General features: G+C 36.3%; 55 protein-coding genes (1 of these 55 cut by a window edge). 28 read left to right on the forward strand and 27 right to left on the reverse strand.

The genetic code is table 11. The features are described 5' to 3' along the window. The 4 genes from accC to CQZ96_RS01610 form a co-directional block, all read right to left on the reverse strand. On the reverse strand, nucleotides 1-545 hold the beginning of the coding sequence (gene accC / locus CQZ96_RS01595) for an acetyl-CoA carboxylase biotin carboxylase subunit (RefSeq protein ID WP_004719789.1). It extends 820 nt beyond the left edge of the window; the window shows 545 of its 1,365 coding nt (coding positions 1-545); the start codon lies at nucleotides 543-545; the stop codon falls past the left edge of the window. A gap of 16 nt (nucleotides 546-561) precedes the next feature. Continuing rightward, nucleotides 562-981, reverse strand: a complete 420-nt coding sequence (locus tag CQZ96_RS01600; protein WP_004719790.1) for an acetyl-CoA carboxylase biotin carboxyl carrier protein — start codon at nucleotides 979-981, stop codon at nucleotides 562-564. 17 nt (nucleotides 982-998) lie between these two features. Further along, the gene (gene aroQ / locus CQZ96_RS01605; RefSeq protein ID WP_004719793.1) at nucleotides 999-1,454 is read right to left on the reverse strand and encodes a type II 3-dehydroquinate dehydratase; all 456 of its coding nucleotides are present in this window, start codon (nucleotides 1,452-1,454) and stop codon (nucleotides 999-1,001) included. Between the two features lie 235 nt (nucleotides 1,455-1,689). Next, entirely contained in the window at nucleotides 1,690-3,006 is a 1,317-nt protein-coding gene (locus CQZ96_RS01610) for a Y-family DNA polymerase (protein ID WP_105712482.1), read from the reverse strand. Between the two features lie 351 nt (nucleotides 3,007-3,357). Here CQZ96_RS01610 and CQZ96_RS01615 point away from each other — a divergent pair, with 351 nt between their 5' ends. Next, nucleotides 3,358-3,576: a hypothetical protein gene (locus CQZ96_RS01615; protein ID WP_178283360.1), complete on the forward strand. Its 219-nt coding sequence runs from the start codon at nucleotides 3,358-3,360 to the stop codon at nucleotides 3,574-3,576. A gap of 132 nt (nucleotides 3,577-3,708) precedes the next feature. On the opposite strand, the gene CQZ96_RS01620 is transcribed toward CQZ96_RS01615, so the two are convergent. Both CQZ96_RS01620 and CQZ96_RS01625 read right to left on the reverse strand, forming a co-directional pair. Beyond that, nucleotides 3,709-4,911 (reverse strand): winged helix-turn-helix domain-containing protein, encoded by a 1,203-nt coding sequence (locus CQZ96_RS01620; protein WP_105712484.1) that lies wholly within the window; start codon nucleotides 4,909-4,911, stop codon nucleotides 3,709-3,711. Nucleotides 4,912-5,018: 107 nt separating this feature from the next. Beyond that, nucleotides 5,019-5,558 carry a LexA family protein gene (locus tag CQZ96_RS01625; RefSeq protein ID WP_004719801.1) on the reverse strand — a complete coding sequence of 180 codons (540 nt, stop codon included), beginning with the start codon at nucleotides 5,556-5,558 and terminating at the stop codon, nucleotides 5,019-5,021. Nucleotides 5,559-5,695: 137 nt separating this feature from the next. Here CQZ96_RS01625 and CQZ96_RS01630 point away from each other — a divergent pair, with 137 nt between their 5' ends. The 3 genes from CQZ96_RS01630 (at nucleotide 5,696) to hpaR (ending at nucleotide 7,876) form a co-directional block, all read left to right on the forward strand. Further along, nucleotides 5,696-6,034: a hypothetical protein gene (locus CQZ96_RS01630; protein ID WP_034615602.1), complete on the forward strand. Its 339-nt coding sequence runs from the start codon at nucleotides 5,696-5,698 to the stop codon at nucleotides 6,032-6,034. 19 nt (nucleotides 6,035-6,053) lie between these two features. Further along, nucleotides 6,054-6,434, forward strand: coding sequence for a hypothetical protein (locus CQZ96_RS01635; protein WP_105712485.1), 381 nt, complete (start codon nucleotides 6,054-6,056; stop codon nucleotides 6,432-6,434). 1,010 nt (nucleotides 6,435-7,444) lie between these two features. Beyond that, nucleotides 7,445-7,876 carry a homoprotocatechuate degradation operon regulator HpaR gene (gene hpaR / locus CQZ96_RS01640; protein ID WP_004719808.1) on the forward strand — a complete coding sequence of 144 codons (432 nt, stop codon included), beginning with the start codon at nucleotides 7,445-7,447 and terminating at the stop codon, nucleotides 7,874-7,876. Between the two features lie 191 nt (nucleotides 7,877-8,067). Here hpaR and dsbG read toward each other — a convergent pair whose 3' ends face one another. The 5 genes from dsbG to CQZ96_RS21575 all read right to left on the reverse strand — a co-directional run bounded on the left by dsbG (nucleotide 8,068) and on the right by CQZ96_RS21575 (nucleotide 12,415). Further along, nucleotides 8,068-8,817 (reverse strand): thiol:disulfide interchange protein DsbG, encoded by a 750-nt coding sequence (gene dsbG, locus CQZ96_RS01645; RefSeq protein ID WP_105712486.1) that lies wholly within the window; start codon nucleotides 8,815-8,817, stop codon nucleotides 8,068-8,070. A 57-nt stretch (nucleotides 8,818-8,874) separates the two neighbouring features. After that, nucleotides 8,875-9,705, reverse strand: coding sequence for a TlpA disulfide reductase family protein (locus CQZ96_RS01650; protein WP_105712487.1), 831 nt, complete (start codon nucleotides 9,703-9,705; stop codon nucleotides 8,875-8,877). Nucleotides 9,706-9,716: 11 nt separating this feature from the next. Then, a complete protein-coding gene (gene dsbD / locus CQZ96_RS01655) occupies nucleotides 9,717-11,747 on the reverse strand; it encodes a protein-disulfide reductase DsbD (protein WP_105712488.1) in 2,031 nt (676 codons plus the stop codon). A 68-nt stretch (nucleotides 11,748-11,815) separates the two neighbouring features. Then, a complete protein-coding gene (locus CQZ96_RS01660) occupies nucleotides 11,816-12,247 on the reverse strand; it encodes a hypothetical protein (RefSeq protein WP_105712489.1) in 432 nt (143 codons plus the stop codon). A gap of 27 nt (nucleotides 12,248-12,274) precedes the next feature. Then, entirely contained in the window at nucleotides 12,275-12,415 is a 141-nt protein-coding gene (locus CQZ96_RS21575; RefSeq protein ID WP_228722762.1) for a DUF7660 family protein, read from the reverse strand. Between the two features lie 306 nt (nucleotides 12,416-12,721). Between CQZ96_RS21575 and pepN the strand changes: the two genes are divergently transcribed. After that, a complete protein-coding gene (pepN, locus tag CQZ96_RS01670) occupies nucleotides 12,722-15,331 on the forward strand; it encodes an aminopeptidase N (protein WP_105712490.1) in 2,610 nt (869 codons plus the stop codon). Between the two features lie 119 nt (nucleotides 15,332-15,450). Here pepN and CQZ96_RS01675 read toward each other — a convergent pair whose 3' ends face one another. The 4 genes from CQZ96_RS01675 to CQZ96_RS01690 all read right to left on the reverse strand — a co-directional run bounded on the left by CQZ96_RS01675 (nucleotide 15,451) and on the right by CQZ96_RS01690 (nucleotide 18,773). Beyond that, nucleotides 15,451-16,443, reverse strand: coding sequence for a hypothetical protein (locus CQZ96_RS01675; RefSeq protein ID WP_105712491.1), 993 nt, complete (start codon nucleotides 16,441-16,443; stop codon nucleotides 15,451-15,453). Between the two features lie 235 nt (nucleotides 16,444-16,678). After that, nucleotides 16,679-16,873 (reverse strand): exodeoxyribonuclease VII small subunit, encoded by a 195-nt coding sequence (gene xseB, locus CQZ96_RS01680; RefSeq protein ID WP_004821946.1) that lies wholly within the window; start codon nucleotides 16,871-16,873, stop codon nucleotides 16,679-16,681. Beyond that, nucleotides 16,866-18,128 carry an exodeoxyribonuclease VII large subunit gene (gene xseA / locus CQZ96_RS01685; protein WP_105712492.1) on the reverse strand — a complete coding sequence of 421 codons (1,263 nt, stop codon included), beginning with the start codon at nucleotides 18,126-18,128 and terminating at the stop codon, nucleotides 16,866-16,868. The genes xseB and xseA overlap by 8 nt, the downstream gene beginning before the upstream one ends. Nucleotides 18,129-18,308: 180 nt before the next feature. Beyond that, nucleotides 18,309-18,773: a DoxX family protein gene (locus tag CQZ96_RS01690; protein WP_105713005.1), complete on the reverse strand. Its 465-nt coding sequence runs from the start codon at nucleotides 18,771-18,773 to the stop codon at nucleotides 18,309-18,311. 210 nt (nucleotides 18,774-18,983) lie between these two features. On the opposite strand from CQZ96_RS01690, the gene CQZ96_RS21775 reads away from it, so the two are divergent. The 10 genes from CQZ96_RS21775 to CQZ96_RS01735 all read left to right on the forward strand — a co-directional run bounded on the left by CQZ96_RS21775 (nucleotide 18,984) and on the right by CQZ96_RS01735 (nucleotide 27,734). Then, nucleotides 18,984-19,109 carry a hypothetical protein gene (locus tag CQZ96_RS21775; protein ID WP_004821939.1) on the forward strand — a complete coding sequence of 42 codons (126 nt, stop codon included), beginning with the start codon at nucleotides 18,984-18,986 and terminating at the stop codon, nucleotides 19,107-19,109. Between the two features lie 129 nt (nucleotides 19,110-19,238). Continuing rightward, nucleotides 19,239-19,616 carry a hypothetical protein gene (locus CQZ96_RS01695; protein ID WP_105712493.1) on the forward strand — a complete coding sequence of 126 codons (378 nt, stop codon included), beginning with the start codon at nucleotides 19,239-19,241 and terminating at the stop codon, nucleotides 19,614-19,616. A gap of 435 nt (nucleotides 19,617-20,051) precedes the next feature. Further along, on the forward strand, nucleotides 20,052-20,432 hold the full coding sequence (locus CQZ96_RS01700) for an MliC family protein (protein ID WP_056511615.1): 381 nt from the start codon (nucleotides 20,052-20,054) through the stop codon (nucleotides 20,430-20,432). A 414-nt stretch (nucleotides 20,433-20,846) separates the two neighbouring features. After that, nucleotides 20,847-22,073 carry an acetamidase/formamidase family protein gene (locus CQZ96_RS01705; RefSeq protein ID WP_105712494.1) on the forward strand — a complete coding sequence of 409 codons (1,227 nt, stop codon included), beginning with the start codon at nucleotides 20,847-20,849 and terminating at the stop codon, nucleotides 22,071-22,073. Between the two features lie 200 nt (nucleotides 22,074-22,273). Continuing rightward, nucleotides 22,274-23,392, forward strand: coding sequence for an RHS repeat domain-containing protein (locus CQZ96_RS01710; protein WP_171287863.1), 1,119 nt, complete (start codon nucleotides 22,274-22,276; stop codon nucleotides 23,390-23,392). 35 nt (nucleotides 23,393-23,427) lie between these two features. After that, nucleotides 23,428-25,539, forward strand: coding sequence for an RHS repeat protein (locus tag CQZ96_RS01715; protein ID WP_171287864.1), 2,112 nt, complete (start codon nucleotides 23,428-23,430; stop codon nucleotides 25,537-25,539). Next, complete coding sequence (locus CQZ96_RS21845) at nucleotides 25,502-26,422, forward strand: RHS repeat-associated core domain-containing protein (protein ID WP_323848062.1); 921 nt, start codon at nucleotides 25,502-25,504, stop codon at nucleotides 26,420-26,422. The genes CQZ96_RS01715 and CQZ96_RS21845 overlap by 38 nt, the downstream gene beginning before the upstream one ends. Nucleotide 26,423: 1 nt before the next feature. After that, nucleotides 26,424-26,750 carry a hypothetical protein gene (locus CQZ96_RS01725; RefSeq protein WP_146113205.1) on the forward strand — a complete coding sequence of 109 codons (327 nt, stop codon included), beginning with the start codon at nucleotides 26,424-26,426 and terminating at the stop codon, nucleotides 26,748-26,750. Nucleotides 26,751-26,892: 142 nt separating this feature from the next. Next, a complete protein-coding gene (locus CQZ96_RS01730; protein ID WP_146113206.1) occupies nucleotides 26,893-27,357 on the forward strand; it encodes a hypothetical protein in 465 nt (154 codons plus the stop codon). A gap of 47 nt (nucleotides 27,358-27,404) precedes the next feature. Beyond that, nucleotides 27,405-27,734 (forward strand): hypothetical protein, encoded by a 330-nt coding sequence (locus CQZ96_RS01735; RefSeq protein WP_105712497.1) that lies wholly within the window; start codon nucleotides 27,405-27,407, stop codon nucleotides 27,732-27,734. A 254-nt stretch (nucleotides 27,735-27,988) separates the two neighbouring features. Here the strand turns inward: CQZ96_RS01735 and CQZ96_RS01740 are convergent, their stop codons facing one another. Continuing rightward, nucleotides 27,989-28,270: a hypothetical protein gene (locus CQZ96_RS01740; RefSeq protein WP_004719854.1), complete on the reverse strand. Its 282-nt coding sequence runs from the start codon at nucleotides 28,268-28,270 to the stop codon at nucleotides 27,989-27,991. Between the two features lie 338 nt (nucleotides 28,271-28,608). Between CQZ96_RS01740 and CQZ96_RS21505 the strand changes: the two genes are divergently transcribed. The 5 genes from CQZ96_RS21505 (at nucleotide 28,609) to CQZ96_RS01760 (ending at nucleotide 32,097) form a co-directional block, all read left to right on the forward strand. After that, complete coding sequence (locus tag CQZ96_RS21505; RefSeq protein ID WP_105712498.1) at nucleotides 28,609-28,824, forward strand: hypothetical protein; 216 nt, start codon at nucleotides 28,609-28,611, stop codon at nucleotides 28,822-28,824. A gap of 132 nt (nucleotides 28,825-28,956) precedes the next feature. Next, nucleotides 28,957-29,952, forward strand: coding sequence for an alpha/beta hydrolase (locus CQZ96_RS01745; RefSeq protein WP_105712499.1), 996 nt, complete (start codon nucleotides 28,957-28,959; stop codon nucleotides 29,950-29,952). 77 nt (nucleotides 29,953-30,029) lie between these two features. Continuing rightward, nucleotides 30,030-30,254 (forward strand): hypothetical protein, encoded by a 225-nt coding sequence (locus CQZ96_RS01750; RefSeq protein WP_004719860.1) that lies wholly within the window; start codon nucleotides 30,030-30,032, stop codon nucleotides 30,252-30,254. 902 nt (nucleotides 30,255-31,156) lie between these two features. Continuing rightward, nucleotides 31,157-31,501 carry a DMT family transporter gene (locus tag CQZ96_RS01755; RefSeq protein ID WP_056511905.1) on the forward strand — a complete coding sequence of 115 codons (345 nt, stop codon included), beginning with the start codon at nucleotides 31,157-31,159 and terminating at the stop codon, nucleotides 31,499-31,501. 29 nt (nucleotides 31,502-31,530) lie between these two features. Continuing rightward, on the forward strand, nucleotides 31,531-32,097 hold the full coding sequence (locus CQZ96_RS01760) for a TetR/AcrR family transcriptional regulator (RefSeq protein WP_105712500.1): 567 nt from the start codon (nucleotides 31,531-31,533) through the stop codon (nucleotides 32,095-32,097). Between the two features lie 127 nt (nucleotides 32,098-32,224). On the opposite strand, the gene putA is transcribed toward CQZ96_RS01760, so the two are convergent. After that, nucleotides 32,225-35,980, reverse strand: coding sequence for a trifunctional transcriptional regulator/proline dehydrogenase/L-glutamate gamma-semialdehyde dehydrogenase (gene putA / locus CQZ96_RS01765; protein ID WP_105712501.1), 3,756 nt, complete (start codon nucleotides 35,978-35,980; stop codon nucleotides 32,225-32,227). A 120-nt stretch (nucleotides 35,981-36,100) separates the two neighbouring features. On the opposite strand from putA, the gene CQZ96_RS01770 reads away from it, so the two are divergent. Then, the gene (locus CQZ96_RS01770; RefSeq protein ID WP_004821915.1) at nucleotides 36,101-36,598 is read left to right on the forward strand and encodes an Lrp/AsnC ligand binding domain-containing protein; all 498 of its coding nucleotides are present in this window, start codon (nucleotides 36,101-36,103) and stop codon (nucleotides 36,596-36,598) included. 51 nt (nucleotides 36,599-36,649) lie between these two features. On the opposite strand, the gene putP is transcribed toward CQZ96_RS01770, so the two are convergent. Then, nucleotides 36,650-38,155: a sodium/proline symporter PutP gene (gene putP, locus CQZ96_RS01775; RefSeq protein WP_004719871.1), complete on the reverse strand. Its 1,506-nt coding sequence runs from the start codon at nucleotides 38,153-38,155 to the stop codon at nucleotides 36,650-36,652. A gap of 374 nt (nucleotides 38,156-38,529) precedes the next feature. On the opposite strand from putP, the gene aspA reads away from it, so the two are divergent. Then, entirely contained in the window at nucleotides 38,530-39,981 is a 1,452-nt protein-coding gene (gene aspA / locus CQZ96_RS01780; RefSeq protein ID WP_105712502.1) for an aspartate ammonia-lyase, read from the forward strand. Nucleotides 39,982-40,125: 144 nt separating this feature from the next. Beyond that, nucleotides 40,126-41,127, forward strand: a complete 1,002-nt coding sequence (locus tag CQZ96_RS01785) for a DUF4349 domain-containing protein (protein ID WP_105712503.1) — start codon at nucleotides 40,126-40,128, stop codon at nucleotides 41,125-41,127. A 53-nt stretch (nucleotides 41,128-41,180) separates the two neighbouring features. Here CQZ96_RS01785 and CQZ96_RS01790 read toward each other — a convergent pair whose 3' ends face one another. Beyond that, the gene (locus CQZ96_RS01790; RefSeq protein WP_105712504.1) at nucleotides 41,181-41,882 is read right to left on the reverse strand and encodes an SIR2 family NAD-dependent protein deacylase; all 702 of its coding nucleotides are present in this window, start codon (nucleotides 41,880-41,882) and stop codon (nucleotides 41,181-41,183) included. A 171-nt stretch (nucleotides 41,883-42,053) separates the two neighbouring features. Between CQZ96_RS01790 and CQZ96_RS01795 the strand changes: the two genes are divergently transcribed. Both CQZ96_RS01795 and CQZ96_RS01800 read left to right on the forward strand, forming a co-directional pair. Then, on the forward strand, nucleotides 42,054-43,949 hold the full coding sequence (locus CQZ96_RS01795) for a cytoplasmic protein (RefSeq protein WP_228722764.1): 1,896 nt from the start codon (nucleotides 42,054-42,056) through the stop codon (nucleotides 43,947-43,949). Then, the gene (locus CQZ96_RS01800) at nucleotides 43,946-45,976 is read left to right on the forward strand and encodes a DUF4034 domain-containing protein (protein ID WP_228722766.1); all 2,031 of its coding nucleotides are present in this window, start codon (nucleotides 43,946-43,948) and stop codon (nucleotides 45,974-45,976) included. Before CQZ96_RS01795 ends, CQZ96_RS01800 begins: the two co-directional genes overlap by 4 nt. 138 nt (nucleotides 45,977-46,114) lie before the next feature. On the opposite strand, the gene CQZ96_RS01805 is transcribed toward CQZ96_RS01800, so the two are convergent. Together CQZ96_RS01805 and CQZ96_RS01810 are read right to left on the reverse strand one after the other, a co-directional pair. After that, nucleotides 46,115-46,450: a hypothetical protein gene (locus tag CQZ96_RS01805; RefSeq protein WP_004719884.1), complete on the reverse strand. Its 336-nt coding sequence runs from the start codon at nucleotides 46,448-46,450 to the stop codon at nucleotides 46,115-46,117. A 109-nt stretch (nucleotides 46,451-46,559) separates the two neighbouring features. After that, a complete protein-coding gene (locus CQZ96_RS01810; protein ID WP_004821900.1) occupies nucleotides 46,560-47,858 on the reverse strand; it encodes an MFS transporter in 1,299 nt (432 codons plus the stop codon). A gap of 320 nt (nucleotides 47,859-48,178) precedes the next feature. Between CQZ96_RS01810 and CQZ96_RS01815 the strand changes: the two genes are divergently transcribed. Continuing rightward, the gene (locus CQZ96_RS01815; protein WP_004719888.1) at nucleotides 48,179-48,343 is read left to right on the forward strand and encodes a hypothetical protein; all 165 of its coding nucleotides are present in this window, start codon (nucleotides 48,179-48,181) and stop codon (nucleotides 48,341-48,343) included. A gap of 136 nt (nucleotides 48,344-48,479) precedes the next feature. Here the strand turns inward: CQZ96_RS01815 and benE are convergent, their stop codons facing one another. The 6 genes from benE to catA all read right to left on the reverse strand — a co-directional run bounded on the left by benE (nucleotide 48,480) and on the right by catA (nucleotide 54,611). Next, nucleotides 48,480-49,706, reverse strand: coding sequence for a benzoate/H(+) symporter BenE (gene benE, locus CQZ96_RS01820; RefSeq protein ID WP_105712505.1), 1,227 nt, complete (start codon nucleotides 49,704-49,706; stop codon nucleotides 48,480-48,482). Between the two features lie 59 nt (nucleotides 49,707-49,765). Further along, on the reverse strand, nucleotides 49,766-50,551 hold the full coding sequence (gene benD, locus CQZ96_RS01825) for a benzoate diol dehydrogenase BenD (protein WP_105712506.1): 786 nt from the start codon (nucleotides 50,549-50,551) through the stop codon (nucleotides 49,766-49,768). A 27-nt stretch (nucleotides 50,552-50,578) separates the two neighbouring features. Next, a complete protein-coding gene (benC, locus tag CQZ96_RS01830; protein ID WP_105712507.1) occupies nucleotides 50,579-51,595 on the reverse strand; it encodes a benzoate 1,2-dioxygenase electron transfer component BenC in 1,017 nt (338 codons plus the stop codon). A 106-nt stretch (nucleotides 51,596-51,701) separates the two neighbouring features. Next, a complete protein-coding gene (gene benB, locus CQZ96_RS01835; RefSeq protein WP_004719895.1) occupies nucleotides 51,702-52,211 on the reverse strand; it encodes a benzoate 1,2-dioxygenase small subunit in 510 nt (169 codons plus the stop codon). Beyond that, the gene (gene benA, locus CQZ96_RS01840; RefSeq protein ID WP_105712508.1) at nucleotides 52,208-53,608 is read right to left on the reverse strand and encodes a benzoate 1,2-dioxygenase large subunit; all 1,401 of its coding nucleotides are present in this window, start codon (nucleotides 53,606-53,608) and stop codon (nucleotides 52,208-52,210) included. Before benA ends, benB begins: the two co-directional genes overlap by 4 nt. An 82-nt stretch (nucleotides 53,609-53,690) precedes the next feature. Further along, nucleotides 53,691-54,611 (reverse strand): catechol 1,2-dioxygenase, encoded by a 921-nt coding sequence (catA, locus tag CQZ96_RS01845; protein ID WP_105712509.1) that lies wholly within the window; start codon nucleotides 54,609-54,611, stop codon nucleotides 53,691-53,693. A 282-nt stretch (nucleotides 54,612-54,893) separates the two neighbouring features. Between catA and CQZ96_RS01850 the strand changes: the two genes are divergently transcribed. Both CQZ96_RS01850 and CQZ96_RS01855 read left to right on the forward strand, forming a co-directional pair. Beyond that, complete coding sequence (locus CQZ96_RS01850) at nucleotides 54,894-55,820, forward strand: LysR family transcriptional regulator (RefSeq protein ID WP_004821871.1); 927 nt, start codon at nucleotides 54,894-54,896, stop codon at nucleotides 55,818-55,820. Nucleotides 55,821-56,280: 460 nt separating this feature from the next. Next, nucleotides 56,281-57,654 (forward strand): MFS transporter, encoded by a 1,374-nt coding sequence (locus CQZ96_RS01855; RefSeq protein WP_004719899.1) that lies wholly within the window; start codon nucleotides 56,281-56,283, stop codon nucleotides 57,652-57,654. Nucleotides 57,655-57,671 lie beyond the last annotated feature (17 nt).

Consider the following 57,671-nt stretch of genomic DNA (forward strand, 5'->3'; position numbering starts at 1 on the left):
GCTTGAACCGATTCAAGTAATGTATCGACACGTTCAACAATGCGCATTCCGCGACCACCACCGCCTGAAGCAGCTTTTACAATCAGCGGGAAACCAATTTCTTTGGCTTCAGCCAACGCATTGTTGGGTGTCACAGCATGGGCTGAACCAGGAACTGTTGGTACACCTGCTTTACGCATCGCCGTAATTGCAGAAACTTTATTTCCCATTAGACGAATATGTTCAGGACGCGGCCCAATGAAAATAAAGCCTGAGTTTTCTACAATTTCTGCAAATTCAGCATTTTCAGATAAGAAACCATAACCGGGATGGATGGCATCTGCGCCCGTAATTTCTGCTGCGGTAATAATGGCAGGAATGTTTAAATAGCTTTCGCTACTTGCACCTGGACCTATACATACTGCTTCATCACAAAAACGTAAATGCATCAAATCTTTATCAGCATCTGAATAGATGCCGACAGTTTTGATTCCTAAAGTTTTGCAAGCTCGAGTGATGCGTAACGCAATCTCACCTCGGTTTGCAATTAAAACTTTTTGCAACATATCAACCCCCGAGGTATTACGCGCGGTAGCGGAATAAAGGTTGACCGAACTGGATTACATCACCATTTTTTACTAAAATTTCTTCAACTACACCACTTTGAGTTGCTTCAATTGGGTTCATAATTTTCATTGCTTCGATGATCCCGAGGGTTTCACCTGCAGAAACAGTTTGACCTACATTTACAAAGGGCGCTTCACCAGGACTTGGTGCTGAATAGAACACACCAACCATTGGAGACGTTTCTACTGCACCACGAGAGGCAGCTTTAACTACAGGCGCTTCAGCGGTTGGGAGGGCAATAGGTGCTACACCAGCAGCAACCACAGGATTACGGCGAGTTAAAGCAATCGATTGATCGCCTTCTTTCACTTCAATTGCTTGAAGATCAGATTCGATCATCAAATCGATGAGCTTTTTAATTTTGCGAATATCCATGGGTTCGTATTCCTAAATTATGATTGGGTTGAAGATTTAAGTTTTTCGATGGCGAAATCAAGTGCAAAAGAATAGCCTTTGGCACCTAAACCACAAATGACGCCAACGGCTTTATCTGATAAATAAGAATGATGTCTAAATGCTTCACGTGCATGAACATTAGAAAGATGTACTTCAATAAATGGAATCGCAACGCCAAGTAGGGCATCACGTATAGCGACTGAGGTATGGGTCAACGCGGCAGGATTAATAATGATAAATTTTATGCCGTCTTGTTGTGCTTGGTGAATACGATCGACCACAGCACCTTCCCAGTTGCTTTGAAAAGTATCTAAACTTATATTGGCTTGACGTGCTTGGAGACTCAATTGTTGGTTAATGTCATCCAATGTGAGGTGACCATAGACCTCAGGTTCGCGCTTTCCTAGCAAGTTTAAGTTTGGTCCGTGAATGACCAAAATGGTCGAACTCATTGAGAGTGCTCCAATTCAAAAGTCGCAAAAAAATTTGCAAGATGTCTGCAAAGTTTGCATATTATGGCATATTTTTCCACAAATACTTTATATTTTCTTTGAATCGTCGCGGAAACGCAGTGCCTTGTATGGGCTATATAATGTTAATTTTGTCTGTAAATGGCAATGTTAAAATATGACATTTTTAGCAGATGTTTTACAGAGAGTTCATTTTAAACTGAGTGACCAAAACTATTCATTTGATTTGTGTAACAGCCATATGGCTATCGTCAATAGATAAGATCTCACTACAACGTGTTGTATAGCTTGGAGACCGATTTTGCTGACGCATTTTCCATGTTTCTTGGTTGGAATGATAACCCACTTGTATACAGTCTGAGCCAAAGCGTTGTTTCATGCTTGAGAGCGTATCCATAAGCTGATCACGTTGCTGAATAAAGTCTACAGGATGCCATAAGTCATTGATGTGCTGGCTTTTGCTATGCAGTGCTGAGAACATCACAGCAACTTTTACATACCTTAAATTTTCTTTAAATAAAACATCAATTTGCTGTAATGCTGACTTAGTTAAAATCATCAAATCATCTGTTGCATACATCAAGCCAATGACACTGCTTTGTGCCTTTTTATAGGGCGCCTGTGCAACTTTTTCATATAAGGAAACATGCACAACTGCACACAGTTGTCGTTGCTTGCTCAGCCGTTGATGTGCACGATTGACATGGAAAATAATGGCTTGTTTAATAATCTCAACATTGTTTAGAGCAGATGCAAAACTGCGTGAGGAAAGGATGCGTTTGGAGGGAATGTCTGCATCGTCCAAAGCAATGCAGGATTGACCTTTTAGCTCACGAATGGTGCGTCCAATGACCACTGAAAACTCGCGTGCAAGGTAATGTTCATTGGCAAAAGTTAAGTCATAGCAATTATAAATATTATAAGCTTGTAAGCGTTTGCTGGTTTTACGTCCAACGCACCAGACTTCTGCAACACTGGTTTCAAGCAAAAGGCCTTCAAAACTGCATAAATCTAAACCAGTCAGGTCACAGACGCTATCAAAGCCTCCACGTTTCTTGGCAAAATTGTTGGCAAGCTTGGCTTGGGTTTTACTATAGCCAATACCAATGCAACAGGGCAGACCAAGCCATTTTTGGATGGTTTTGATGAGTTTTCTACAATAATCCTGTAGATCGAATAAGTCTTGGTAAGAGCTGAGATTGATAAAACATTCATCAATAGAGTAGGCTTCCAAATCCTCATCTTTAAAAAAAATCTTTAAAATTTTAAAAAAACGATCTGAGAAATCACCATATAAAGCATAGTTACTTGAAAAGGCGAGCACGCCAGCTTTTTTAGCTTGTTGTTCAACTTCATGCCAAGGGATTGCCATATCTATGTTTAACGCCTTGGCTTCATTGCTTCGCGAAACGACACAACCATCATTATTACTTAATACGACAACTGGCTTATTATTTAAACTGGGGTTAAATACGCGTTCACAACTGACATAACAATTGTTAATGTCGATCAAAGCAAAAATTTGTTCGCTCATGGGTTGTCTTGAAAAAGTTACAAATTCAAGTGAAATATTAAAAGATGTTTAAAATAAATTCAAATCAAATCTAGTGTGGATTTGTTCATCCTTTGGGCTGGATGATTAAATAGTCGATGTAGTGAGAGACAAAACTGACTAAGCACTGTTGAGCTTCGTAGTGGTTTAAGTAATTTAAGTAAAAATGCTGAATAGAGAAGTGGTTCTTTTAAAAGGTATATCTTAAATTGCAGCTTACAATGTCGAAAAATGAAACATCTCAATCCTTGTATAGAAAACTGAGAGGGCTAAATTAACAGTTGTCGTCGATTTGTACGGCATATCCCAATATTGAAAAGGATGGATATGAAAATGGCTAATCAACAACATAACTCTGAACAGAATCAGCAACAGAATCAGCAACAAAATCAGCAGAATGACCAACAAGGTCAACCCAACCAATCTAATCAGCAGCAGAAGCAACACAGTCAGCAAGATCAACAATCAAATCAACAAAACCAGCAAAAGCAACAATCCAACCAACAGGCTCAACAAAATCAGCAAAGCCAACACAAGCCTCAGCAAAAATAGGGATTTGAACTCATCTTAATCGTAGCTTCTAAATGACAAAACGCCTCAACTGAGGCGTTTTGTCATTTTAGCTATTTTGAATTTTAAGCTTCTTCATTTTTAAGTGTCTTGATTTTAAGCTTATGTTGCCGATCACTTGAATCGTTCATTACTTTCATCAAGGATTTTATGGAGACCTTCATTTATATTTATACATTGATTAAATTGGGCAAAATGGTGTATTTCAGTGTTTAGTGCGCTAAAGAAATGTGCTGGGTCCGCAATAGTATGATTGAGATGCTGTGGTTCAAGATGTAGGCTGATGACTTCAAATTGATTTTTTGCCCGATGTGCTTTGCAATCGATACGTCCCACAATTTGATCCCCATATAAAATAGGTAAACAAAAATATCCAAATACACGTTTAGGTGGCATCACATAACATTCCAAACGATAATCAAATTTAAACAGGGTATTTAAACGGTCACGATGTATCACCAGATTGTCAAAAGGAGAAAGAATTTTTACTTTTAACTCAATATTCGGGATCTGTTCTAAGGCATCGGTTTGGATATAAAGATTTTGACTCTCTTTGTCACTACTGCCTAATTGAGCTAAAGTGGTGATCACACCTGCATCTAATTGTTCATTGACGATGTCACGCATTGCCTCACGAATCTTTTGCCCAACTTTTAAATGCAACAATTGCTTCCATGCAAACACGCCATGTGCACGGAGCGTGGTATTGAACAAGTAGCGGGCATATTCTTCTAGTGTAGGAACACTCAGATCAAGATGACTTGGGATACAATATTCGGTCAGTTGATAGACTTTTTCCATACCATTACGTTCAGAAATCATCAAATCGCCTTGCATAAACAATTGCTCAATCGAACGACGCGCTAAACTTGAGTTCCACCAGCCCCCTGAATTTTGCTTATTGCCTTGTTCAATGTTGCGTAATCGAATACTGCCTTCAGCTTTCGCCCGAGCCAGAATCTCATTCATAAAAGCTTGATCACCGCGATTAAAATAACGATGCTCACCATTTCTAATCGATGTCATATGAGGAAGTGCATAGCGATAATCTTGCATGGGTAAATAAGATGCTGCATGAAACCAATATTCAAAAATATGCTGTTGTTTGACCAGTTGATTTAAGTGGCTTTGCTGATAATCTGGAACACGGCTCCATAGGATATGGTGATGGGCACGTTCTACTACTGAAATTGTATCAATCTGAACATAGCCAAGATGTTCAATCGCATGGCGTGTTCCAGATAATCCTGTACCAAAGGAAGCAGGTGAAATTAGGCCTTGATGAGAGAGTGCCAGACGTCTTATTGATTCAATCATAACAATTATTTTTTTAACCTATTTTTAGTGAGTCTTGGTTACTAGGTGGGTATCGCAAATGAAGCTTGAAGATGAGTAGCACAAACAAAGGCTATGACGTTCAATGATCATTTTAATTTTTTAAGAATACAAGTAACGACACCCCAAATCATAATTTGTTCTTCACTGTGTGGGTGAATATCTGGAAAATCAGGATTTTCTGCTTTGAGCCAAATATCATAAATTCCTGTAGATACTTTAACTTGCATAAAGCGTTTGACTGTAAATTCATTATTGATTAATGCCAAAACAACATCGCCATGTTCAGCCTCTAGGCTACGGTCAATTAAAATTTCATCTCCAATTTCAATACCTGCATTTTTCATTGATAAGGAGTTAACTTTTAACATAAAGGTTGCAATAGGGTTATGAATTAAGTGTTCATTTAAATCAATTTTCTTTTCTGTATAGTCTTGAGCGGGTGATGGAAAGCCTGCTGCAACGGTTTCCAAAGGATAGGGGATACTGATGTTGCTACGAAATTCAATTGTACGTAAATCTTGCTTTGAAATAGGCTCGATAATAGAAAGAAGAGAATTGATTGTCTTAAAATTTTCCCTTACAGAGCGATCACTTAACTTCGATGGTGGAGTCAAATTTGGCGGCATCACGATTCATCTTGAAAATGTAACATAATCAAGTTTAACAAAATAAACGCGTGATGCAAGATTCTTTTGGTGAATTGATTGTGATTGTCAAACTGTCGGCTTACAATTTGACAAAATCCAATCGTTCGGAAATGTACATGTTGCAAGATTTTGTAGAAGAACAGAAATTAGTGTGTGAAGAATTTGACTCTCGATATATCAAAGTCAATGAAACGGATCTCGTGGCTATCGCTAAGCAAACCTTAAGTAAAGAACCGATCGTGGGTTTACGTAAACAGCCTGATGCTGAAAATGTGTCATGGTTTATTTATGGTGGTGAGTTGGAAGAGGGTGAAGATTTTTTTGATGTGATCAGTGTAAAAGAGCTTGAAGAGGTTTTTCCTGATGCGATCCCTTATCTGGCTTTGGAACAAGGCTTTAGATTTATGATAGATGCTGATGAATACGAAGATGTATGGAAAGCAGATATTTTATAAATAAAAGGTTTGCTCAAGCATGATCTATAGATTTACTTTGACCCTCTGCAGTATTGTTCTGAGTAGTGGATTGAGCACGCAAAGTTTTGCTGAACCATCCACGCAAAAACTCACCCAAGAACAGTATGACCAACGTATTCAAACCTATACTGATCAAGTCAATGCAACTAAACATATCTTGGATGAAGCGCATAGCACGATCACTGCGATTGAACAGCATCAAGCATTTTGTTCACGTTTAGATGCTTATCAAGCGATTGCTAGGATTTCGAAAGAAAATTTAGAACTTGATACGGCCAATATGATGTTGGTGATCGCCAATAATTTTTTAGATCGACAAAAGCAAAGTATTGAGCAGTCAGGAATGACGTTTGAGCGATTTTGTTCGATTAAGAAATAAACAAAATGTCATTTAAGCCTTATTTTAGTCAGAAAATGATATTTAATTGGCTGAAAATGATAAGTTGTTTTTAAAAAAATGATCAATAATAGACGCATTAAAGCAGTACAAGATTTGATTTTCCCTGGTCTGTATTTTGTGTGGCTTTAAGCGTCAATCGTATGATTGACGCACCCTAAACTCGCTTAATTGCGAGTTTTTTAATGCATTTTTTTATGGATTTTATTTACAAAATATCGGAAAAAGATAGCAAACCGATTAAAAAGAAAAATAACCATTCAAAGAGACACTGACAAATCAACAATAGTTTACTTTTGAGCAGAATGTTTAAAAAGAATAGAAAGACAAGTCATGATCGTGCATAAAGCCAAACAGGCCGAAGCACTTGAACAAAAGCTGAAAATTTTGCTATATACTACAATCATATAAATAAAGTGAGTCATTCATTTTGTTGACGATTTTTTATTCTATGCAACAAGCATTACCACAATATTTTTATTTTGGGCAGATGTTGTTACTGTAAGATTGTTCGCATGAGCAGTATAAATTTTTTATTATCATTTTGTAGTCAAGAGAATATGGATTTGTATGAATTCACTCATCAGTCAAATCGTGAGGCTATTGCAATATATGTATTGAATAAATTCTTTAATTAATCAATTTTTAGGGTCTGCTGACAATTCGTCTATGTTTGCGACTAAGTGTGTTTTTTAGGCGATACTAGGCACGAAATACGAAATTTAGTCATTCTAAATAAGTAGTTCGTAACGACGTAGCGGCAAAAAACACGCTAGTCCCCGCTGCGCCTTGCGCTGCAAACAAAGCAGTGCTTTGTTCTTGCTCAGGGTTGTGGCTAAAATTATCTCAGCCTTCGTTATGAAACTCGAAAATAGTCTCGCTATTCTCCTCGTTTCCTGCCTTGCCTGCTCAATTTTAACCTACAACGCAAGCCATTTATGAAATGTCAACAGACCCTAATCTCTCTATAAATTTTTATTTAAAGGGTTTTTATGAAACCGATTCGTGTATCGCCATCTCTGACTTTAGCTTTGTTACAAGCGCGAGAAGCTACAATGATGCATTTTAGACCGATTTTAAATGAAATGGGTTTGACTGAGCAGCAATGGCGTGTGATTTCTGTACTTTATCAATATGATGAACTTGAAAATAACCACTTGGCTGATTTGGCATGTATTTTAAGACCCAGTTTAACGGGGATTTTAAATCGTATGCGTGATCAAAATCTGATTAAGAAACGAAAAGACCTACATGATCAAAGGGTGAGTTTGATTCAGCTGAGCGATGAAGGTAAAAGATACTTTGAGACACAAGCGGTGAAAATGGAAGAAAGCTATACAGATATTCAAACACAATATGGTGCAGAGAAAGTCCAGCAGCTTATGGAATTGTTAAACGATCTCTCAAAAATAAAACCACGATAAATTTTAAACTATTAGATATTAAAGGGCGACATCCATGTCGCCATGCGATAGCTACACCTTGTATTATTAAATAGGTGGTTTGATATAGTTTAGGGATTAAAGTAAAACTGCATGTCACTCAATTCATTTTAAATATACAAAACACCCTAATCAAAAATGAGTGGGTTTTAATCACTCATTTTTATCATTGTTTAATCAAATAACTTTTTAATGTCTTTCGGTGCGCCTTGCTGGCTTTGAATTTCACCTTTTGCATCTTTCCATACCATTGCAGGAGTAGCATAAAAACCGTATTTATCCATGAGTTTGGTATTTTCATCTAACTTTTCAGATAACGTCTTAGGAATACTCTTCATTTCCACCAATTTATTCTTACCGTTGCTTAAATTGTATTGTTTGAAAATTTCTGCAGGATTGGCATTGTTTAAAATCGTTGCGGCTTGTCCTTTACTGCTTGGGCGAATGACTCCAACCATAATATGACGTAATTGAACTTTTCCTGAATCTATATAGGGACGTGCTTGTTGCCAAAAAGTATGACAGTAGGGGCAGTTTGGGTCATTAAATACATAAACGACTTTTGGCGCATTGCTATCGCCGTCTTGAATCCAACTTGATTTTTCTAGGCTTTTCCAAATTTCATCTAATACTGCACCTTTAACATGGGTGTTAATCGCTTCTTCTGTTAAATTTTTTCCTGAAGCATTAAATAGGTCACCAACGATATAGTGCTTTTGATCTTTTGAAATAAAGATTGTCGATGGATATTCATCTTTATAGCCCGTCCAACCTTCTAAACCCTCGGGTGCATCTATTTGCTTAACAAAGTTATAACCTTCTTTTTCCAATTTATTTTTGAGGAAATTTGCATCAGCAGCAAACAAAGAGCCACTTAACACCAAACCAAGCGAATAAATACCGAGTGTTTTTAAATCAATCATCAAGATGACTCCTAAGGTTAAAAGCAATAATTCTTTAATCAATGCCAATGAAATAAATTATTCCGAAACTATCCTTTGAACTTTTTGGTGAAGTGCTGCATGAGTAAGTTCGCCCATATGTGTATCGATTAATTTGCCTTGTGCATTAAAAAATAAGGTGCTAGGTAAGCCAAACATTCCCATTTTTTGTGCCGTTACACCGTCAAAGTCCAGTAGAACCCAATGCAAATTAAGTTTGTGTTGTTGCAAATACGTTTGCACCGTTTTGGCATCTTCATTCTGATTAATAAAGACAAATTGCACATTGGGATATCTTTGTTGAGCATTATTTAATACAGGCATTTCACGTCTGCATGGTGGACACCAACTGGCCCAAAGATTAATTACTGTGGGTTTGCCGAGGAATTGAGTCAACTCAACATGCTCTTGCTGAAGATTCACTAAATTAACTTGAGGAAATTGTTGGTATTGCAGTTGTTCCTGTTGATAGAAATATTGACCTGAAATTAAAAACAGGGCAAAAGCTGCAAAGCATAGTGCAATAAAGATTTTCTTTAGAGATCGATTTTTCCAAACCATCCATAGCCCAGCGCAAGCAATTCCCACATAAAGATGAAAACCTTTATCTTGAATCTTCAATATTTCAATTGGATGCTCTAAATAAACATCTAAATTGAGTAAGACAAAGCCGGCTCGTGCAGATAACAAGCCAACCAAGAATGCAGACCAAATCGAGTCTTTAAACGCAGCCCATTGTAAATTTGAAATGCTAAAATATTGAAAGCTAAACTTTCCAATTACCACACTCATCAGTATCGCAAGCATGAGGATAGTTAATCCCCATGGCAACATAATCGGTCCTAAATGAATTGCTTGTGCAGTGATCATGGAGAGTTTGCTTAACGTCCTGTGTGTATTTTTTCAGTTTGTTGAATAAGTTGTGGCCCTGAGAAGGTACCTGTAAAGCGCAATTCACGGATTTCTTGTGCATTGCTATTTAAAAACAGCATGGTTGGCGGACCTAAAATTTCACGTTGTTTTAAAATGATGTCTTGTGAGGCGTTGTATTCGGTTAAGTCTAATTGGATAAGCGTGAAGTTTTTCAATGCCTCTTGTACATCGGTACGTGGGAATACCTCTTTTTCAATCGGTTGACACGCCACACACCAGTCCGCATAGACATCAATAATGATTGGTTTGCCTTGCTGTTTGGCATTGACCAAAGCCTGTTCTAATTGTTCAGCTGTGGTCACTTTGTTCCAAACTAAATGTTCTGTTTGGCTATGTTGAATTTGATAAGCAGAATAACTTTGTTGAATATTCCAAAAACCAGCCACTAAACTGGTAATAGCGATAATGGCAAGAATAACTTTATTGACTGTTTTTTCACTGTCGCGTAGAGCAATAAAGAGATAGATTGCCAATGCGATACACAGCAAGGCAAAAATTGCAGCATACACAGTCGAAGGTAGCATAGGGCGAATAAAGTACAATGCAACCATCAGCATAATAAAGCCAAAACTGACTTTAATCCGATCCATCCATTTACCTGGTTTTGGTAATAATTTAGAACCAAATACACTGGCGATAAATAAAGGTAAACCGATACCTAGACCGAGAATAAATAAGTACAAACCACCTAATACAGCACTTTGAGTTTGTGAAACAAATAATAATGCACCAGCAAGTGGGGCACTCATACAAGGGCCAACAATGAGTGCTGATAATGCACCCATAACCACAGCACCGAGCACTGTCCCAGCTTTTTGATTATTTTGCAGATGACTTAATTTATTGGTGATGAATTGCGGTAAGTTTAATTGATATAAACCAAATAAATTTAAAGCTAATACAACAAATAAAACTGCAAATAATGAAACGATCCAAGGGCTTTGGAACCAACGTTGAAAGCTATAACCAATTTCAGCAACCACAATCCCCATAATGGCGTAAACCACCGCCATACTCACCACAAAGCACAAGGCAATCACAACAGCTTTATAACCTTTCGCGCGCTGAATGATGATGCCAGAGAGAATTGGAATAAGTGGCAGCGAGCAGGGTAAAAACGCCAGTAAAATACCTAAACCGAAAAACACCAATAAATTTAGAAACAGAGAATCTTTAGACAATAGTTTAAAGAATGATTGATCATCATTCCATTGTAATGACGATGTATTGTCTTTAGTGTCCGTATTGCTATTTAAATCAGCAGAATTTTCCGTATCTGTAATTGCATTGCTGCTTGCAGCAGAAGCGTTGAGATCAATTGGATTTGCAGTGTTGTCTGCTTCATTGGCAGTTTTTTGTCCAAGCTGAGTGGTTTGATCATCCAATGCTTTGTTTGGAACTGGTTTTTCAACAGTTGAATTAGCTTTAGTTTCAGTGCTTTCTTTGAGTTTTTTATCTTGAGTTGGAACATTATCAGACTGGTTGAGTAATGAGCTATTTGAATTATTATTGAATAGGCGCTTAGACGATGTATTGCTTTGTGGTAATAAGCCATCTGCATCAGTTGCAATAGTTTTTCTTTGTAATGGATAACATAAGCCATCCGCAGAACAACCCTGATACATCACTAAATATTGTGAATTTGGTTTGACCTGAATTTGTGTAGTCACATTTTCATAATGAACTTCAGTTTTCCCAAAGGTTGGATCATCTTTGATATGACCTTTTGGGAGGCTTAAAGGTACAGCTTTATTGTTGACTGTTACTTTAAACTGATCATGATAAAGGTAATAGTGAGGTGCAACTGTCCATTTCAATTGTGCTTTATTTTCTGAAATTGATTCAGCAGAGAATTGAAAAGCTTGATCTGGGGGGAGAAACTCAGGGTTTGCGTGGCTGATGGTACTTAGACTCAACAAAGTAAAACTACATACACTGAGCAAGGTTCGCAACTTCATAATTCCATATCTTTGTTTCATTTACAGCCATTATCCATAATTTCAGATAAAGAAGGCATTATTCTAAGTTTTTCTTTGTAAAAATACCGTTAAAAGCATTTAACCCCATTTTGCTTAAGTTTTTGAAAAATTTGTCCATCATCAGGATAGAGTCTGTCGAATTGGGTCATTTTCTTGGTTTTTTTGCTGGTGTAATTGACATTGTAAAGCACAGCACCTTGATAAACGATTTCATAAGTTCCTGTTTCTTTCTGATTGATTATTTCTTTATAGAAATCGTGAAATTCACTTGGTCTACCTTGTGCTGTATCAACAGCATCATAGTGGGTAAACTTTAACGAGATTTTTTTCATATAAGGATAATATTGAACTGTTTTAACTTTTGGAAATTCTTCCTCAGAAATAAGCAGAAGATTATTGTTTTGACTTTCCTTAAAGCAAAAATATGGGGTAGTTTGCTTTGCATAAACAGGCAAAGGGAGAAGACACATTACCGTTATAAATAGCCTAAGCGATTTCATATATTTTCCTCAAAGTTTTTCTTGTTATTATTCATAGATTTTTCCAGCCATTAAAATATCTGCAAAAATTTTCCATGGGATGTGCTCTGGTTGTGGCTGCTGAGTATTTGCATAAAAACCCTCCATATCTACCACCCAATTGTGCATTGCTGTTAAAAAACTTTGCAAATCTTTATTTTCCCATTGTTGAATATTTTCAAGATGATCTTGTTTGAGATTATCTAAAAATGTTAAAAATCTTGTTTGGTTTTTATTGCATTAATTTTCATAAGCATCATTTCTAATTTACAGGATAAATTGTTGTATAAATATAGGCCATCTCGCACGTTTTTTGCATTCCAACAATTGAAATTAATTTCAACTAGACCCATATAGAAATTAGTCAACAGTACAGAACAGACACTTTGTGAAATTTGATTGATGATCAAGCTCACGATAACAAGTCGAAGCTCAACAATAGGATTAGGACATCATATGAATATCGCGGCAAACCCAGTAGTTGAAGCAGATCAAACTATATATTTAAAAGATTATCAAAAACCTTCATATGTTGTAGATTCAATCAATCTCGATATTCAAGTTTATGATGACCATACCAATGTAAACAGCAAATTAGTCATGAAACGCCAAGCAGCAGGAGATATGGTATTGCTTGGACGCGATCTTGAGCTTAAATCAATTTCTATTAATGGTAAGCAGCTTACTGAAAGTGAGTATAAGCTTGATTCTGAGCAACTGGTAATTGCCAATGCGCCAGATGAAGCCATCGTTGAAACATCTGTGGTCATTCATCCTGAAACCAATACACAACTCGAAGGATTATATCTTGCGGGGAGTGATTTATTTGTCACTCAAAATGAGCCAGAAGGTTTCCGTAAAATTACGTTCTATCCTGACCGTCCAGATGTCTTATCTGTGTTTACCACTCGTGTAGAAGCCGATAACAAATATCCTGTGCTTTTGGCAAATGGTAACTTGATTGAAGCGGGTAAAACTGGTGATGAGCGCCATTATACCATTTGGGAAGATCCAACCAAAAAACCAGCTTATTTATTTGCCTGTGTGATTGGTGATTTAGCGGTTTTAAAAGACCGTTATACCACTTCAGAAGGTCGTGATGTGGCATTAGAAATCTATGCAGAAGAAAAAGATATCCCAAAATGTCATATTGCGATGGAAGCGTTAAAGCACTCTATGCGTTGGGATGAAGAACATTATGGACGTGCATACGATCTAGACAATTATATGATTGTGGCAACCAGTCAGTTCAATATGGGCGCAATGGAAAATAAAGGTTTAAATATTTTTAATACGTCATGTGTGCTTGCTGATGAAGAATATACTACTGATGCCGCAATCATGCGTGTACAGTCTGTGATTGCACATGAATATTTCCATAATTGGACAGGTAACCGTATTACTTGCCGTGATTGGTTCCAATTGTGTTTAAAAGAAGGTTTAACGGTTTTCCGTGATCAGTCTTTTTCAGAAGATTTACAATCAGCAGCAGTACAACGTATCGACGATGTTGCGGTGCTTAAAGCGCATCAATTCCCAGAAGATGCAGGCCCATTATCGCACCCGCCACGTCCAGATCATTTTGTAGAAATCAACAATTTCTATACCGCGACAGTGTATGAGAAAGGTGCGGAAATTAACCGCATGATGTCAACTTTATTGGGCAAGGAAAAATTCCGTAAGGGTACCGATGAATATTTTCAACGTCATGATGGTCAAGCGGTTACTGTTGAAGATTGGGTTGCTGCCTTAACTGTGGGTTCAGGTGTCGATTTATCTGCATTTTTAATCTGGTATAACCAACCAGGAACGCCAAAGCTTGAAGCGAAAGGTGAATATGATGCGAGTACTCAAACTTATCGTCTAAGCTTTAAACAAAGTTTAAAATCCCATCCTAAATATCCAAACTTAAAAGCTGTACCTATTCCTGTGGCTTTAGCATTGTTTAATGCAGAAACAGGTGAGCAGTACACCTTGCATTCTGAGGCTTTATTTGAAAATGGGGTAAAAGATGGGGTGTATTTGTTTGATCAAACAGAAGCAAGCATTGAATTTACAGGCGTGACCGAAAAGCCTGTAGCATCTTTATTACGTAATTTCTCAGCACCGGTAAATCTTGAATTTAACTATTCAGATGAAGAACTTGCCTTCTTATTACAATATGAAACCAATGGTTTTAACCAGTGGCAAGCAACACAGACTTTGCTTGAGCGTATTTTGCTTAATGGTCATGATGCTCAAATTTATGTAGATGCAATTAAACAGACCTTACCAAATGTAATTGAAAAAGATCCGCTATTGGCGTCACGCTTATTTGATGTACCAAGTGAAGGTTATTTGGGTAGTCGCATTGATCAAGATTATAATCCTTTGATTGTAAATGAAGCACGTGAAGCCTTGTTGAATCAATTGGCTAAAGTCTTGGGTGACTTTGTTAAAGAAACATATGTATCACTTGATCCAGATTCACAAAATGAATTTTCACAAGCAATGGGTGTTCGTGCTCTGAAAAATATCATGTTAAGTTTTATGGCGCGTCAAGGGGATACCGCAGTATTTGATTTGGCTTATGCACAGTATGAAAATTCTGTGAATATGTCTGAGCGACTTGGGGCACTTAAAGTATTGGTATGGAATGATGCTCCACAAGCAAAAGCAGCCTTAGCGGACTTCTATAAGCGCTTTAAGGATGAAGCATTGTCATTAGATCAATGGTTTATGATTCAAGCAGCGTATCCGAAAGCAACGGCTGAAACGATTCAGTATTTAACTTCACATGCTGATTATGATTTAGGTACACCTAACCGTATTCGTTCAGTGAGTGGTGGTTTAAATGCCAATCCTGTCAATGCATGGAGTTTTGGTGTTCAGCATTTTGTAGATTTGGCGAAGTATTTGGATGAGAAGAATCCAATTGTTGGCTCTCGTTTACTTCAAGTGCTTACACGCTGGTATACATTAGCTGAACCACAACGAAGTGAAGTAAAAGCCGCACTTGAAGGATTAAAATCTCAAGTGAAATCAAAAAATGTCAGTGAAACCTTAAATAGTATGTTAAGTGTTTAATGGCTTATAATTTTTTGATTTAATTATATTTGTAGTGCTATTTCTCTTATTGTTATAGGAGAAATAGCATAATAGTACATACACAAATTGCGAGAATTTGTTCGAATTTGGAAATTTCATTAATAAATTGAAGGTAAGCTCTCAAGAGAAATACTTTCAATTTTTTCATTTATTGGAATCTTGAAATAGACAAAATATGGAATATTTTTTTCAACACTAAATGAAATATTATTTAAGTTTGAAGTAAGATCATTAACTTCAGGAGAATAAACTTGACGAATATTTTGATCTTTTAATGTTGTCAATTGAACATCAAAAACATATGGGGTGGGGGCTTTCCTATTGTGAATATTTATTTGTATCAGATATTCTTTATCCTTTTTATTATTTTTTGATTCTAAAATATAAGCTGTTGTATTGTGGTTAGAGCTAAAAGATTTTATTTCTTCAAGCTTAAAACTCTCAATCTCATCTTTTTTCAAAGTATAAAAGTAATTATAATTTTTATTTGAATAGATACATTTTTCTTTACCGCAGATATAAGAGTAAAGTTTTTGATCATTTTTTAATATAAAAGTACTCGAATTTAAAACATTTGAATATGAGCTTTCTTGTCCCTGTAAAGAAAAGTTTGATAATTTTAAAAGAAACATCATCAATCCAAGTAGACCAAAAAGCATAAAAAGATAAGAGATTAAAAAATCACTTTGAAATACATCAGCTAAAGAAAATTTCTTCTTCTTTTTAGTAGATTTAATGAAATCACGTATAACCTGAATTTTTATTAAATTTTTATCAATACTCTCATTATTGATGAATTTTAAAATTATTCTATATAATATTATTAAATTTAATTTGTAGTGTTTTTTTTGAGCATAAATTTTTAATAAAAAATATAATAAAGCACCTAAGATAATTAAATACTGTGGTAAACCTAAATTTACAATAAAGCCTTCATAAGTATAGTCGGAAATATCAAAACCAATATTGGTTGTATCATTTCCAGACTTATAAGTCATACCATTTAAATATATACGACCACTTAGATATAGATAGCCAATATATATAGAGGTAATAAATGCAAGATCAATTTTTATACTTGTATACTTCATGTTAAATTTACCTTTGATTAAATTATAATTTTCTTAATTTAAAAAAACTTCTATCTTTTTGATATATTGTGAAATTTTCTTATGAAAATTATAGTAAAAATGCATTCAAAATATTAAAAGCACCACCATATGTGAATCAAACAAAATAACTAAAAAATTGACTAGACAATATAGTGTAAAGTAGCTAATTCGATCTTCTTCTATTTTGAATAATAATTACATAGTAGTCAGTTTTTTATTCTTTAAAAGTCTCATTTAAAGCCTGTTGCACCGCATCTACACGTGACTTACAGGCTTTATATGCAGACATGGATTCTTCAACAATCTTCATCAAATTATCAATATCAGGTTCTTCTTGAGATTCTAATAATTCTGCATTTTTCTTTAGAATGTCATAACCTTCTTTAAACGTTAAATCTTGTTTAGCCATTGCTTAATACCTGTGTCACATTTGCGTTGATCGTACCATCCAATAACTCTACTTGGATGCGATCAGTTGAAATTTGTTGAATAGAACGAATGGCTTTACCATCACTACGGACAATAGCATAACCTTTGGCCATCACATGACGTGGATTTTGCAAAAGCGTTTCGCGCATGAGTGATTCAACTTGATTGGATGCCAATTTAATCAGTTGTTGTGCCAAATACTGAACAGTACCTTTCATCAAATCTAAGCTCTTATTTACCTCATTGATCTGCCCTTGAGAAAGCGTTTTAATGACTTTGATGTACTGATCATTCTGGCTTTGATATGCAGTGATTTGATGCTGAGATAACAGTTTAATCTTATGTAGAGAATCTAGCACATCTTGAGCGCGCTCTACGATTAGATTTCGAATACCTCCAATCACTTTACTCGGTGTATCAAAAGAACGGTTCGCCACTTCATCTAAAATGGTTCTATCTTTTTCATGACCTATACCTACCCAGATCGGAACAGAGCGTTTGCAAAGTAGCGCAGCGAGATTGTAGTCATTGAGATAGGCCAGATCATTGACTGCACCTCCACCACGAATAATCACAATAAGATCTGGTGGGGTATTGAGGTCTTTCGCCCATTGTCGTAATGCATTTGCTAAAGCTTCAGAAATACTTGTCGCTGCAGTGTTCCCCTGAAACGTTGCCGTATGATAGACAAAATGACAAACCCCAGCTTGATCGAGAGCATCTCCATCTTTCTTAAAGTCACCCAAGCCAGCAGCATTTTCAGGAGCAATGACGAGCACATTTTGAATATCAAATGGAGCAGGCAGTAATTTATTTTTATTGAGTAGACCTTCGCTAGTCAGTCTTTCTAAAATTTGTTGATAACGCCGTGCGATATCACCTAGGGTATAACTTGAATCTATTGCTTCAATATTGACTGAAAAACCGTATTGGGGACTAAATACAGCTTTCACTTTAATCAGTACATTGAGATCACGAGAGAGTTCAACACCACTTTCTCGTTCAAACTTTAATACCATTTTGGCAGCAGAGAATTTCCAGATTGTTGCCTTACAACTGGCAATGACTTTATCTGAATCTTCTTCCTTTTCTGCAAGTTCTAAGTAGTAGTGGCCGCCCTTGATGCTTAGATTTCTAATCTCAGCTTTTACCCATATTGCTTCATCAAAAGTTACACGTATAACTTCTTGAACAGTTGCAAGGTATTCGCTTAAGGAAAGCTGTAAGTCAGACATACAAAGGTAATTACGGTAAATTTATCTAAAATAGTATATAACATGGTGACTCAAGACGGTGAAGATATATTGATCTTATGTAAAGTGAAATAGCATCTTTTTTGTTACGATGAAGCAAATGATTTTGCTTCATATAGTTTGACAATGTGTATCCCGACTTCCCCAAAAAGTGGATATTTTCTAAAAGTATTTTTTGAAAAAAAGTTTATCTAGAGTGAAAGAGTCCGGCTTGTTTGTAAAAATAAAAAGTAAAATGAAAATATAAAGCAAATCATGGATATAGAAAAACCAGCTTATCCAAGTGATCAAATTAAGATCCGGTGGGATTGTATAAATACCAACGGTTACGAGTGCTACAAAGCAAATAAAGATCAATATAAGGCTGGTTAACTGAGTAAATAATCCTATGGTTAGCAATAGCCCGAATACAAATTCAAATAAAGAAACAATGATAGCTGTCACTTCTGGAAAAGGTATACCTGCCGAAACAATCGTTTCCAACATGATTTGTTGATTTTTCTCTACAAATAATTTGTTATAACCCGTTGTAAAGAAAAATAAACCGATCGAAATTCTGGCTAATATTAAGGCGAAGTGACTAAATTTTGGCGAATTAAATGGATTTTTAAAGAGAAAACCAAGCATGTGTCTATGATTCTGAAAATTAGAAAATATCTTAATAATCTGAGCAGACTTTTTAAATGTAAGCATTGTTGGTGAGTGTATATAATTTGTCATTTATACAAATTTAAAATGTTGCTAAGGTTGTTCGAAATGTTACGTAAGTTTCACAAAATACACATCAAGAAGTTCATACTTTGATATGGTGTATTTTTAAGCAAAACTGAGCGAACTATGAAAATATTTTCAATTTTAAGTTTAGCTATGTTGATCGGCTTAACAGCGTGTCAAAAAAGAGATACAGATACACAAAAGCAAGATCAAACAACAACGCCACATTCAGTCGATAAGGACAGTTAACCCAACGCCCACTGATACAGTGGGCTGATTGATATGAGTGTGAAGGCTATTGATATAGCATGAGATTCCTAGATTTTTTTCAAAACAATGCTGTATAATTTTTAGACTTAAGAAAGCTATAGAGCAATTATGAATCTAAAATACTTTATAAAAAATTTATTAGCCTCATTTATTGGGCTATGTGCGTTGGCTGGAATAGTTAAAGTTATCTTTCTATACAGCAGTGATTTATATGAGCAAGCGCTAACTGTTCTTGTAGTAATGATCATGATTCTTGGATTGATGATCGTTGGTTATCTTAATGCTGTTACTGCAATAGGCAGTAAAATCAAACAACCCTTTTATTTACATTTAATTTTAGTGGCTTTTCTTTTTGTAACCGATTTAGCTTTTGGTAGTTCAAGCATTACTGAAGTTATTTTGAGAAATTTGGGATATTTTGCTGTATTACAATTAGGGGTTTACTTTTATATGAAACGAAGTGCTCCGAAATTATTGCTGAATTAACATTTTAACAAAATAATTAATAAATTAGCCTCTTAATGGAGGTTTTACTCTATAGAAAAGTGGGGGAGTTATTAATTTTAAAGCAAAGTTTTATTTAGATTTTTATGTCTAATTCAAGTAATTTTTAGGCTTTCTCTATAACAAATCATACTGTAGGCATAAGCTAAGATAGCCGAGTAATTTTCTTTAATGATATAAAGCCGTCTCGTCCTAATCTGCAATGACTGTACTCATCTAGGCTTAATACATCCTATTCATTGATCAAAGAATAAAACTAAATATTTAAATTAAAACAAAATTCAAGCTTAAAATGTATAAGGTTCTAAGTGATTGTTATAATTTGTGTAGGCAACAAGTAGTTATTCGCAATAAGTGGTTGGATTGCTCTAAAGCGCTATGTTAGAACTTAACTTCCATATTTATTCGAGATTAAACATGAAAAAATTATTATTAATTTCATCTTTTTTAGCTGTTGTTTTTGTTGCTGGGTGTAGTGCAAAAGACAAAGATAAAGCGACATCTCCTGATAATGAGGTAAGTAGTAGCGCCGTGGCTGTTGATACAAATGAGTCGGCTGAAAAAACGGTGAAGTATGAAACCGTTGATAAGAAACAATTTACACTTAAGACCAGTGATAATTTTGTTACAGCGACATTAACGGATAGCGATGGAAATAACTATTCATTGAAAGAAGTACCTGCTGGAAGCGGTATGCGTTTAGAAGGTGACAATGGTGTTTCAATTCATTCTAAAGGCGATGAAGGAACCATTGAACTTGCTAAAGATAAATCTTTTACAGTGAAAGAAGTTAAATAGAATTGTGACGTAAATAGCCCCACCATTTGGTGGGGTTTTTTATTCGTAGTTCATCAATCAAAAAATGATCGTATTGAGTGAATCATATTGATGTTAAAAGTTATTGCCCCCTTTGGGAGAAGGCTAGGATGAGGGGGAGTTTATGCTGGCTTATCGCCCTAATAGAACTTATGAAAGAAGCCGAATAGTTTGAGAGAAAACTGTACACATTAAAATTAAGTACTTTAAAACCCATTCAAAAATAAGATATTTACGGGCATTTCATTATTTATGCACTTGAATAGACCGACTAATTGTAAACAATTGGCGCAATATCTATTGAAATGAACAGATTAAAGTAATTTTACCGTGGCATGAAATTTGCTGAAAACACCTTTGTAATATTTTTATTTTTCAATTATTAAAGGTATTTTTATGTTTAAGCATACGGTTCTTTCACTGTTTATTTTCAGTGCTATCAGTATTTCAGTCGTTCATGCTGAAAGTTTTAATGTTCTTAAGCAATTATCCAATAAGCCTGTTCAATTAAAAGACGGTGAATACAAAGGCAATTATTACGTACCCTCGACTTTAAACACCATTACTTGGGGCTACTTACCGAATAAAGATGCTAAGCCTGTGATTTCTGTTCCATCGGGAAGTGTTGTGACTTTCGATACAGTTTCACATGAAGGTTTACTTGAAGATCAAGGGAGAGATGCAGAAAAATTCTTTAAATCAAAAGGGGTGAAAGATGAATACATTTTAGATGAAGCAAAAAATATTACAAATTCTTCTCTAAAACATGATTTTAATAAAGATGGACCTCATATTGTGACTGGCCCAATTGAGATTCAAGGTGCACAAGCTGGTGATATTTTAAAAGTAGAAGTCATTAAAGTAGAGCCTCGTGTTCCCTATGGCGTTATTTCAAATCGTCATGGTAAAGGTGCTTTAGTGGGCGAATTTCCTAAAAGACCACAACAAGAAAATGCTTCGGCTGAATATCCTGAGCGATATGGAAATGTTTCAGTCTTTACCCCAATAGAAAAAAATACCAAGGGTGAATATGAGGGGGTACTAAAAACACAATCAGGTAAATCGATTCGTTTCCCACTAAGTCCGTTTATGGGCATTATGGGGGTCGCACCGAATACATCACAGCCAGTTCATTCAGTACCACCAGCGATGTATGGCGGTAATATTGATATAAATGAGTTAGGTGCTGGATCAACTGCATATTACCCAGTACAAGTGCCGGGTGCATTGTTCTATACAGGTGATAGTCATTTTGCCCAAGGTGATGGCGAAGTTGCACTAACTGCATTAGAAGCTTCAGCAAGAGCAACACTCAAGTTCACTTTATTAAAAACAGGCAAAGATAAAATCCCGGGTAAAGAAATCGTACAGCCATTAGCAGAAAATGCTGAATTTTGGATCACACCAGGATTAGATGAAGATTTAGACGAAGCAATGAAAAAATCTACACGTGAAGCAATTCGGTTTTTAAATCAAGAATATGGTATTGATGAAGCGATTGCTTATGCATATCTGAGTGCTGCTACTGATTTTGAAGTATCGCAAGTGGTCGATAAGACCAAGGGGATCCATGCCAAAATACGTAAAGCTGACTTTAAAGAGTTTGTTGAAGACACTAAGTAAAACTAAAGTTGAAATTTAACCAGAACTGACAGATACATCAAAAATGAGTAGCTGTCAGTTCAGATTTGAGCTGAATCTAAAAAAATAATAAGTTTTGTCTTTTGATTTTAAGTATTTTAACTTTTTAATAAAAATGAGTATCATTTACATATTTTGTGTTTTATGGTATAAAATATTTTATTAAGTTTTGCTAAATAATAATGAAAATGGACTCAAAAAAATATCTGTATCTAGGACTTTTATTTTTACAATCTTTAGTGGTTGGAATAAGTTATGCAGCTAAGGATAGTGAGACTGATCGGTATGAAAAATATTGTAAAAAGTATCCTGGAAGCCCAGATTGTATTGGTATTCTTCCGACAATTAATATAACTGCGATCACACTTAGACCTATTCCTACCATAAATCCAAATGGTGGCTCTTCAGGTAATGGGGGACCAGATTTTGGTGTAATGCCACTACCTATTATGCCGTCATTACCTACTATTACAGTGGTTGCAGACGATTCGGATGAAACGCAATGCCAAAAAACAAATAATCCAATTACTATAGCTACAGGTGAAAAGACACAACGAGAGTTAGATTTTATTTCTGTTGGTGAAATGCCTTTGGAGTTTACTCGTTATTATAGTTCATTTAAAGGAAACGCAGATTTTTCAACAAATGGAAAATGGCGTCATAATTTTGACTATCGTTTGGTACGAAATAATCAACAGCAAGAAATACGGAGTTTGCCTGATGGTAAAAATTATTTTGTAGATGGACTAACAACATCGGTAGTAATTGCTTCTGGTGGTAGGAAAGTCACATTACCTGATGGTGGTGTTGAGGTTTATAGTAATAAAGGAATATTGCAGAGCAAAAAAAATGCTCATGGAATCGGATGGGAACTATATTATAACTATAGCAATGGCAAACTTTCAAAAGTTACACATACAAATGGGCGAGTGATTGAATTAGTCTGGTCAGGTGATCAAATCATAGAAGTAAAAGATGCTAATGGTGAAAGATATAATTATGAATATGATGGAAATAATAATTTAATAAAAGTTACTTATCCGATTCGAAGCGAGAGTGTAAGTTACCATTACGGGGAAAATGGAGCAGACGCTCATACGTTGAGTGGGATATCAATAGATGGTAAGCGTTACAATAGCTATTATTTGAATGGTGACAAGGCGATACAAAGTGGTCGTAGTGATGGTACACAAGTTGATAGGTTAACTTTTGCTGATAACTATACAATTGTCACCAATCCTTTAGGTGCGGTTATTAAATATATTTATACCGATACTAAAAAAATAAGCTCGCTAAAATAGAAAGAAGTGGGATAAATAACTGCCCGAATAGCAGTATGGAAAATACTTACGATAACAATGGATATGTAATTTCTAAGAAAGACTGGAATGGTATAGAGACACAATATCAGCGTGATAGTTTTGGACGCATCACTCAAGAAACTATAGGTATCCAAAATGGTAATGCTTCCAATGCGTATATCAAAAAATATAGTTACCTTGAGTATATGACTTTAATTACTCAAATTCAAATACTTGATGGGTTTAATCGTTTAATTCGAGAGGAAACTTATAGTTATTATGCTGCCAATGAACCCGCTAAAAACCGCCTTAAAAGTCAGACGATCTGTAGTAAAGCAGGGACAACCACCTGTAGCATAATTGCTTATGGCTATAGTTTGCATGCTGATGGAATGGTGAGTGCTGTAGTGGTCAATAAGAACGGAAAAAATACGTTTTACAGTTATGATTCCCAAGGAAATTTAGTCCAAGTAAAAAATGCATTGGGGCATGTTATCACTTATTCATACTACGATGGAGTAGAACTAGTAAGGAATGTGTTTTATCCAAATGGTTCTTATGAACATTATAGTTATGATGCACGTGGTCGAATTAAAACGATTTCAAAAAATATACTTGATAGTAGAATGAATTCTCGTTTTAATAGATTTGAATATGATTCATTGGGACTAACTCAGATTGTGCGAAGTGGAGCAAATGGGCCAAGCTCTACTTACAAGCAGATCATAGAGTCTATTGATTATAATGATAATGGTACAATTGCTCAAATTACTCACTCTAGATTTGGTCAAGATTTAAGTAGCAAAGAATATCAATATTCGAATCTTGGACAACTCCTCAGTGTTCGCTTTAAAGAAGACGGTTCGGTTCGTTATTCTAAAAGTAATCAACATAATCAATTGGGATGGATAACCGCAGATCTAGGCAACAATGGACAAAACCAGCGTTATGAATACGATGCCAATGGAAATGTGGTTAAAGCAACCGATTCTTTGGGTAAAATCACGACATATACTTATGATCTACATGGCAATCTGAACAAGGAAAGTCGTAGTGATGGTTCAACTGTTCTATATACCTATGACGCTATTGGACAATTGATCAGTGTTAAAGATGCAAAAGGCAATACAACGACATATAGCTATGATGGGTTTGGTCAACTGTTATCAACCCATAGTCCAGATACAGGGTTAACCCAATATCAATATGACCTAGATGGTAATCTGACTCGTTTAACACGTGCAAATAATGTCATCACAACATATAGCTATGATGCTTTAAATCGCCGAACTAGAGCGCAGACAGGTGATCAGATTCAAACATGGATTTATGACAATTGCAGCAATGGTATTGGGCAGTTGTGTGCAACAGCCGATGGAGTCACTTCTACAGGTTATGGATATATTGGAGATGGACAACTTGCTGTACAAATTAAAAATATAGCTGGTGTTACTTACTCAACCTATTGGCGTTATGACGGTTTGGGTAATTTACTTGAAGAAAGGTATGGAAATGAAAATAACAAAGTCATTTATCAATATGACGGATTAAATCGAGTCAAAGCAATTAAATTTAAAACAGCAACCTCAACACAGACGGTTGTCAGTAATGTCACTTATGAACCCTATGGCGGAATTAAAAATTGGACCTATGGCAATGGTCTATCACGACAAGCGAGTTATGATCAGGATTACCGTCTAATTGGTATTACTGCTTCGGGAGTGCAAAACCTTAGTCATCAATATAATGCTAATAATTGGCTCACCCAAATCAACAATGGCTTAGATAACAATAAAACCACCAGTTATAATTATGATCTACTTGGGCAATTAAACCTTGCTTCTTCAGCTCAATATACCGAACGCTGGCAACAAGACAGCAATTACAATCGGACCAATCGCGTAGGCAATACCAATGCCGTAACCAACTATGTACTTGGTCAAGGAAATCGTTTAAGCAGTACAACAGGCGCTGAAGCGAAAAACTTTAGTTATGATGTGTTGGGTAACCTAACCCAAAAGACAGGCTATGCTGGTACGGTTAATTATAGCTATGATGGCTTTAACCGTCTGAAAAGCGTAAATACAGGCGCTACGGTAAGTTATGACTATGATGTCTTTAATCTTCGTAGTCGTAAATCTTCGTAGTCGTAAATCTGGCAGTGGTGGAAGCATCAATTATGTATATGCACCTGATGGTCGATTACTTGCGGAGAGTCCTTTATCTAGTTTACAAAACGGCAGTTTAGCAAAAAGCTATATTTGGTTGGGTGGTCAACCGATTGCTGTGGTAAGCAACAATCAATTTTACTATATTCATAATGATCATTTAGGTCGTCCAGAAGTCATTACTGACTCAAATCAAGCTGTGGTATGGAAAGCTCAACAAAGCAGTTATGACAGTGCTGTAGTACAAAGTAGTATTGGGGAATTTAACCTCGGTTTTCCTGGGCAATATTATGATGTTGAGAGTACGCTTTGGTATAACTGGAACCGTTACTATGATGCCAGCATAGGGCGTTATACCCAAAGTGATCCGATTGGATTGGCGGGTGGTTTAAATACCTATGCTTATGTAGAAAATAATCCGATTAATTTTATTGATCCTTATGGTTTATGGGCACTAAGTGTAGAAGGGTATTATGGATATGGTTTTGGGGTCAGTATCGGTTATCAGGATGGTACATTGGAAATCCTTGGAAGAGTTGGGGTTGGAGCTGGACTTGGAATAGGACTTGATCCAGAAGGAGGTCCATCACGGCACTCTGAAAAATGCGGATACGGGCCTATTGCTCGGACAAGCCTAAAAGCAGATGTGGGGGTTGGTTTAGGCCCAATTGGAGTTGGTACTGGCATTACGGCTGCGACGGGTAATGGATTTAAACAAAAAACGGGTGGAGGTTATATAGATGTGAATAAACCAAGCTTTAATATTGATCCAAGAGTTTCTGGAAATACCCCGTGGAAATTCGGAGTTGCCATAGGTGGTTCATATGGTGCTGATTTTGGAGGATTTTATAATAGGAAATAATATGAAAAAAATAGTAGCAGTAATAGTTTTTATAATTTTATTATCGATTGTAACAACTTTTGTGCAAAATAAAATTCATGGGCAAAAAAATGAACAATATATTGAAACAGTTTTTCAGACTGATAACCAGTTACTAGATAAGTTTGGCCATATTCAGAAATATAAAATTTGGAAAGTAGGTAGATATTTTGGTGCTCCGGAAGGGCCTGATTATGATTTCTATACGATATATTTAACAGGTGAGAAATACTCAGGAGTAATATATTTGGACTTATATAAAGATAGAAATGGAGAGGTGGAAAGATATAAAGTTAGAATAAAAAAATAGTATTATGCTAACTTTAAGAAAATGATCTTCGATTTAAATAAGCTTAACTGTAGGGATAGTTAATCAATTTTTTCCAGTAAAAAATTATTTTATCAGCTATTTAGAAGAGAAATTTTTAAAATAAAAAGAGGGAGTTTTCTTTGTGATTGAAATAAAAAATAGACACGATGAGGAATTAATAATGAAGTTAACTCATTCAATAGATCAAGATATTAAATTAAACATGGTCTTTGCCATTTTAAGTTACTTGTTAGTATGGTTTTTTAGTTATAAATTTTTTACTAGCCATATAGCCCACCAACATCCTCAGCTACTTTTTTTATTATTATTTATTTTTTCAATATGTGTTGCTTGTAAATTGAGCCGATTAAAGCTTTTTATACCAATTAAAGCCATAATTACCATGATTATATCCTTTACAGTTTCTCTTATTATTGTGTTATTTTTGACAAAAGATTATTGGCCATATGTGTTTAGCTTGAATACCGTTTATGCAATTGCTTTTGCACCAATAGGAAGTATTGAGTGGTTAAAATTATATTTTGTATTTCCAATTTTAGTAACCTTCTATTTGATGGTTTTATTCTTACTTAAGTTTAAAAAATAAATTTTAAAGAGGAAGTTTTTGTGAGTGCTTAGAATGGAGGAAATAATATGAAAAAATTAATCTTTTATGTCTTCTTTATAGCTGTATTAGGAATTATAACTGTTATAGGAACAAAGATACTTCATAGTGAACAAAATCAGCAATATATAGAAAAAATTTTTCGTGAAGATATTAAAGTACAGAATAAATTAGGAGAAATACGGAACTATAGAATACGGAAATTCGGAAAGTTTTATGGTAATCCTCCCTATCAACAAGGCTATGATTATTATACTTTAAAGGTTAATGGTGAAAAGTCATCTGCTTATATATATTTAAAGCTTTATAAAAACAACAATGGAGAAATAGAAAGCTATAAAGTGGAAATGGATGAATAGTAAAATAAATTTAATAAATTTTTTAATTAGATATTAAGTGTATTTTAAAAATAAATATTTAACTGTACTAATTTTTTTGATTTAAATTTCATCTAATAATTAAATTCTCATTTTGTGCTATTCATCACGCTTTTAATTTGGCTGATAAAAGATTATATAAGGCAAGCTGGAATTAAATTTAGAGAAATCAGATGTAGTATTTAGATATTTAAATTTTCTCTCTGCTTAATATAATCTTTATCGAATCAGTATGTTTAGACACGAATCATACTTTTACTATTTATATCCTCCATCCAGTCATTTAAATCCAAATCGTTGGTAAATGAATGTTCACCATCAATCTTAAAGACTAACAGAGAGTCATGAATGCTAATAATACTCGCTAAATGTTGGCGAATGATGTTGGCTTCATAGCTTGTGTTGATCAGCCAAGTGGAAGGGTTCACCCGAATTGAAGCATCATAGTCACAGATGAGCTTATGGACTTCATCTAAATGATGTACTTGTGAGGAATTTAGAATAATCAAATAATTCATATTAACAACCTCCATAAAAGAGATTTAGACAAAATAACTTTTATTATGAAATGTGATAAGTATCACGATTTATTCAATCTAACATCAAAGTATTTTGATCAATTGAAAAAATGTCGGACAATCTAAAGCTGAATTTTGATGATGTGTTAGATTTTTTTATTGTATTGTTCAAGAAAATTCTTAGTGGTTATTCCTTTTGTTACATAAAAAGCAATCAAAATTTTTAAATACTGGCTAAATTGAAGTATGATTAAGTTTAAAATATTTAAACAATAAGCTCATCAAAAGATGGGCTTTTTTGTCTTACCCTCTCTGTGTTATAAAGTTTGAGGCTTAAAATGCTGGTTAAAATAGAAGATGGTTTTTACCTAAATTCACTGCATATTATCGCGATACATGTTTCTAAAGATATGATTACACAAAATTTTTCTATAAGTATAGAATATACACCGCACAATCAAAATGCCAATGGCTTATATCATAAAAAGTGCCAGACCAAAGCTGAAGCGGATTTATTTTTGCAAACTCTACATCAGCAAATCGCGCAAATATAAATTTAAATTTTTTAGTTGTTTTTTGCATTGAAATTAAAAGAAAAGGAATTCATTTTTTAAGCTATATTAGGCTCACAATTGAATGTATCGATAATGTGAAAATCACAATGATTGAACATTTTTGAGGTCAAAATGCATAAACTAAAAATTCTTTTTTGTACACTTTCACTATTCACACTGTCTGCCTGCCAAAATGTGCAAAAAAATAACAAAATCATTGCCAAGGTATTTGATACTTCAACACATTTTCAACGCTATCTGATGGATAAACATGCGCCAGAGAATGTCATTGTTACCCATAATATAACTTACCAAGAACAACCAAAACTCAGTTTAGATCTCTATCAGCCAATAGATATTCAACAATTTGAAAAACGCCCAACAGTGATCTGGATTCATGGTGGTGGTTGGATTTCAGGTGCTAAAGATAATGCAAGAGGATATTTTAAACTGCTCGCAGCACAAGGTTATAATGTTGTTTCTGTGCAATACCAATTTGCACCGCAAGCAATTTATCCAACGCAGTTGTATCAAATCAATAATGCACTACGATTTATCCAGCAAAATGCAAAACAATACCATATAGACGCTCATCAATTATTTTTAGCAGGGGATTCGGCTGGGGCCAATTTAGCCAGCCATTATGCAGCGCTTCTCACTAACCCAAATTTTGCCAAAGAATCTGGATTTACAGCCTCGATTCAAACTTCACAACTTAAGGGTTTAATTCTGCATTGCGGAATTTATGATATGAATGCCTTTATCAATACAGCACCAGATGAAATCAAACTGATTGAATGGGGGGTAAATAACCTTGTTCAAGCTTATACAGGTAATCAAAAAGACAATCCTGAATATTTAAAACGTTTATCACCTATACAACATCTTACCAAGGATTATCCGCCTGTATTTATAAGTGGGGGGAATAAAGATTTTCTCACAGATACGCAGTCCATTCCTTTTGTAAAAGCTTTGCAAGAAAAGCAAATCCCTGTTCAAGCTGTTTTCTACCCTGAATCAAAAGAATGGTTGGTCCATGAATATCAATTTTTCTTGGGCAAAAAGGCGAGTCAGCAAACATTTGATCAAACTATTTTGTTTTTGAAGAAAAATGTTGATTCAAAATAAACTCAAAAAATAATGATTTAAACTGAATTGTCATAAAAGCATGTTATAAAAAATAAAATTGTAGTGAGAAATGAAAGATGGAAATCAGTGTAAAGCAAATCAACAAGCGTATAGATGAATTTCAAGAGTCAAGTAAGAAAGCATCAACTTTAGAAATTGGCTATAAAACTTATGCTAAGTTAATGAATGAAGATAAATTTGCAGACGCACTCAAGAAAGATCCAAACAACACAATGGTTCGCTACTACAAAGATATAAAAATTAAATTGGTCACAGAAAAACACCATTTTGAGGTGAAATAAGCCTTTTAATAAATAGAATAACAATTTTTAAAATTTACAACTCAAGGAATGAGTGTAAATTTTTTTATCATATTGCATGAGAAAAAGTAATATATCTTTTAAACACTTACTTGATCCTATAGTGATCACTTTTGCCTGTTAAAATCAAAATTTAGTACATATAAAACATTGATATATGCTCTTATTGTTAAACACAACTTGTAACAAATCCCGATAAATCCTTTGTTTTTTATTCACATTTTTTGGATGGTGTATCTAAATGTTTCATTTTTTTTGATTTTTTTATCATGTGTTTAAAACATTAAAAACATATTTTGTTAAGATAATCTAATGAGTTTTAATGCTTTCTAATCAATAGGGTGGTGGTCTGATTATTGTGATATTGTTATCAAAATCTACAGAATAACTGAATAAAAACAACTATATGAGAATACTTATCATTTATAATGAATCTTTTTAATATCTATTCATGCTGTAAAAGTAGACGTTTAGACTCATTTTTTAAGTGTTTTTTAATTTAATCAGGCTTAATGATCTTACAAATTGTGACAAAATATATTAGAATAAATGCTGGTTTATTTTGTGACGAAAAATAATGGAAATTTTAAACTTTATAAAGAGTTTCAACACGGTAAACACGTATTTAATTTTGGCGATAATTGCCTTGTTGTTTATAATTTCATTTTTCTACTTTATTCACCCAACCTGATTAAGTAGAAAATTGAAGAAAAGAGGCGAGTATCAAATTGATAACTCGTCTTTTTTTATAAAAATAGTTTTTATCAAAGTGATGTTGCTTTTTATTCATCAAATTTAATGCGTGAGATTTCGTATAGTTATAGATTGTATTAAAAATTGAATTTATATAACATACCAACCAAATGGTATCTTTTGATGAATTTATGAATTCTATTGTTTTTGCCTATAGTTTGTTGGCGGTCGCTATCATCGCTGAAGTAACAGGTTCAACATTCTTAGTGAAATCGCAAGGCTTCACAAAGTTAGTCCCGAGTTTACTGGTGGTATTTTTTTATGTGATTTCTTTCTATTTACTGTCTCAAGTGATTAAAACAATTCCATTGGGTATTGCTTATGCAATTTGGGCTGGTGTTGGTATTATCCTCACTGCTTTGGTAGGTTACTTCATTTTCAAACAAAGCTTAGACTTTGCTGCAATTGCAGGTATTGGATTAATTATTTCAGGTGTATTGGTGATTAACTTATTTTCAACATCAGCAGGACATTGATAAAAGCACGAAGCAGGTAAGATTTGAGTATGGATAAAATTGTAGAAAATGCTTATCAACGTAAAAAAGATCCTGAAGGTGTTAAAAAATTAATTTTAGCTAACACGATGAGTTTAGTTGCTGAACATGGTGTAAATGGCGTATCGATTCAAAGTATTGCAACGCGTTCAGGTGTAACTAAAGGTGGTGTATTTCATCATTTTGCCAATAAACAAGTTTTGATTGAGGCTATGTTGGAAGAGTTGATCCAACAACTGGACCAGCAAGTCAGCCTAGCAATTGAAAAAGATCCAGTTACTTATGGCTGTTTTACTCGCGCATATATTGATGTCACCTTAAGTTCTTCATTTGGGGTCAACACGGTATGGAGTGCTTTAAGCATGACATTGATGACAGATAAATCTTATAGTGAGAAGTGGGACCAATGGCTGACACGGCGATTGTCTCAACATGCTGAAACGGATGATTCTGCCACATTAAAAATATTACGTTATGCAGCGGATGGGGCATGGTTTGTTGAAAGCCTCTCCCCAAAAATGCAAGATGATTATGAGGAAATTAAACAGGAATTATTGTTAAGAACTTATCCTGAATAGTGATTCATTTGCTCTGCTTTGTAAGCAAAACCAATAGCTACAGACCAAAATAAAAAAACCAAGCCAAATGATATTGGCTTGGAATGGAAAACTTTCTTTAAACTAGGTTAAATCATTGCTTTATGATTTATTCACTGCCTAAAGTCATTAAACTTGCATTTCCGCCTGCAGCCGCAGTATTGATACTGATTGCACGTTCAATAAGTAATGGTGCAAGTGGAATAATTGTATTGGCATCCGCTAAATGAGTTATGCCAACAATTGCACCTTCACGTTGCGCAATCAGAGTTTGTAATTCTTTTAGACCAGCACCTTGATGTAAAACAGCATCAAACTCTCCAACAGCCACATCATTGATCATCGAAAATTTTTGTTGCAACGCTTTTGGCATACTTTGAATCATTTTTAAAGCAATCGCATCGTCACTTAAAATACAGACTTGCGCATTGAGAGACAAAATTGCATTAAATTGATTCAGCAAAGCCTGTTCTTGTTCTGCGATTGCCAATATCCGATGACGTGATACAACATGATATTGATTCAATTCACCTGTTGGACCTGGAAGCTCATATAAGGCAAGCGGTGATTGATACTGATGCATAGCCCATTGCGAATGATGCTGTTTTGCCCAAGTGTGAAATTCTGTTTGAATCTCAGATGGTTTTAGATTGAGCTGTTCCGAAATATTTTTTACAGTACCAAAAGGGCGATTGGGTAGGGCTGTATGCTGCATTAATTTATATAAATAAATCGGACCACCAGCTTTAGGCCCTGTTCCTGACAAACCTTCACCACCAAAAGGTTGTACGCCTACAACGGCACCTACAATGTTACGGTTAATATATAAGTTACCCACTTCCGCATGTTCAATGGTGGTTTGAATAGTTTCATCGATACGTGTATGTAAACCCATGGTTAGGCCATATCCTTTTGCATTGATATGTTCTAACAATTGCTTTAATTCACCATATTTATAGGTAATGACATGCAATACAGGTCCAAAAACTTCACGTTTTAAATCATTCAGATTTGGAAGTTCAATCACCGTCGGGACAATAAATGTGCCTGCATTTAGATCAGATGTTGGTGTTTCATAAGCAAGTTGATGTATTGCATAGCCCTTGCTACGCATCATTTCGATATGCTTTTCAATATTTTGCTGCGCTTCACCATCAATCACAGGGCCTATATCTGTTTTAAGCAAAATAGGTTGTCCAATGTTGAGCTGTTGCATGGCACCTTTAAGCATCTTAATCAAGGTTGCTGCATTGTCTTCTTGAACGCACAATACACGGAGGGCAGAACAACGTTGACCAGCGCTATCAAATGCTGAATTTACTGCATCAATTACGACTTGTTCTGTCAGCGCAGAAGAATCTACGATCATTGCATTTTGACCACCCGTTTCAGCAATCAAAGGAATCGGTTGACCTGTTGGACTCAGGCGTTGTGCTACGGTTTTTTGTAAAATCTTAGCAACTTCAGTGGAACCTGTGAACATAATGCCTTGAATACGTTCATCTTGGCTGAGTTTTGCCCCAACTGTTTCACCACGACCAGGAAGTAATTGTACTACTGATTTTGGAACTCCTGCTTCCCATAAGATTTGAATTGCTTGTGCTGCAATTAATGGGGTTTGTTCAGCAGGTTTAGCAATTACGGTATTTCCTGCAACAAGTGCTGCTGAAATTTGTCCAGTAAAAATTGCAAGCGGGAAGTTCCAAGGGCTGATACATAAAATTGTACCCAATGGGCTGAGTGTGCCATTATCCTCAATGCTTTGCATTTGTGCTGCATAGTATCTAAGGAAATCAACGGCTTCACGTACTTCAGCAATACCATTACTATAAGTTTTACCACTTTCACGGCACAGTAAAACCATCAGTTCCTGAATACGCGATTCCATAATCGTAGCAGCTTTGAGCAATAACTCTGCACGAAAATCTTGAGATGCATTTTTCCAATTTTCAAAAGCTTGATGAGCGTTATCTAAGGCCAAATCGACTTGTGTTGTTTCTGCTTCGATCACATAACCAACTAGATCTGAATGATCAGCTGGATTACGGATTTCTTGCGAATTTATTTCAGCTAAGTCTTGTAAATCAAGCTGATCGACAAGGCTATAACTGTTCCATTGGTGTTTTAAATAGTGTTGAACAGTTTGATTTAAATCTTGTAATTTACTGTCATCAGCTAAGTCTAAACCTTGAGAGTTTTGGCGGATGCCTTGATATAAATCATGAGGAAGCGGAATAGCAGGGTGTTTTAACCCGACTGCATGCTCTTTTTCTGCAGTATGTAAAATCTCTTGAACTGGGTTTTCAATCAAGTCTTCAATTTTAATATTTTTATCTGCAATACGGTTAACAAATGAGGTATTCGCACCATTTTCCAATAAACGTCGAACCAGATAGGCCAATAAGGTTTCGTGATTACCGACAGGCGCATAAATACGACATGGAATCCCTAATTTCTGATCTGAAACCTTGCCTACCACTTGTTCATAAAGTGGTTCACCCATGCCATGTAAGCATTGGAATTCATATTGACCAAGATAATATTTTTGTGGATCTGCTAACTCATAAATAGTGGCAAGTGTTTGCGCATTATGTGTTGCAAATTGCGGATACACCTGATCAGGCGCAGCCAATAGTTTTTTTGCACAAGCAATATAAGACAAATCTGTATGCACTTTACGGGTAAAGACTGGGTAGTCAGACATACCGTCAATTTGTGCTTTTTTGATTTCACTGTCCCAGTAAGCACCTTTGACCAGACGAATCATTAAACGTTTTTGACTACGTTTTGCCAGATCAATAATATAATCCACCACATAGAAACAACGCTTTTGATAGGCTTGAATGACAAAGCCTATACCTTTCCAGTTTGCCAGTTGTGGCTCAAAGCATAAACGCTCAAGTAATTCTAAAGACAGCTCTAAACGATCCGCTTCTTCTGCATCAATATTGAGACCAATATCATAGGTCTTAGCTAAAAGTGCTAAATTTAAAATACGAGGATAAAGTTCATGATGCACACGTTCGGTTTGAGAACGTTGATAACGTGGATGTAAAGCCGAAAGTTTAATTGAAATTCCAGGGCCGGTATAAACATCTTTACCTTCAGACGCTTTACCTATGGCATGAATCGCTTGTGTATAGTCTTCGAAATAGCGATCTGCATCGTGTTCAGTCAGTGCTGCTTCACCAAGCATGTCATAAGAATAACGGAAACCTTTGTCTTCAAGAGTTTTGGCATTGTCCAAAGCCTCTTCAATGGTTTCACCAGTAACAAACTGTTCACCCATCATACGCATTGCTGCATCAACTGCTTTACGGATGATGCCTTTACCTGTACGTGCTAAAAGCGAAGTGAGGATCCCCGAAAGGCTGGTTTGTTTAGGTGTTTCCATCAGTTTGCCAGTCAGCATGAGTCCCCATGCAGCAGCATTGACAAACATGAGATTACTTTGGCCTAAATGATCTTTCCAGTTACCTTGATTAATTTTATCGCGAATCAATAAGTCTCGGGTCGCACTATCAGGGATACGTAACAAGGCTTCAGCCAAGCACATTAATGCGATGCCTTCTTGTGAAGACAATGAAAACTCTTGCAGCAGACCCTGTACGATACCTGCTTTGCCTGACGAACTTTTACGGTCACGTAAGCTATGCGCTAAGTTAAATGCAATGTCATAAATTTTCTGATTCATTTCTTCAGAAATTTGACTGTGCTCAAGTAAGTTTTCAACGCATTCCGATTCAGTACGACGCCACGCATGATTGATTTCTTCTTCAAAATCAGTTTTGTCTTTAAATTCGGTAATGTAATCCAAACTTGGAAGTAGGTTTGCATTTAAAACTTGAGGTGAATCCATATTCATTGTCAACGTCCTGTGACTAGCAAATATTTTTGTTGAGCAGATGGGTTTATATAATTTATGATTACAGAATATTTAGTGAATAACTCACTATAATTTGAATAATATTTAGAGAATTATTCTATGGAAAGTGCTTATTTAAGCTTGGATCGTATAGATATTCGGATTTTGGATATTTTGCAAAAAGATGGAAAAATTTCCAATATTAAGTTGGCTGAAAAAGTTAATTTATCTCCAACAGCCGCGCTTGCTCGGGTGCAGAAATTGACAGGTGAAGGATTTATTTTGGGCTATGAAGCAAAACTAAATCCGAAAATGTTAGGCGCTAATTTTGTGGTATTTGTTGAGATTCTTTTAGACAAAACTACACCCAATGCTTTGGATGCTTTTTCAGATGCAATCGTACAATATCCAGAAATTATGGCATGTCATATGATTAGTGGTGGTTTTGATTTTTTAGTGAAAATTCGGTGTGCAGATATGGAGGAGTTCCGTCGTATTTCAGGGCAGGTCCTGTGGCAATTGCCTGGGGTAAAGGAAACGCGTAGTTATCCAGTGATGGAAGTGATTAAAGACAGTTCACAATTACATTTAAATTTTAAAGCGAAAGTAAAGAAATAGAAAAGGGGCATGAATGCCCCTAACTCTAATGATTTATTCAAACATTTGAATTTACATATTTTTCATTTCACGGTTATAAATTTGCTCAGCATTTTCAAAACGATCAATTACTTCTTTTTCAGGGGCTTTGTCCATTAAACTGACCACAATGATGCTGATGAAAGAAAGCACAAAGCCTGGCACGATTTCATATAAACCAGTATGCGCCATGGTGTTTTTCCAAACAATTACCGTTACAGCACCGACAATGATACCGATCAATGCGCCATTTAAAGTCATACGTTTCCAAAACACAGACAATAAAATAAGTGGACCAAATGCAGCACCAAAACCAGCCCATGCATACGCCACTAGACCAAGTACCTTGCTTTCTGGGTTAAATGCCAAAATGATCGCGAGTACTGAAATGGCTAAAACCATTAAACGACCGACCCAAACCAACTCATTTTGTGAGGCTTTTTTGCGAAGAAAAGATTTATATAAATCTTCAGTCAATGTGCTTGAGCATACCAAAAGCTGACAGCTTAAGGTGCTCATGACAGCGGCTAAAATAGCGGCTAAAACAACACCAGCAACCCATGGATTAAATAAGATTTTGGTTAATTCCATAAACACTGTTTCTGGATTTTTTGCCACAATTGCAGCTGACGGAATATCAGGATGTGCTTGGAAATAAGCAATACCAACATAACCTACAGCAACAGCGCCCGCTAAACATAGAATCATCCACGCCATACCAATACGACGAGCATTAGGAATGGTTTTCACTGAATCTGCTGCCATAAAACGGACTAGAATATGCGGTTGTCCAAAATAGCCTAAGCCCCATGCCATTGATGAAATGATGGCGATAAAACTGACCCCTTGGAACATATTTGCTGCATGTGGACGTGCAGTTTCAATCAATTGATTGACATGTTGTAAATCACCAACTGCCAAGAAAGTCATAATCGGTGCCAACAGTAATGCAAAAATCATCAAGCCCGCTTGAAATGTATCTGTCCAACTGATCGCAAGAAAGCCACCAATACACACATAACTGATGGTTGCAATCGCACTGACCCAAAGAGCAGTGGTGTAGTTCATCGCAAAAATACTTTCAAATAAACGTGCACCTGCCACCATGCCTGAAGCACAGTAAATACCAAAGAAGATTAAAATGACCAGCGCAGAAATGATACGGATCACTTTCTTTTTATCACCAAAACGGCTGGTGAAATAATCTGGTAATGTTAATGCATTATTTTGTATTTCAGTATGGACACGTAAACGGCCTGCGACCAAATACCAGTTGAGCCAAGCACCAATAATGAGCCCAATTGCGATCCATGATTCAGATAATCCAGTCAGGTAAATTGCACCTGGGAGTCCCATGAGTAGCCAGCCACTCATATCCGATGCACCTGCTGAAAGTGCAGTGACAAAACTCCCTAAACTTCGACCTCCCAAAATATAATCTGAGAAATCGGTGGTTTTTCTATAGGCATATAAGCCAATACAAACCATTGCAATGATATAAAAGATAAACGTGACAACTGTGGGGTTGAGTGAGTCCATATTTAATTCAGTCCTTGTGGAGTAAATCTCCAAGTTTTATTTTTTATCGCATAAGTTTCACGAGCGAATTCTTTCACACAACTAAAAAATATCGCTGTGATTTTTATAAGGTGATTGTGCAAGATTTATGTATCCGATTGTAACTTTAGATACAAATGCAAAAAATCAGCAATTTATATCCAAAAAAATTCTACTGGGAGTGTTTAGAGACTGTGGGATTATACTTTACGCAAAGTTACATTGTTAACGTTTAATTGATAATTCCATAAAATTGTTTATCGAAATGACATATTTTGCTAGTACAAAAGCAGATAAGAAGGAATATTATTGTAACTGCACAACTATAGTGCATAAATATATAATGAGCAGATCACATGGAAACGGTTCAACCTGAAGTTACAAGAATAGAAAAAGATTTATTGGGAAGTAAAGAAGTTCCTATAAACAGTTATTATGGTATTCATACAATTCGAGCTTTAGAAAATTTTAATATTTCTAAACATACCGTCGGTGAACAAAGCTTTTTTATCCGCGCTTTGGCTCAGGTCAAAAAGGCCTCGGCACAAACCAATTTACAACTTAATAAGATCTCTGAAGAAATCAGTGTAGCGATTCAAAAAGCAAGTGATCAACTGATTGAAAATCCGCAAAATTGGAAAGATGCATTTCCATCAGATGTATACCAAGGTGGTGCAGGTACATCGATTAATATGAACACCAATGAAGTCATTGCCAATATCGCATTAGAGTCTTTAGGTTATGCGAAAGGACGTTATGACATCATTCATCCAAATGACCATGTCAATAAATCTCAATCGACCAATGATGTCTATCCCACTGCATTACGTTTAGCAACTTACTATTCACTGGATTTGTTATTTGAAAAAATCAATAATTTGATTAGTTCACTGACATTAAAATCTGCTGAGTTTCAGTATGTGTTAAAAATGGGACGTACCCAGTTACAAGATGCTGTCCCAATGACATTAGGACAAGAGTTTCATGCCTTTGCAACATTACTCAAAGAAGATGTGCGTTTAATTAAAAAAACCCGTGAACTTTTATTAGAAATTAATTTAGGCGCTACTGCGATTGGTACAGGCGTAAATACGCCACATGGTTATGCTGCTCAGGTCAATGAAAATTTAAAAGCCTTAACAGGTTTAAACTTAATTGGTGCAGAAGATTATGTTGAAGCGACCAGTGACTGCGGTGTATTTATTATCCTTTCAAGCACCTTAAAACGTTTGGCTGTAAAACTCTCTAAAATCTGTAATGACTTACGTCTATTAAGTTCTGGCCCAAGAACAGGTTTATGGGAAATTCGCCTACCTGAATTACAAGCTGGTTCATCGATTATGCCAGCGAAAGTCAATCCTGTGATCCCAGAAGTCGTCAATCAAGTTGCATTTAAAGTGATTGGTAATGATTTAACCATTACCTTTGCAGCAGAAGCGGGCCAATTACAGTTAAATGTGATGGAGCCTGTGATTGCACTTACCATGAATGAATCAATTGAGTTACTGATCAATGCGATTCAAACCTTGGATGAGAAGTGTATTCAAGGTGTGGTTGCCAATGAAAAAACCTGTTTTGATGCTGTGATGCGTAGTGTTGGAATAATTACCTTACTTGATCCAATTTTAGGTCATGCGAAGTGTGATGAAATTGGGAAGCAATGTATTGCTGAAAATAAAACCATTCAAGAGGTTGTACTTGAACAAGGTTTATTGAGCCAAGAACGTCTAGATGAAATTTTCTCTTTTGAAAATATGATTTCAGAAATTGCAGTACAGCCATATGAAGAAATCGGTAAAGCGGGCTAAGTGTTTAAACTGCACTTGTTGATCTATGTATAAAAACTTTGATAAATACAGCATTTCGATGCTGTATTTTTATGCATGGTAAAAAAAGTAAAGTTTCTTTATAATTCAACAAAATTTAAAATCACCTACAAAAGTCAATAATCTATGAATAATAAACATTTAATTCTCGCCTTAAGCTTGGTACTTCTTTCTGGATGTGCGAAAAAATCGGAAGAAGCTGCTGAAAGTTCTGCGTCTGCTCCAGATACACAAGTCGTTGCTCAGGATGCTGCACAAGCGGCTGATGCCGCAGAAAAAAGTGCTGAACAAGCTACTGAAAATTCTGTTGATACCACACCTGTGACTGAACAAAAACCTGAAACTATTTTAAGTACCGATGTCAGTCAAGCAGAAAAAGCACGTCGTATGGTGCGTGAAGCTCAGGTTAATTTCACAGCTAAAGATGTGGTGAAAACTGCTTTAGAAATTGATAAGCTCACTTTTCAAGCGGGCGGCTTTATAGAGCAGAAAAATATCAGTTTTGATGTACTCGATGTAAAAACACAAAAAATTGCGGATGGTAAAATCCGAGTTTTTGAAAAAGTTGATCCGCATGCGGAGATCATTGTCAGAGTACCGAGTGATAAAGCTGCGGTATATGTCAATCAGTTATTGCCATTGATGTACTTTTTAAATCAACAACAATATTCTGCTAAGCGTTTTGAGTTAAAGCTTTTAGAAGAAAAAATTGGACAAACTCAAAGCGTTCCAAGTGATACCAAACAATCACAGCTGAATGAAATTTCCCGTTTAACCCAACTTGAAGTTCAAGATCGGGTGCGTTTTAGCACGATTAGTATTGCCATTAAACAACCTGCGATGGTGAGAGAAAGTCTGGATGTTGATGTTGCTGCTGTGGCACGCTTAAACGGTGATAGTTTTTGGAAGCGTGCTTGGGAAGGTGTTCAATATGGCTGGCAATTTATTTTGGATTTATTGGTTATTTTAGTCACCATTTGGCCACTTTATTTACTGGTATTTCTTGGCTTGATTATTTATCGAGTGATTAAGGCTTTAATGAATAAATTATTCAATGATTCATCATCGACTAAATCCTCTAAAGATGTGAAAAAAGATCAGATGAATTCTACAGATGACAATGCATGATTTTACTTAGCGCTATGCTGTAATTTTTAAACCAGTGCAATTGCACTGGTTTTTTAATGTGTTGTCAGTTTTTCAAAAAGCTGTTGCATTCCTTCAGTCGCACTCATTTTTAAACATTGATATTGCTGGGGAACACGCTCATAACTGGCTTGCGGGTCAATATAATACGCATCACAGTGTTCTGGAATCTCGTGAATTAAACCTGCCACAGGATAGACGGTCAATGTGGAGCCAATAACAATAAAAATATCAGCATCACGGATCATCTGTACTGCTTCTTCATACGCAGGAACCGCTTCACCAAACCAAACTACATGAGGTCGAAGTGGAAACCCTTCAGGACATTTATGTTGTTCTAGGTCCAATTGCCAACCATCTATAGGATAAAACTCATTTGTGTACTGCGCATTGGGTTTAGAACTTTTAGCAAGGCGGATATTGCCATGTAAATGAATAACCTGTTGGCTTCCTGCACGTTCATGCAGATCATCAATATTTTGAGTAATTACAATGACATCAAAATGTTGTTCGAGTTGAGCAATGATATCGTGTGCTTGATTGGGCTGAGCATTGAGAATATGTTGACGTCGTTCATTATAAAAACGTTGCACCAAGGCAGGGTTGCGCTGCCAAGCTTCAGGTGTAGCCACCTCTTGAATATCATAATTCTCCCATAAGCCATTACTATCTCGGAAAGTGCTGATTCCACTTTCTGCACTCATTCCTGCACCTGAGAAAACTACAATTTTTTTCATAGGATAAACAATTAAAATTTTTAAAATCCTAACATAAATATTGTGAAATATGAGTGAAACGTATTTTCTTAGAATTAATTTGTTATAAAATAACAGCAAGTCATACTTCGATCATTTCGAATATTTTTTATAAAAATCAAATGTACTAGAAATAAGTCAAATTGGAACAGCATGGAAACACGTGATATTGTCAATGCCCCTGAAGTGAAAAAAACAATTGTAGAGCGTAGTCAACGCCGGAAAGATGATCCAGAAATTACTCAGTGGTTTGAAAAAAAATTCTTTGAATATGTGATTAAACAATTCAATCCAGTTTTTTATGTAAATTCGGTTTCTGCTTGGAAAATTTGTCAACTTCCGCAGCCTATTCCTACATGGTTTTTGAACAAGCTTGAACAACAGCCAGAACATCAGATGTTGTATGTTGATCCTTTACATGAACAGATTTTGGAACTGGAAAAGCCCATTTTAGAGTTTTTTAATTCGCGTTTAAAAAGCAATTTAAAAGGCAAATTCATGAAAATGACCTATGAGCAAGTGTTAGACGCTTGGCATAAAGATCATGAAGCAATGAAAAAGCGTTTAGAAAAAGGGCAATGGGATAGCAGTGAGCAGGCAATTGATGAAGTTTTAACTGTAAATACAGGCAAGTTTATTGAAATTACGGCAACAGGAATGTTGTTGCGTAAGGAAATGGCTTTTGAATCACGTTATATGCAGCACTGTTTAGGGCAGTTTAGCAACCTGATTGAATTGAAAGATGGCTATGGTGAATACTATGTAACGCAAAAAGAGCAGGGAATATTTCGTTATTTTAGCTTAAGGGATTCAAGCAATAAGCCACATGTTACCATCAGTTTAGAATGGGATGGTGAAGTGTGGTGTATTGAGCAGATTAAAGGTAAGCAGAATCAAGCACCAGTTAAAAAATATGCAGATGATGTCTTATTATTTTTAAATCATATTCTACCAAATAATAATCATAACCCAGATTGTTTAAGCATGGGGATCGTCTATGAACCTGAGATAAATGAGGGTTCAACGGATCATGCCAATCAAGCCTTGTATTTCTATTTTCATGAATTGGATGATCCTTGTAAAATTGAAACGTTATTGATGAAAAATCAACATTTATTGGAACAATATGATCATCAAACCCATGTGATTCAGCATCTTTTGCTGGGACTAAATCGTCCAGAACATATCAGGCACCCATCAGAAAAATATATAGAAGAGATCGTTGCTTATACAAATCAACAGCAAACTGAGAAAAAATTTGATTTAAAGGTTGAGTTAAGTCAAGCAAAGTCAAACAAATCGCTGTGGAGCGTGATCTTTAAGCCTTATTTCTGGTTGATTCAGACTTTATATGAATTAAGCAAGATTCCATTGCTGGGTTGGATGATTAAAATTATCGTCTATATCATTGCCTTGCCTTGGGTTTTGTTAAATTTAAAGCAGGACAATCGTAAGCAATGGATGCTTGCAACTGGTGATCTGATTTATTTTCGTAATCATATTCAATGGTATCAGGTGGATAGCTTAACTTTAGCGCATTTTGAACAGCATCCAGAAATATATAAAAAACATTTAAATCAATTGTTAAATATCAAACAGAAAAAAGTAGGCTCTAAAGAGAAACAGATTCGTTATTTTTTAAATCAATATTTTCAAATCGCTCAATTAGAAAATCTTTATTCAAGTAGTGAATTTGGTACTGCAAGTTATTTAAGAGATATTTTGGTGTTTAGCCATATTCAAAAAATATTGACTATACGGTTATTGGTGCAGTTCTATGAATTACAGGAATATGATGCATGGCAATATATTGTTGCTTCATCGAAGATTATTCAAGACTGTTGTTCTAGCTGGCAGGATATGGGCGAGAAATATGTCGCAGGGCGTGAGCTGTATTTGATGTTTAAACATTCAGATTTTGAAAATTATGATCGCTCTGCAAAGCAAGACTTACACTTATATCAATCCATATATCCCAATAATTGGTCACTTTATTCATGGAATATTGATTTATTCTCAACCCATAATAAAAACAAAGTAGCTGAATGATGATTAAATCTGAATATACCCATGAAGTATTTCGTAAAGATATCCATTGTCCGCAAGGTTTATTGGAAAATAAAAACTATGCAGAATTGGAAAATTTTTTCAATGTGTTATGGCAAAGTCGAAGTCATAAATTGCCGCAGCTTTGGGAAAATGAATGGTTTGATCAGCCCAAACAAATGTTTAATGACATATTCTTAAATCACGGCATAACAGCATTAAAACATATCAATGAATGGCATTTGGCTTTTCCAGAAAGCTTTTTCCCTTATATTGTTCGTGTGCGTTATTGGGCTTTTTGGGCAGCTGAATATCGTGGGCAAGAATGGTCAAGCAATGTTACAGATGAAATGTGGGATTGTGCAAGAGAGGCGCAAAAGCAATTGTATGCTTCTGCAATGCAAGCTTTTGCATTTAGTGCGGAGACATGGACAATTGCACTGCATTTATTAAATTCGGCAGTTCACTTGGATGAACCTGAATGGTTTGCAGAGTGGATGCTTAAGCGTCGATATCCTTCAAATTTAGTCCATAAAATAAAACCTTCAGCCCAAGCAATGGCGCAAAAAAGTGGCTTAAATCAAGATTTAAAAATTGATTTACCCCAAGATGTGCCTCAACTTTTACAAAAATATCTAAATTTGAAAGAAGAAATTGATTTACCTCAAGCACATGCCGCTTTTTGGTTAAAAATATTTATAGAAGAATCAGGTTTTGGCTTGCTTGCAGTAAGAGATTATTGTTGGTATCTCTTGCCACGATGGGGACACGATCATCAGGCCATTATAGATTTTGCTCAGTCGGATTGGTGTCAACATTTTAGCGAAATCGAAAAAAGTGAATTAAATTATATCGTGTGGTTTGATACGCTTGATACAAGTTTTGATAAAGATCAGACACTTGAAATAAAAAAATATATCCAAAAAGCCCAAACAATCTTAAAACGCCCCTTAACGGAACGTAATCGAGCAGTCATCTATTTAAAATTGGCATATTTCTATTATCTGTTAGATGAAAATGATCCAAGAATTTTATCTTGTTATCAAAATGCTGCAGATTATCCTGTATTTGATGAGTATGAGCTTGATCGAGCAATTTATTTTTGGCGACATAATGCTCAAGATTCAGATTTTCTAGGCCGAATTGCATTGTCCAATCGGAAGCGTCTTGCCAGTGCTGCGGTTCTTTATGGTTTTCTATGTCAACATGGTTGGTCTAGTGTTGAAAAAAATCCATTGGTTGCTCAATCTTGGTATGAACAGGCAAAATTATTGGAAGCACCAAAAGCTTATCCTGAAGGGCGCTACTGTTGTTTTTTCCGTGTCGCAAACAATTTTGATGATGATCACGGCTATATTTTTATCATTGATTTATTACATCAAGGTGCAGATTTAGGTTTTGTATATTGTTGCTTTAGCGCGGGTTATATTCATTCTTTGGCTGAACATCCTTTATATGATGTGAATCAAGAACTGTATTATGCAAAAAAAGCAGCAGACCAAGGTCATTATATTGCCATGTATAATATGGGCATACACTATCTAAATTTAAGTATGGATGAAAACCAATCTCAACCTAAAGAATATTTAAAAAAGAGCTTAGGGTATTTTGAACAGAGCCGATTAGGCTTAGAGAAGTCGCAACAAGATCATCGTTATATTAATTCTGATTTGCTGAATGATCTGATTGATATTTATGTCACGCGCTTATTTAATTTTAGCTATTATCCTGAAATTGCAGAGCAAATGATTGCAGTTTTAAAAACAAAAGCACATAAACGCCATATTGCTGCAATGTGTGCGATAGCAAGACTACATTTTGATCTTAAAAATCGACCTCATTATTATGACTATGCTGAAGCAGTTAAGTGGTGTCAGGCGGCTTATCTACAAGATCCAGAGCATGACCTTGTTAAAGAGGTTTTATATGAAATCATGGGAAATACCAAGCGCAGTATCAAAAAGTATAACCAAACAATTGCCAATATTGCTGCTTCAGACATACCTGGACGCCAAGATGTTTTAATTTAGTTGATTTCTATTGATTTATTATTAACACATAAAGTCTAAGGATTTGATCCCTCTAAATTTAGAGTATCAAAATAAGGGCATAAAGCGCATGACATTTAGAAGGGTGAGCGGATTCTAATGTCATGATTTATTTTTAAATTATTCAATAAATTTGATTTGTTTAATGAAGTAAAAAGATTCATCTGCACTAGGACCAGCAACTCGATCTGCATTTTTTTCAAATTGAATATCTGCTTGGACCTTTTTTTCAATATATTCCTTTTTTAAAATTTGACCGCCTGTTTCTTCATCATGGTCAAACCATTGCCCGCACTTTTGATTGCAATATGCGTAAATGGTTTTACCTTGGGTATTTTTTAACAGCAAACCATTGTCATCAACACCACCGCCATTGGTCAGTATATAGTTTTGTGTTTTAGCATAGGCAAAATGACTGAATGAAATACAGGTAAGAACAAACAATATTTTTTTCATCTTTTCCTCAAGATTTAATAAGACTTTATTGTATATACGCGGATATTTTACAACAAAAGGCATGTATTAAAAGAAAAGGTCTGTAAAAACAGACCTTAAAATACTGAGCTTAATGATCATGGTGTAAATATTTTGGCTGTTTAGGGAGTTGCATACTACAGAAAAGACAAATAATCAGCATGACAATCACGTAAACAAAGAAGCTATTCTCATGACCGAGATCTTTTAACTTTAATGCAACAGCTGGAGCAGAACCACCAAAGATTGCATTACCGACTGCATAAGCAAAACCAACTCCCAAGGCTCGAATATGTGGCGGGAACATTTCTGCTTTAACTAAACCACTAATTGAAGTATAAAAACTGAGTAACATCATTAAGAAGATCAGTAATAATGTCACGATAAAAGCTGAACCACTAAAATACGGCATCGCAATGACCATGACAGGATAGATAAAAATGGCACAACTGCTACTAAAGAGCATCATTGAAGCACGACGACCGATTCGATCTGCCAGCATCCCGAACAAAGGTTGTGCACACATAAACACAAATAGGGCAATGGTCATCATATAGCCGACCGTTTTGTCGGCAAAACCAAGGCTGGTGATATAGGTTTTTGAATATACTGTGATGATATAAAAACACAATGAACCCGCAGAGGTATAACCAACGACAAGTAGGAAAGTATTCCAGTTCTTGCTGAGTAATTCTTTTAAACTGCCTGAACCTTCTTTTGCACTATCATCTTCAGATAAGGTTTCTTTTAAATGTCGACGCGCAAAGAATGAAAGAATGGCAACGACACCACCAATAACAAATGGAATACGCCAGCCACCGTCCATTAATTGTTCTTTAGACATAAGGGCCAACATAATCACGCCTAAAAGGCTTGCTAAAAGTTGTCCACCCGACAGTGTCACGTACTGAAAAGAGGAATAAAAACCGCGTTGACCTTTTAAAGCAACTTCACTCATATAGGTTGCAACTGTACCATACTCACCACCCACTGAAAGTCCTTGCAACAGTCGTACAGCCAATAATAGAAATGGTGCTGCCATACCGACTTGATCATAAGTTGGGAGTGCTGCAAATAAAAATGAACTGATCGCCATTAAGGTAATAGAAATGATCATGGATTTTTTACGTCCATAGGTATCACCAATCCAGCCAAAGAGCCAACTGCCTATGGGCCGCATGAAAAAACTAGCAGCAAAGACGCCCCACACATAAATTGCTTTTGTGGAGTCATCCATATCTGGAGCGGTTAATGCGTGGGTGAAATAGGTTGCGAATGCTGCATAAATATAGAAATCAAACCATTCCACCAAGTTACCAGAAGCAGCCCCAACGATAGCCATGACACGATTACGTTTTTCATGTGGCTGATAAATATGTGTTTCAGTCATAAAATATCCTTATTATGCTGCTACGGTTTTTATGTCTTGAAAATGTGAAAAATCAAATTTTTTGCATTTCAAACTGTTTGGATTTTGCATTTTGATTTTAAGATTAAAAGATTATACAAATACGGTATTGGTACAAAAAATACACAGCTTAATACAGCTATATCTATAAATTAATGCACGAATGATCTTGTTTTAATTTGCGTAATATGAGAATTTATTGGTTAATTGCATATTGTAAAAATGAAAAAAATAAATAATTATCAAACTTGGTTTTAGATAGATTTGCTGTATGGGCAAGTTGGAATAGTAATGGAGAATATTTGGAATACACTGTTCCAAAAGGTAAAAAATTATACGCTCGGGAAGGCCCAGCAAAAAAATCTCAATCTCGTTATTTTGAACAAGGAGAAATTTTTCCAAAAATTGAAAATAGTGATTGGGGAGAAACGATTTGGTATTTAGAAATCACCAATAAGCAACAGTGAAATATTTTAAGATTTAACTGCAAGAAATGGCGCTTTCATAAAGTGAAACTTGGTTATATTCCAGAACGCGTTATTACATAAAAATCCCATCGAACTGCATGGGATTTTATACTGATTATTAAGTGAATATATTGGTTTATTGACTTTGCGGCGAATCTTGTATTGGAGTAGGAATGGCAGCCTTTGATTGTTGTCGAGTTAAAATCAAGTGTGCGATCATGCCAATACAAATTCCCCAGAAAACCGAACTAAATCCTAAAAAATGCATACCTGATACAGTGGCAAGAAAAGTAATGATGGCAGCATCTCGTTGTGTTTCATCTTTCATTGCAATACCAAGATTGGTGGTAATTGCTCCGAGTAAGGCCAATCCAGCAAGTGCCGCAATCAACTCTTTGGGAAGTATGCTAAATAGCATCACCAAACTGCCTGCAAATAATCCCCCTAAAATATAGAAGATGCCATTGGCAATACCTGCGATATAGCGTTTTTCTTTCAATTCATGCGAATCTTTACCCGTGCAAAGTGCAGCAGTAATCGCTGCTAACACAATCGTGATTCCACCAGTAAAAGCCACAGCAATTGAGGTGATACTGGCTATGCTTAAAATCGGTTTAGCAGGTGTTTCGTAATGATTCAGTTTGAGAATTGCCATACCCGGCAAGAACTGACCCGTTAAACTGACAATTGTAAGTGGAATTGCAAGGTTTAATGTAGAAGACCAGGTCCACTCTGGGCTGATCAGAACAGGAACTGCCAATGAAAAATCCATTGGTACCGGATTGATTTTTCCAAAGATAAAACTGAGCGCAATACCTGAAAATAATACCCAAATTATGGCATAGCGAGGTGAAAAGCGTTTTGCCAGTAAAAAACAGATCAGCATACCAAAAACCACATAGGGCATTGTGTCAGTAGCTTTAAACAGACCTAAACCAAACTGGAACAAAATTCCAGCCATCATTCCCGCTGCCAGCCCTTGTGGTATCCATTTTAAAAGTTTGTCAAAAGAACCAGTAATCCCAATGATAAAAATAATGATTGCAGAAGTAATATAGGCTGCAACAACTTCATTGAGGGAAATATGCGGAAATAAAGCCACCAAGAGCGCCGTTCCCGGTGCTGACCATGCGGTAATAATCGGCGTTTTAAACTTAATGGATAAAATGATTCCAGTGATTGCCGCGCCAATAGAGCTCCCCCAGATCCATGATGCCATCATGGTTGAGGAAACATTGGCTTGTTGAGCGGCCTGAAAAAAAATGATCATTGGCCCTGCATAAGAAATCAGTACAGCTAAAAATCCTGCAACTGTCGCTGACAAAGACCAATCTTGTTTTAACGTTTTGAACAGGGATGCCATTGGGCAAAGCCTCCATGCATTGAATTTCAATGATCCTGCTATATAAAAAGAAACCAGTTTTAACCCTGATCACCACCACCTACGGGGACAATAGTACCTGTCATATAAGAGGATTCATCAGACGCAAGAAATAATATTGCATTGACCTGTTCCTGAATCGAACCATAACGGCCCATAAAAGTGCGATCAATGGTTTGATCTACCACATCTTGCATCCATTGTTTTTCATTTTCGGTCAATGCCGTAGTATTGCGCGGGACTTTACGTGGCGGTGCTTCTGTACCGCCAGTGGCAACAGCATTAACCCGAATACCGTCTTTGGCATGTTCAAATGCAAGTGCTGTAGTTAGACCATTTACACCACCTTTTGAGGCTGAATAGGGCACTCGATGAATACCGCATGTTGCAATAGAGGATACATTAACAATGGTACCTTTTTGATTTTTGATCATTTCGGGCAGGACTGCTCGACAACACCATAAGGTTGGAAATAGTGAGCGATGCACTTCTTTGATAATTTCTTCTTCAGAAAACGCTTGAAACGGTTTCATCCAAATTGCACCACCGACATTGTTAATCAAAATATCAATACGGTTATAGCGTTCAATGGCTTTAGCAACGACAGCTTGAGCACCCGCTAAAGTTTCCAGATCTACATTGACGGTGATTGCATCACCGCCATTTTTGTTAATTTCAACAAGCACGTCTTCGACATATTCTGAACGATCGGCCATAACCACATGCGCGCCTTCCGCTGCCACTTGTAGGGCGACACCACGACCAATACCTTGTGCGGCACCAGTAACAATGACAACTTTGTTTTTAAATCTTTGGCGATCTGACATTCTTCTCAGCTCCTGAACAGTACGATTTTAGTTTGCAGAGAATTTCTCAAATAAGAAGTTTGCAGGTTTAATCCCTTCAGTATCCAACCAGCCTCTAACAGCTTCAACCATAGGAACAGGACCACATAAATAAACATCGACGTCACCGCCATTTAACCAGTCATTGTCAATATGACCTGTCACATAACCTTTGCGTTCATGTGTTGATTCAGCATGCGCAACGACTGTGCGGTATTCAAACCATGGCAGTTTATTTTGCAGTTCATTGAGCTTTTCAAGCGCCACAAGGTCAAAGTCATTGGTTACTCCAAATACTAAACGTACAGGGTGTTGTGAGCCTTTGTCTTCAAGCACTTGTAACATCGACATAAATGGTGCAATACCCGTACCGCCTGCCAACATAACGACAGGGCGAACTACATTACGAAGGTAAAAACTTCCAAATGGACCAGTAAAGGTCATTTTGTCGCCCGCTTTGGCATTTGCACTTAAAAAGTCACTCATCTTTCCATTTGGAACATTACGTACCACAAAGCCTGTTAAGCGATTTCCGGGTTTTGAACTGAATGAATAAGACCGCGTTTCAGTGGTTTGTGGAATTGCCACATTGACATACTGACCTGCAAGAAAATGAATATCGGGCTGACCTTCATCTAATTGAATATCGAAAGTGATGGTGGAATCAGAGAGCTTTTCCACACGAGATAATGTGCCTTGAAATGCATGAATTTCGGTTTTGCATACTTCAGATGAAGCTTGAATCTGGAATACTGCGTCAGAAGAAGGTCTACATTGGCAGGCCAAGATATAGCCTTGTTCAGCCTGTTCTGGTGTTAAAGCATCTTCAATATAACTTTCTTCAGGCATGTCAAATGAACCAGATTCACAAAAAGCACGACATGTACCGCAAGCACCATCACGGCAATCTAAAGGAATATTGATTTTCTGGCGATATGCTGCATCAGATAAAGTTTCACCTTGTGTAACTGAGATAAAACGCGTTACGCCATCTTCAAATTGAAGAGCAACATTGTGGTTTGACATGGCTGAAAATCCTATAAAAATCTTTAAAACTTTTGAGTGCTTTAGCCAACTTTCCATTTGGCTAAAGCAAACACCTCATATTTTTTACACAATTCGAGATAAAAAATTAGAGGTGGTAAATATCGATAACTTGGTTGATGTAGTCATTTTTTAGCACCACATATTTATTCAGAATTTGTGGTTGTGCAGCAGAAAAGTCGATGACATAACGAGACATACCAAAGTAGCTATAACTGTTTTTGTAACGAAAGCTCAGTGTATTCCAGTTAAAGCGGACTGTGACTTTGTCACCATCTCTTTCGATAATTTCAATATTGCTAATATTGTGGCAAGTGCGTGTATCAGGCATGGTTGCCGAAGAACGTTCAGTTTTAATCCGAAAAACACGGTCTTCCAAACCTTGACGGTCAGGGTAATAAATCAAAGAAATTTCAGACTGAGGATCTTCGGTCAAACGATCATCATCATCCCAAGCAGGCATCCAAAAACATGCTGAGGGTGAGTAGCAGGCGAGCCATTGATCCCATTGTTCATCATCTAAAAAACGTGCTTCGCGGTAGAGAAATTGCGCAATATTTTCTAAAGAAACTTGATCGATGTTTGCTGTTGCATTCATGCTGTTGCTCCTTGCTGAGATGTTTCTTGTTGAGCAAGATTTTTTTCAGATTGAATGGCATGTTTCATCATTTCTAACCAGTATTGATGTTGGGCAAGATATAAGCCTTCATCTTCTGTTTTAATACCACTCAGTTTAGGTTTTAAGCCAATTTCATTGGCCGCATCATCAGGTCCTTGAATCCAGTGTTTTGACCCACGACACATGTCATTCCATTCAAGCTCAATACCAGCATAACCCGCTTGACAGGCACGGAATTCTTCAAGGTCATCAGGGGTTGCCATGCCCGAAGCATTAAAGAAATCTTCGTATTGGCGAATACGTCGTGTACGCGCTTCAGGACTTTCACCTACAGGTGCAATACAGTAAATCGTCACTTCAGTTTTATTGACTGAAATTGGACGCAATACACGAATTTGTGAACCAAATTGATCCATGAAATAGACATTTGGATAAAGGCATAAGTTACGTGAACGTTCGATCATCCATTTCGACATTGGCGCACCGAATTTTTCAGTGTACTCATCTGCTTTTAGATAATTAGGACGATCTTCAGGGTTTGCCCATTGGGTCCATAACAGCATATGTCCATGCTCAAAACCGTATGAACCGCCACCTTGTTTGCCCCAAGCACCTGCACTCATTGCACGGACATTGTCATTTTCTTGCTGTTTTTCTTTACGCTGCTGTGTGGTCGCTGCATAGTTCCAATGTACAGCTGAAACATGATAACCATCTGCACCATTTTCAGCAGTCAGTTTCCAGTTACCTTCATAGGTATAGGTTGAAGCACCACGTAAAACTTCTAAGCCTTGCTCAGATTGATCAACAATCATGTCAATGATTTTGGTTGTTTCACCTAAAAATTCTTCTAAACTTGGTACATCTGGATTTAAACTGCCAAATAAGAAACCTTTATAGCTTTCAAAACGAGCTACTTTTTTCAGATCGTGTGAACCTTCTTTATTGAAGCAGTCTGAATAACCAGCATCGCTTGGATCTTTAACTTTGAGTAATTTCCCAGAGTTATTAAATGTCCATCCATGGAATGGGCATGTATAAGTCGCTTTATTACCACGCTTATGCCGACAAAGCTGTGCGCCACGGTGTGAACACGCGTTGATCATGGCATTTAATTCACCATTGCGATTACGCGCAATCATAATGGGCTGACGCCCCATAGTGGTGGTGTAATAATCGTTGTTATTTGGAATTTGGCTTTCATGTGCCAAGTAAACCCAGTTGCCTTCAAAGATGTATTTCATTTCTAGGTCAAAAAGGGCTTGATCTGTGAAAACAGAACGATGAAGTTTAAATTCACCCGTTTCAAAATTATCGACTAAAAGTTCGTCAATTCGATCAAGATGGCTGGTATTTATAACAGGAATACGTGGCATATGGGTTCTCCGACTTTCCAAAAGAGAGGAAGTCCCCGAAGTGCTGCAATAGTGCAAACATTTCGGTTCCGTGCGTGTGGGGTTAAGCGCTTGCGCGACGACGATCTACTTCTGTAGATGGTGCTTTAGGTTGTTCTTTTACCAGTGCTACATTGAATGAAATACGTTTAAATGGTTTGTTGAGACCACGACGGGCAATTTCAGCTTCATCACTGATATCAATAGCTGTTGCCACTAAGCCCTCACGTGTTGCGAAAGCAAAATCATCCCAAAGGTATTGATCACCTTCGATGTTGAATTGTGTGGTTAATTTGCGATAGCCAGGTGCAGATACGAAATAATGCACATGAGATGGGCGGTTACCATGGCGGCCTAATTTGTTCAGTACAAACTGAGTCGTCCCTTGTGGTGGACAGCCATAGCCAACGGGCATAGTTGTTTGTGCAACGTACTGACCATTGCTATCAGTCAATATGCTACGGCGTAGATTAAAATCTGACTGTGATTTATCAAAGAAAGAGTAATTACCTAAACTGTTGGCATGCCAAATTTCAACTTTAGCATTTGGGATAAGATTGCCATCTGTGTCTGTTACTGTACCTTCAATAAATAGGGTGTCGATTTTATCGCTCTCTGAACCATCGTCCATGCGAGAAAAGCCGACGGACTCAGGCGCACCAGCGACATATAATGGGCCTTCAATGGTGCGTGGTGTGCCACCTGTGATACCTGCTTTTGCATCTGCTTCATCAGCACGTAAATCCAAATAATGTTCCAAACCTAAGCCCGCTGCTAAAAGACCAAGTTCATTGGCTTGACCTGCATTGGTAAAATATTCTAGGCCTTTCCATAATTCACTTTGTGAAATGTCTAAATCTTCAATGGCTTGAAACAAGTCAGTTAATAAACGTACCACTACTTGTTGTACACGTTTATCGACTGCACCAGTTGCAGTGTCTACATTCATTTGTTTGACCAAAGTATCGATTTCTTGACGGTTCATACTAGATCTCCTGCAGTATGCGTGGTTTGGCATTGCATACGAAAAAAATCGTTTGAAACTTTGCTGCCCACTTTCCATGTTCTTCATGTGCGAGATTTAAAGCTTGAACTGATTAAAGTGATTCATTGGGCTAACAGAATGAGATTCTTTGGCTGGCTGTGAATATCAAAAGTTTTACAGTCTTGCTTTACATCTTGCTTTTGATATACCTTAAAAGAATGGATGATCGCTGTCTAAGATCAAATTTGCATTTTTTTATATCTTAAAGGTATGGAGTTTGAGATGGAACTCAGGCATTTGCGCTATTTTGTTGCTGTTGTAGAAGAACAAAGTTTTACCAAAGCAGCAGAAAAGCTTTATATTGCTCAGCCTCCACTGAGCAGACAGATTCAAAATCTTGAAGGTGAATTGGGTATCGCGCTTTTTGAACGTGGAAGCCGTCCGTTAAAAACCACAGAAGCGGGGCAATTTTTTTATCAACACGCTGTTAAACTTTTGTCTAATGCCGAAGAAGTAAAGTCCATGACCAAGCGAATTGGCTTGATCGAAAAAACCGTAACAATGGGGTTTGTGGGTTCTTTATTGTATGGTTTATTACCCAAAATCGTTTATATGTTCCGTCAACAACAGCCGCATTTAAAAATTGAGCTGATTGAAATGAGTACCAAAGATCAAATTCAGGCGCTTAAAGAGGGGCGTATTGATGTTGGATTTGGACGTTTAAGAATTTCTGATCCTGCCATTAGGCGAGTTTTGTTACGAGAGGAGCCATTAATGTTGGCTGTCCATATCAGTCATCATCTCGCTACAGATTCTAAAGGCACTTATTTTGCCGATATTGAAGATGAGAACTTATTCCTTTACCCAAGTCACCCTAAGCCCAATTTTTCCACTCAAGTACGTCATCTGTTTTCCGAGCATGGTCTAGATCCTAAGAATCTAAAAGAAGTTCGAGAAATTCAACTGGCTTTGGGATTGGTTGCTGCAGGTGAAGGGGTATGTATTGTGCCCGAGAGTGCAAAAACCATTCAATTGCCGAATTTAATCTATATCCCATTGTTAGATAGCTCTGCAAAAAGCCCAATTTTTATGGCAATACGTTGTATGGATGAAAGTGAAAATATTCGGTCTTTATTTGATTGTATTTATCAGGTTTATGATTTAGAAGGTTTTCAATATGATCGTGCGAGCTTTACGACCATCTATTAAACTGCTGTCATCAATCAAAAAATGCGCATATATTATTAATAAATTAGCATTGAAAGTTCCTTCTCCCTTTGGGAGAAGGCTAGGATGAGGGTACTTTTATATCGATTTATGATTTAAAAAGGGACTTAGGATAGAAATCCATTCAGTTCAATCATTGAATGAAAAGTTATTTATAGATGTTGTTTTGTGTGAAAAGTAACATATTGAAAAATCAGAACAAGTCGATTGATTTATTCTAAAACTCTAAAAATATCGAGATAATCATTAAAATAAAAAATAAATCATTAAAAATATAAAGCTCGATTTCTTTAATAATTATTTTTAATCCCTTGTTTATTCATCAAAAAATATTAAACCGACTTTTAAGGTATGGATATATATGCAATCGGTTTTGGACAAAAAATAACAGCTGCCTCATTGTTTGAAAAAATTTCGTAGCGTTTCACCGCAGGAGGCAAAAGTGCAAACGAGCAAACTAAATATTAATCGCATCGTGGATGAAGCAAAATTCACCCCTTTTCATTGGGGGGTTCTATTGTGGTGTTTATTAATTATTATTTTTGATGGATATGATCTGGTTATTTATGGCGTAGCTTTACCTTTATTGATGCAAGAGTGGGGCTTAACTGCTGTACAAGCAGGCTTGCTGGCCAGTACAGCACTTTTTGGCATGATGTTTGGTGCAATGAGTTTTGGAACACTGTCTGATAAGTTGGGCCGTAAAAAAACCATCATGATTTGTGTGGCTATTTTTAGTGGATTTACTTTTCTCGGTGCATTTGCATCAACACCCGTTGAATTTGGAATTCTCAGATTTTTAGCAGGACTTGGTATTGGTGGTGTGATGCCGAACGTGGTGGCCTTAATGACTGAGTATGCGCCTAAACGTATACGTAGCACACTGGTCGCTGTTATGTTTAGTGGCTATGCCATTGGTGGTATGACATCTGCCTTGCTGGGTGCTTGGCTGGTGGTCGATTATGGTTGGAAAATCATGTTTTATATCGCGATTATCCCATTCTTAGCTTTACCCCTTATTTGGAAGTTTTTACCTGAATCATTGATGTTTCTAACTCACCAAGGCAAGACGGATCAAGTGCGAGAAGTGGTACAGAAAATTGCACCGCAGCAACAGATCCATTCCTCGACTCAATTTGAATTAAATGAAGTCACCGCTGGTGATGAAGCACCGTTACGTGCATTGTTTCAGCAAGGCCGTCGATCAAGCACAGTAATGTTCTGGATTGCTTTCTTTATGTGTTTATTGATGGTTTATGCACTCGGAAGTTGGTTGCCTAAATTAATGATCCAAGCAGGCTATTCACTGGGTGCAAGTATGATCTTCTTATTTGCATTAAATATTGGTGGCATGGTTGGTGCAATTGGTGGTGGTGCTTTGGCGGATAAATTTCATATTAAACCCGTATTGACCATAATGTTTACGGTTGGTGCGATTGCGCTCATTTTCCTTGGTTTTAAAAGCCCACAATTCATTCTCTATACCTTGATTGCAATTGCTGGTGCAGCAACCATTGGTTCACAAATTTTACTCTATACCTTTGTTGCACAATTTTATCCAGCAACAGTACGTTCTACAGGTATGGGGTGGGCATCAGGCATTGGACGAATTGGTGCCATTGTTGGACCAGTCTTAACAGGTGCATTGTTGACCCTAGAGTTACCTCACCAAATGAATTTTCTTGTTATCGCTGTCCCAGGATTTATTGCAGCACTAGCGATATTCTTTGTGAATTTAAATGCTTCAGTGGAAAAAACTCAAACGGCCGAAGCGCCAACAGCTCAGAAAAATATTGTTGGAAATACAATTAACTAAGTTCGTAAACCAAACTC

The sequence above is a fragment of the Acinetobacter sp. MYb10 genome (assembly GCF_002980175.2).
Classification (GTDB): Bacteria; Pseudomonadota; Gammaproteobacteria; order Pseudomonadales; family Moraxellaceae; genus Acinetobacter; species Acinetobacter guillouiae.

Bases quoted from the DNA above. Each gene is read 5' to 3' on its own strand.
- CQZ96_RS01600 (WP_004719790.1), bottom strand. From the start codon at position 981: ATGGATATTCGCAAAATTAAAAAGCTCATCGATTTGATGATCGAATCT.
- aroQ (WP_004719793.1), bottom strand. From the start codon at position 1,454: ATGAGTTCGACCATTTTGGTCATTCACGGACCAAACTTAAACTTGCTA.
- CQZ96_RS01610 (WP_105712482.1), bottom strand. From the start codon at position 3,006: ATGAGCGAACAAATTTTTGCTTTGATCGACATTAACAATTGTTATGTC.
- CQZ96_RS01615 (WP_178283360.1), top strand. From the start codon at position 3,358: ATGGCTAATCAACAACATAACTCTGAACAGAATCAGCAACAGAATCAG.
- CQZ96_RS01620 (WP_105712484.1), bottom strand. From the start codon at position 4,911: ATGATTGAATCAATAAGACGTCTGGCACTCTCTCATCAAGGCCTAATT.
- CQZ96_RS01625 (WP_004719801.1), bottom strand. From the start codon at position 5,558: ATGCCGCCAAATTTGACTCCACCATCGAAGTTAAGTGATCGCTCTGTA.
- CQZ96_RS01630 (WP_034615602.1), top strand. From the start codon at position 5,696: ATGTTGCAAGATTTTGTAGAAGAACAGAAATTAGTGTGTGAAGAATTT.
- CQZ96_RS01635 (WP_105712485.1), top strand. From the start codon at position 6,054: ATGATCTATAGATTTACTTTGACCCTCTGCAGTATTGTTCTGAGTAGT.
- hpaR (WP_004719808.1), top strand. From the start codon at position 7,445: ATGAAACCGATTCGTGTATCGCCATCTCTGACTTTAGCTTTGTTACAA.
- dsbG (WP_105712486.1), bottom strand. From the start codon at position 8,817: ATGATTGATTTAAAAACACTCGGTATTTATTCGCTTGGTTTGGTGTTA.
- CQZ96_RS01650 (WP_105712487.1), bottom strand. From the start codon at position 9,705: ATGATCACTGCACAAGCAATTCATTTAGGACCGATTATGTTGCCATGG.
- dsbD (WP_105712488.1), bottom strand. From the start codon at position 11,747: ATGAAACAAAGATATGGAATTATGAAGTTGCGAACCTTGCTCAGTGTA.
- CQZ96_RS01660 (WP_105712489.1), bottom strand. From the start codon at position 12,247: ATGAAATCGCTTAGGCTATTTATAACGGTAATGTGTCTTCTCCCTTTG.
- pepN (WP_105712490.1), top strand. From the start codon at position 12,722: ATGAATATCGCGGCAAACCCAGTAGTTGAAGCAGATCAAACTATATAT.
- CQZ96_RS01675 (WP_105712491.1), bottom strand. From the start codon at position 16,443: ATGAAGTATACAAGTATAAAAATTGATCTTGCATTTATTACCTCTATA.
- xseB (WP_004821946.1), bottom strand. From the start codon at position 16,873: ATGGCTAAACAAGATTTAACGTTTAAAGAAGGTTATGACATTCTAAAG.
- xseA (WP_105712492.1), bottom strand. From the start codon at position 18,128: ATGTCTGACTTACAGCTTTCCTTAAGCGAATACCTTGCAACTGTTCAA.
- CQZ96_RS01690 (WP_105713005.1), bottom strand. From the start codon at position 18,773: ATGCTTGGTTTTCTCTTTAAAAATCCATTTAATTCGCCAAAATTTAGT.
- CQZ96_RS21775 (WP_004821939.1), top strand. From the start codon at position 18,984: ATGAAAATATTTTCAATTTTAAGTTTAGCTATGTTGATCGGCTTAACA.
- CQZ96_RS01695 (WP_105712493.1), top strand. From the start codon at position 19,239: ATGAATCTAAAATACTTTATAAAAAATTTATTAGCCTCATTTATTGGG.
- CQZ96_RS01700 (WP_056511615.1), top strand. From the start codon at position 20,052: ATGAAAAAATTATTATTAATTTCATCTTTTTTAGCTGTTGTTTTTGTT.
- CQZ96_RS01705 (WP_105712494.1), top strand. From the start codon at position 20,847: ATGTTTAAGCATACGGTTCTTTCACTGTTTATTTTCAGTGCTATCAGT.
- CQZ96_RS01710 (WP_171287863.1), top strand. From the start codon at position 22,274: ATGAAAATGGACTCAAAAAAATATCTGTATCTAGGACTTTTATTTTTA.
- CQZ96_RS01715 (WP_171287864.1), top strand. From the start codon at position 23,428: ATGGAAAATACTTACGATAACAATGGATATGTAATTTCTAAGAAAGAC.
- CQZ96_RS21845 (WP_323848062.1), top strand. From the start codon at position 25,502: ATGATGTCTTTAATCTTCGTAGTCGTAAATCTTCGTAGTCGTAAATCT.
- CQZ96_RS01725 (WP_146113205.1), top strand. From the start codon at position 26,424: ATGAAAAAAATAGTAGCAGTAATAGTTTTTATAATTTTATTATCGATT.
- CQZ96_RS01735 (WP_105712497.1), top strand. From the start codon at position 27,405: ATGAAAAAATTAATCTTTTATGTCTTCTTTATAGCTGTATTAGGAATT.
- CQZ96_RS01740 (WP_004719854.1), bottom strand. From the start codon at position 28,270: ATGAATTATTTGATTATTCTAAATTCCTCACAAGTACATCATTTAGAT.
- CQZ96_RS21505 (WP_105712498.1), top strand. From the start codon at position 28,609: ATGCTGGTTAAAATAGAAGATGGTTTTTACCTAAATTCACTGCATATT.
- CQZ96_RS01745 (WP_105712499.1), top strand. From the start codon at position 28,957: ATGCATAAACTAAAAATTCTTTTTTGTACACTTTCACTATTCACACTG.
- CQZ96_RS01750 (WP_004719860.1), top strand. From the start codon at position 30,030: ATGGAAATCAGTGTAAAGCAAATCAACAAGCGTATAGATGAATTTCAA.
- CQZ96_RS01755 (WP_056511905.1), top strand. From the start codon at position 31,157: ATGAATTCTATTGTTTTTGCCTATAGTTTGTTGGCGGTCGCTATCATC.
- CQZ96_RS01760 (WP_105712500.1), top strand. From the start codon at position 31,531: ATGGATAAAATTGTAGAAAATGCTTATCAACGTAAAAAAGATCCTGAA.
- putA (WP_105712501.1), bottom strand. From the start codon at position 35,980: ATGAATATGGATTCACCTCAAGTTTTAAATGCAAACCTACTTCCAAGT.
- CQZ96_RS01770 (WP_004821915.1), top strand. From the start codon at position 36,101: ATGGAAAGTGCTTATTTAAGCTTGGATCGTATAGATATTCGGATTTTG.
- putP (WP_004719871.1), bottom strand. From the start codon at position 38,155: ATGGACTCACTCAACCCCACAGTTGTCACGTTTATCTTTTATATCATT.
- aspA (WP_105712502.1), top strand. From the start codon at position 38,530: ATGGAAACGGTTCAACCTGAAGTTACAAGAATAGAAAAAGATTTATTG.
- CQZ96_RS01785 (WP_105712503.1), top strand. From the start codon at position 40,126: ATGAATAATAAACATTTAATTCTCGCCTTAAGCTTGGTACTTCTTTCT.
- CQZ96_RS01790 (WP_105712504.1), bottom strand. From the start codon at position 41,882: ATGAAAAAAATTGTAGTTTTCTCAGGTGCAGGAATGAGTGCAGAAAGT.
- CQZ96_RS01795 (WP_228722764.1), top strand. From the start codon at position 42,054: ATGGAAACACGTGATATTGTCAATGCCCCTGAAGTGAAAAAAACAATT.
- CQZ96_RS01800 (WP_228722766.1), top strand. From the start codon at position 43,946: ATGATGATTAAATCTGAATATACCCATGAAGTATTTCGTAAAGATATC.
- CQZ96_RS01805 (WP_004719884.1), bottom strand. From the start codon at position 46,450: ATGAAAAAAATATTGTTTGTTCTTACCTGTATTTCATTCAGTCATTTT.
- CQZ96_RS01810 (WP_004821900.1), bottom strand. From the start codon at position 47,858: ATGACTGAAACACATATTTATCAGCCACATGAAAAACGTAATCGTGTC.
- benE (WP_105712505.1), bottom strand. From the start codon at position 49,706: ATGGCATCCCTGTTCAAAACGTTAAAACAAGATTGGTCTTTGTCAGCG.
- benD (WP_105712506.1), bottom strand. From the start codon at position 50,551: ATGTCAGATCGCCAAAGATTTAAAAACAAAGTTGTCATTGTTACTGGT.
- benC (WP_105712507.1), bottom strand. From the start codon at position 51,595: ATGTCAAACCACAATGTTGCTCTTCAATTTGAAGATGGCGTAACGCGT.
- benB (WP_004719895.1), bottom strand. From the start codon at position 52,211: ATGAATGCAACAGCAAACATCGATCAAGTTTCTTTAGAAAATATTGCG.
- benA (WP_105712508.1), bottom strand. From the start codon at position 53,608: ATGCCACGTATTCCTGTTATAAATACCAGCCATCTTGATCGAATTGAC.
- catA (WP_105712509.1), bottom strand. From the start codon at position 54,611: ATGAACCGTCAAGAAATCGATACTTTGGTCAAACAAATGAATGTAGAC.
- CQZ96_RS01850 (WP_004821871.1), top strand. From the start codon at position 54,894: ATGGAACTCAGGCATTTGCGCTATTTTGTTGCTGTTGTAGAAGAACAA.